This window comes from Singulisphaera rosea (assembly GCF_054877945.1).
This window is the reverse complement of the sequence record NZ_JBTYIP020000014.1, coordinates 1-57,671: the sequence shown is the minus strand read 5'-3', so window position 1 is coordinate 57,671 and position 57,671 is coordinate 1. Positions and strand designations below refer to the sequence as shown.

The 57,671-nt window shown below is 65.0% G+C and carries 49 protein-coding genes; 29 read left to right on the top strand and 20 right to left on the bottom strand.

Annotation, left to right across the window (positions count from 1 at the left end; all coding sequences use genetic code 11):
• Positions 1-141 precede the first annotated feature (141 nt).
• Positions 142-810 (bottom strand): 3-keto-disaccharide hydrolase, encoded by a 669-nt coding sequence (locus ACYOEI_RS22495; protein WP_462851826.1) that lies wholly within the window; start codon positions 808-810, stop codon positions 142-144.
• Positions 811-984: 174 nt separating this feature from the next.
• On the opposite strand from ACYOEI_RS22495, the gene ACYOEI_RS22490 reads away from it, so the two are divergent.
• Positions 985-1,533, top strand: a complete 549-nt coding sequence (locus ACYOEI_RS22490; RefSeq protein ID WP_462851825.1) for a TetR/AcrR family transcriptional regulator — start codon at positions 985-987, stop codon at positions 1,531-1,533.
• 60 nt (positions 1,534-1,593) lie between these two features.
• Positions 1,594-3,066, top strand: coding sequence for an FAD-dependent monooxygenase (locus ACYOEI_RS22485; protein WP_462851824.1), 1,473 nt, complete (start codon positions 1,594-1,596; stop codon positions 3,064-3,066).
• Positions 3,067-3,217: 151 nt separating this feature from the next.
• Here the strand turns inward: ACYOEI_RS22485 and ACYOEI_RS22480 are convergent, their stop codons facing one another.
• Positions 3,218-4,291 (bottom strand): SDR family oxidoreductase, encoded by a 1,074-nt coding sequence (locus ACYOEI_RS22480; protein ID WP_462851823.1) that lies wholly within the window; start codon positions 4,289-4,291, stop codon positions 3,218-3,220.
• 138 nt (positions 4,292-4,429) lie between these two features.
• Between ACYOEI_RS22480 and ACYOEI_RS22475 the strand changes: the two genes are divergently transcribed.
• Positions 4,430-4,834 (top strand): winged helix-turn-helix transcriptional regulator, encoded by a 405-nt coding sequence (locus tag ACYOEI_RS22475; RefSeq protein WP_462851822.1) that lies wholly within the window; start codon positions 4,430-4,432, stop codon positions 4,832-4,834.
• Between the two features lie 47 nt (positions 4,835-4,881).
• Positions 4,882-5,823, top strand: a complete 942-nt coding sequence (locus ACYOEI_RS22470) for an ankyrin repeat domain-containing protein (RefSeq protein WP_462851821.1) — start codon at positions 4,882-4,884, stop codon at positions 5,821-5,823.
• Positions 5,824-6,006: 183 nt separating this feature from the next.
• On the opposite strand, the gene ACYOEI_RS22465 is transcribed toward ACYOEI_RS22470, so the two are convergent.
• Entirely contained in the window at positions 6,007-7,164 is a 1,158-nt protein-coding gene (locus ACYOEI_RS22465) for an MBL fold metallo-hydrolase (protein ID WP_462851820.1), read from the bottom strand.
• A gap of 84 nt (positions 7,165-7,248) precedes the next feature.
• On the opposite strand from ACYOEI_RS22465, the gene ACYOEI_RS22460 reads away from it, so the two are divergent.
• Positions 7,249-7,407: a hypothetical protein gene (locus ACYOEI_RS22460; protein ID WP_462851819.1), complete on the top strand. Its 159-nt coding sequence runs from the start codon at positions 7,249-7,251 to the stop codon at positions 7,405-7,407.
• Positions 7,408-7,581: 174 nt separating this feature from the next.
• On the top strand, positions 7,582-8,031 hold the full coding sequence (locus ACYOEI_RS22455) for a DUF1810 domain-containing protein (protein WP_462851818.1): 450 nt from the start codon (positions 7,582-7,584) through the stop codon (positions 8,029-8,031).
• Positions 8,032-8,223: 192 nt separating this feature from the next.
• Here ACYOEI_RS22455 and ACYOEI_RS22450 read toward each other — a convergent pair whose 3' ends face one another.
• The 5 genes from ACYOEI_RS22450 to ACYOEI_RS22430 form a co-directional block, all read right to left on the bottom strand.
• Complete coding sequence (locus tag ACYOEI_RS22450) at positions 8,224-9,333, bottom strand: DUF1559 family PulG-like putative transporter (RefSeq protein WP_462851816.1); 1,110 nt, start codon at positions 9,331-9,333, stop codon at positions 8,224-8,226.
• A gap of 142 nt (positions 9,334-9,475) precedes the next feature.
• Positions 9,476-9,730, bottom strand: a complete 255-nt coding sequence (locus tag ACYOEI_RS22445) for a hypothetical protein (RefSeq protein WP_462851815.1) — start codon at positions 9,728-9,730, stop codon at positions 9,476-9,478.
• A gap of 679 nt (positions 9,731-10,409) precedes the next feature.
• A complete protein-coding gene (locus ACYOEI_RS22440; protein ID WP_462851814.1) occupies positions 10,410-10,832 on the bottom strand; it encodes a hypothetical protein in 423 nt (140 codons plus the stop codon).
• A 105-nt stretch (positions 10,833-10,937) separates the two neighbouring features.
• A complete protein-coding gene (locus tag ACYOEI_RS22435) occupies positions 10,938-11,714 on the bottom strand; it encodes a tRNA(His) guanylyltransferase Thg1 family protein (RefSeq protein ID WP_462851813.1) in 777 nt (258 codons plus the stop codon).
• A complete protein-coding gene (locus tag ACYOEI_RS22430; RefSeq protein ID WP_462851812.1) occupies positions 11,711-12,178 on the bottom strand; it encodes an AAA family ATPase in 468 nt (155 codons plus the stop codon). Before ACYOEI_RS22430 ends, ACYOEI_RS22435 begins: the two co-directional genes overlap by 4 nt.
• Before the next feature lie 359 nt (positions 12,179-12,537).
• Between ACYOEI_RS22430 and ACYOEI_RS22425 the strand changes: the two genes are divergently transcribed.
• Together ACYOEI_RS22425 and ACYOEI_RS22420 are read left to right on the top strand one after the other, a co-directional pair.
• Entirely contained in the window at positions 12,538-12,927 is a 390-nt protein-coding gene (locus tag ACYOEI_RS22425; RefSeq protein WP_462851811.1) for a BlaI/MecI/CopY family transcriptional regulator, read from the top strand.
• A 2-nt stretch (positions 12,928-12,929) separates the two neighbouring features.
• Positions 12,930-16,001, top strand: a complete 3,072-nt coding sequence (locus tag ACYOEI_RS22420) for a M56 family metallopeptidase (protein WP_462851810.1) — start codon at positions 12,930-12,932, stop codon at positions 15,999-16,001.
• A gap of 91 nt (positions 16,002-16,092) precedes the next feature.
• Here the strand turns inward: ACYOEI_RS22420 and ACYOEI_RS22415 are convergent, their stop codons facing one another.
• Positions 16,093-16,905 (bottom strand): TrmH family RNA methyltransferase, encoded by an 813-nt coding sequence (locus ACYOEI_RS22415; RefSeq protein WP_462851809.1) that lies wholly within the window; start codon positions 16,903-16,905, stop codon positions 16,093-16,095.
• Positions 16,906-16,910: 5 nt separating this feature from the next.
• On the bottom strand, positions 16,911-18,197 hold the full coding sequence (locus ACYOEI_RS22410; protein ID WP_462851808.1) for a glucuronyl esterase domain-containing protein: 1,287 nt from the start codon (positions 18,195-18,197) through the stop codon (positions 16,911-16,913).
• A gap of 337 nt (positions 18,198-18,534) precedes the next feature.
• Here ACYOEI_RS22410 and ACYOEI_RS22405 point away from each other — a divergent pair, with 337 nt between their 5' ends.
• From ACYOEI_RS22405 to ACYOEI_RS22380, 6 genes are all read left to right on the top strand, one after another.
• Complete coding sequence (locus ACYOEI_RS22405; RefSeq protein WP_462851807.1) at positions 18,535-19,719, top strand: NADH:flavin oxidoreductase/NADH oxidase; 1,185 nt, start codon at positions 18,535-18,537, stop codon at positions 19,717-19,719.
• A 345-nt stretch (positions 19,720-20,064) separates the two neighbouring features.
• Positions 20,065-20,715: a TetR/AcrR family transcriptional regulator gene (locus ACYOEI_RS22400; RefSeq protein ID WP_462851806.1), complete on the top strand. Its 651-nt coding sequence runs from the start codon at positions 20,065-20,067 to the stop codon at positions 20,713-20,715.
• A 100-nt stretch (positions 20,716-20,815) separates the two neighbouring features.
• The gene (gene fabF / locus ACYOEI_RS22395; RefSeq protein ID WP_462851805.1) at positions 20,816-22,111 is read left to right on the top strand and encodes a beta-ketoacyl-ACP synthase II; all 1,296 of its coding nucleotides are present in this window, start codon (positions 20,816-20,818) and stop codon (positions 22,109-22,111) included.
• Positions 22,112-22,443: 332 nt separating this feature from the next.
• A complete protein-coding gene (locus tag ACYOEI_RS22390; RefSeq protein WP_462851804.1) occupies positions 22,444-22,848 on the top strand; it encodes a GNAT family N-acetyltransferase in 405 nt (134 codons plus the stop codon).
• Between the two features lie 91 nt (positions 22,849-22,939).
• Positions 22,940-24,085: a potassium channel family protein gene (locus ACYOEI_RS22385; RefSeq protein WP_462851803.1), complete on the top strand. Its 1,146-nt coding sequence runs from the start codon at positions 22,940-22,942 to the stop codon at positions 24,083-24,085.
• Between the two features lie 40 nt (positions 24,086-24,125).
• Positions 24,126-24,608: a DinB family protein gene (locus tag ACYOEI_RS22380; RefSeq protein WP_462851801.1), complete on the top strand. Its 483-nt coding sequence runs from the start codon at positions 24,126-24,128 to the stop codon at positions 24,606-24,608.
• A 6-nt stretch (positions 24,609-24,614) separates the two neighbouring features.
• Here ACYOEI_RS22380 and ACYOEI_RS22375 read toward each other — a convergent pair whose 3' ends face one another.
• Positions 24,615-25,643, bottom strand: a complete 1,029-nt coding sequence (locus tag ACYOEI_RS22375; protein WP_462851800.1) for an archaemetzincin — start codon at positions 25,641-25,643, stop codon at positions 24,615-24,617.
• Positions 25,644-25,969: 326 nt separating this feature from the next.
• Here ACYOEI_RS22375 and ACYOEI_RS22370 point away from each other — a divergent pair, with 326 nt between their 5' ends.
• From ACYOEI_RS22370 to ACYOEI_RS22335, 8 genes are all read left to right on the top strand, one after another.
• Entirely contained in the window at positions 25,970-26,857 is an 888-nt protein-coding gene (locus ACYOEI_RS22370; protein ID WP_462851799.1) for a DUF3800 domain-containing protein, read from the top strand.
• Positions 26,858-27,336: 479 nt separating this feature from the next.
• Positions 27,337-28,170, top strand: a complete 834-nt coding sequence (locus ACYOEI_RS22365; RefSeq protein WP_462851798.1) for an MBL fold metallo-hydrolase — start codon at positions 27,337-27,339, stop codon at positions 28,168-28,170.
• A 92-nt stretch (positions 28,171-28,262) separates the two neighbouring features.
• Positions 28,263-29,558: a pentapeptide repeat-containing protein gene (locus ACYOEI_RS22360; protein ID WP_462851797.1), complete on the top strand. Its 1,296-nt coding sequence runs from the start codon at positions 28,263-28,265 to the stop codon at positions 29,556-29,558.
• Between the two features lie 186 nt (positions 29,559-29,744).
• Positions 29,745-30,284 carry an inorganic diphosphatase gene (locus ACYOEI_RS22355; RefSeq protein ID WP_462851796.1) on the top strand — a complete coding sequence of 180 codons (540 nt, stop codon included), beginning with the start codon at positions 29,745-29,747 and terminating at the stop codon, positions 30,282-30,284.
• 149 nt (positions 30,285-30,433) lie between these two features.
• Positions 30,434-31,354, top strand: a complete 921-nt coding sequence (locus ACYOEI_RS22350; RefSeq protein WP_462851795.1) for an SDR family oxidoreductase — start codon at positions 30,434-30,436, stop codon at positions 31,352-31,354.
• A gap of 124 nt (positions 31,355-31,478) precedes the next feature.
• Positions 31,479-32,492 (top strand): N-acetylmuramoyl-L-alanine amidase, encoded by a 1,014-nt coding sequence (locus ACYOEI_RS22345; protein WP_462851794.1) that lies wholly within the window; start codon positions 31,479-31,481, stop codon positions 32,490-32,492.
• A 210-nt stretch (positions 32,493-32,702) separates the two neighbouring features.
• Complete coding sequence (locus ACYOEI_RS22340) at positions 32,703-33,608, top strand: NAD-dependent epimerase/dehydratase family protein (protein WP_462851793.1); 906 nt, start codon at positions 32,703-32,705, stop codon at positions 33,606-33,608.
• Positions 33,609-34,252: 644 nt separating this feature from the next.
• Positions 34,253-35,095: a helix-turn-helix domain-containing protein gene (locus tag ACYOEI_RS22335; protein ID WP_462851792.1), complete on the top strand. Its 843-nt coding sequence runs from the start codon at positions 34,253-34,255 to the stop codon at positions 35,093-35,095.
• Positions 35,096-35,244: 149 nt separating this feature from the next.
• Here the strand turns inward: ACYOEI_RS22335 and ACYOEI_RS22330 are convergent, their stop codons facing one another.
• The 9 genes from ACYOEI_RS22330 to ACYOEI_RS22290 all read right to left on the bottom strand — a co-directional run bounded on the left by ACYOEI_RS22330 (position 35,245) and on the right by ACYOEI_RS22290 (position 47,188).
• Positions 35,245-35,697: a hypothetical protein gene (locus tag ACYOEI_RS22330; RefSeq protein WP_462851791.1), complete on the bottom strand. Its 453-nt coding sequence runs from the start codon at positions 35,695-35,697 to the stop codon at positions 35,245-35,247.
• Positions 35,698-36,278: 581 nt separating this feature from the next.
• The gene (locus tag ACYOEI_RS22325; protein WP_462851790.1) at positions 36,279-37,214 is read right to left on the bottom strand and encodes an alpha/beta hydrolase fold domain-containing protein; all 936 of its coding nucleotides are present in this window, start codon (positions 37,212-37,214) and stop codon (positions 36,279-36,281) included.
• A 162-nt stretch (positions 37,215-37,376) separates the two neighbouring features.
• Entirely contained in the window at positions 37,377-39,077 is a 1,701-nt protein-coding gene (locus ACYOEI_RS22320) for an FG-GAP repeat domain-containing protein (protein WP_462851789.1), read from the bottom strand.
• A 332-nt stretch (positions 39,078-39,409) separates the two neighbouring features.
• Complete coding sequence (locus ACYOEI_RS22315) at positions 39,410-40,381, bottom strand: hypothetical protein (RefSeq protein WP_462851788.1); 972 nt, start codon at positions 40,379-40,381, stop codon at positions 39,410-39,412.
• A 230-nt stretch (positions 40,382-40,611) separates the two neighbouring features.
• Positions 40,612-42,228, bottom strand: a complete 1,617-nt coding sequence (locus tag ACYOEI_RS22310; RefSeq protein ID WP_462851787.1) for a TlpA disulfide reductase family protein — start codon at positions 42,226-42,228, stop codon at positions 40,612-40,614.
• A 195-nt stretch (positions 42,229-42,423) separates the two neighbouring features.
• Complete coding sequence (locus tag ACYOEI_RS22305; protein WP_462851786.1) at positions 42,424-42,873, bottom strand: pyridoxamine 5'-phosphate oxidase family protein; 450 nt, start codon at positions 42,871-42,873, stop codon at positions 42,424-42,426.
• Positions 42,874-44,244: 1,371 nt separating this feature from the next.
• On the bottom strand, positions 44,245-44,487 hold the full coding sequence (locus tag ACYOEI_RS22300; protein ID WP_462851785.1) for a hypothetical protein: 243 nt from the start codon (positions 44,485-44,487) through the stop codon (positions 44,245-44,247).
• A gap of 239 nt (positions 44,488-44,726) precedes the next feature.
• Positions 44,727-45,341, bottom strand: coding sequence for a sigma-70 family RNA polymerase sigma factor (locus ACYOEI_RS22295; RefSeq protein WP_462851784.1), 615 nt, complete (start codon positions 45,339-45,341; stop codon positions 44,727-44,729).
• Positions 45,342-46,975: 1,634 nt separating this feature from the next.
• The gene (locus ACYOEI_RS22290; protein WP_462851783.1) at positions 46,976-47,188 is read right to left on the bottom strand and encodes a hypothetical protein; all 213 of its coding nucleotides are present in this window, start codon (positions 47,186-47,188) and stop codon (positions 46,976-46,978) included.
• A gap of 91 nt (positions 47,189-47,279) precedes the next feature.
• On the opposite strand from ACYOEI_RS22290, the gene ACYOEI_RS22285 reads away from it, so the two are divergent.
• The 7 genes from ACYOEI_RS22285 to ACYOEI_RS22255 all read left to right on the top strand — a co-directional run.
• Positions 47,280-48,026 (top strand): sugar transferase, encoded by a 747-nt coding sequence (locus ACYOEI_RS22285; RefSeq protein ID WP_462851782.1) that lies wholly within the window; start codon positions 47,280-47,282, stop codon positions 48,024-48,026.
• A 493-nt stretch (positions 48,027-48,519) separates the two neighbouring features.
• On the top strand, positions 48,520-48,930 hold the full coding sequence (locus tag ACYOEI_RS22280; RefSeq protein WP_462851781.1) for a hypothetical protein: 411 nt from the start codon (positions 48,520-48,522) through the stop codon (positions 48,928-48,930).
• A 190-nt stretch (positions 48,931-49,120) separates the two neighbouring features.
• Complete coding sequence (locus ACYOEI_RS22275; protein ID WP_462851779.1) at positions 49,121-51,910, top strand: O-antigen ligase family protein; 2,790 nt, start codon at positions 49,121-49,123, stop codon at positions 51,908-51,910.
• Positions 51,911-52,086: 176 nt separating this feature from the next.
• Positions 52,087-54,414: a polysaccharide biosynthesis tyrosine autokinase gene (locus ACYOEI_RS22270; protein WP_462851778.1), complete on the top strand. Its 2,328-nt coding sequence runs from the start codon at positions 52,087-52,089 to the stop codon at positions 54,412-54,414.
• A gap of 134 nt (positions 54,415-54,548) precedes the next feature.
• Entirely contained in the window at positions 54,549-55,550 is a 1,002-nt protein-coding gene (locus ACYOEI_RS22265; protein WP_462851777.1) for an efflux RND transporter periplasmic adaptor subunit, read from the top strand.
• Positions 55,551-56,043: 493 nt separating this feature from the next.
• Positions 56,044-57,342 (top strand): glycosyltransferase, encoded by a 1,299-nt coding sequence (locus ACYOEI_RS22260; protein ID WP_462851776.1) that lies wholly within the window; start codon positions 56,044-56,046, stop codon positions 57,340-57,342.
• 63 nt (positions 57,343-57,405) lie between these two features.
• A partial coding sequence (locus tag ACYOEI_RS22255; protein ID WP_462851775.1) for an NAD-dependent epimerase/dehydratase family protein occupies positions 57,406-57,671 on the top strand: 266 nt, incomplete at its 3' end.

Sequence of the window (57,671 nt, the reverse complement as noted above, 5' to 3'; positions counted from 1 at the left end):
TTGGTGACGAGGCTCGAGGTTGCGAGTTCATCCTTTGAAAAGCGAGTGGCGGCGGGGGCAGAGGCGAAATCCTCGGGGAGGCTCGGGCCGAGGGTGTCTCGGATGGCGGACAAGGCTTCGGCCCGAGCGGATTCGGCGGGATTACTTGCCGGAGAGCGGGCGGACGGAGACTTCCTTGAAGGAGACCTTGGAGTCCTTGTCGTGGTTCTGGAGGCCGATGTAGCCTTTCTCCGGCCTCGGGCCTCGCGCGGGGTCACCTTCGCCGATGATGTCCTTGGCGTCGGGCTTGAGCACGCTGGAGTCGAACTCGGCGACGGGCGTGCCGTTGATCATCGTGGTCACGCGGTTCCCCTTGAGGGTGACCTCTAAGGTGTTCCACTCGAGCGGCTTGCCGGGCTGGGCCTTGGCGTCGGCGAACGTGTAGATCGAGCCCGTCCCGCGCGCGGACCGGCCACCGTCGGCGATCTGGACCTCGAAGCCATGATGGACGGCGAACCAGGGGTCGGCGGGCTTGTCCGCGATCCGGATGTAGAGGCCCGAGTTCGACCGCGGGGTCCCGGTCTTGTAGACGACCCGAATCACACAATCGCCGAGCTTCTCGCGCGAGTACCAGAGCAGGCCCATGCCCCCCTCGGTGCGGAGCTCCCCGTCCTCGACGACGAAGCGGCCGGGGCCGACATGCTCCCAGCCGTCGAGGCTCTTGCCGTCGAACAAGGGCTTCCCGTCCGTCGCCGATTGGGCAAAGGCCGAGGAGCCGGAGGCAACCGTCAAGGATAGCGACAGTAAGGCGGCGAATTTCAGGCGAATCATCGATAAAGCCTCGCGAGAGGGGATCGGGTCGAAATCGACCCGAGACTAACGCGCGGGTACTGGTCGATCAATCGGCTGCGAACCGGGGCAGGATATCAGGACTTCGCCAAGGCTCCTTGACGCCCCCGTCGCCCCGGGGTACGATTTGGTGGGTCAACCAACCAAGGTGTTCCCGTGACCGATCGCCGGCAAGAAATCATCGAGGCGGGCCTGGCCACGCTCCGCGAGCGTGGCTACTCGGGGTTCACCCAGCCCAGGGTGGCGACGCGTGCGGGGCTTCGGCAGAGCCACTTGACCTATTACTATCCGACGCGAGCCGACCTCCTGGCCGCGGTGGGCCGCGCCGCGGTCGACGGGCAGCTCGCGGCCGTGGATCGCGCGCTGGCCGAGTCGTCGGTCGAGGTATCGGCCGGGGCGATTGCGAAGCTCATCGGGCGACACGAGAATACGCGCGTCCTCATGGCCCTCGCGCAGGCGGCCGACCAGGAGCCTCCGCTGCGCGTGCTCTTCCTCGAGTTGGTGGACGGCATCGTCGGGAGGATCAACCGCGCCCTGGGGAATGCCCGGCCGACCGTCACCGAGGAGGACGCTCGGATGTTGCACGCGCTCTGCGTGGGGCTGGCCGTCGTCGACCTCGCCACCGGACGACCGGACGGCGAACGTCGCGCCTGTGCCGTCGTCGAGGTGGCACTCGCCATGATCGTGAAGAAGATTCAAGCGTAATCACAGTCCGGTCTGTATCGACTCCCTCAAGGCCCGTTCGTTTCCCGGAGGACAACTGCGATGAAGCCCGTTCTCGTCGTCGGCGCCGGCCCGGTCGGGATGACCCTGGCCTCGGAGCTTGCTCGCTATGGGGTGCCCGTGCGCATCGTCGACAAGACGGCGCAACGGACCGACAAGTCCAAGGCCCTCGTGGTGTGGAGCCGGACCCTCGAGCTGCTCGACCGAGGAGGAGGAGCGGCCCCGTTCATCGACTCCGGCTTCAAGGGCGGGACGGTCAACATCACCGCCGGCGACAAGGTCATCGCCCGGGTCTCCATGGCGAGCGTCAACACCCCCTACCCCTACGGCCTGATGCTCCCGCAGTCCGAGACCGAGCGACTGCTCGAGGAGAGGCTCCAGGGCCTGGGCGTCGAGATCGGCCGGCGGGTCGAGCTCACGTCGTTCCAGCAGGTTGCCGACGGCGTGGACGCCGTGCTGCGGCACCCCGACGGCCGGGACGAGGCGGTGTCGGCGAGTTGGATGGTCGGGTGCGACGGGGCGCACAGCACCGTGCGCCACGGCGTGAACGCCCCATTCACCGGGGTCACGTTGGATAGCGATTGGATCCTTGCCGACATCCACATGACGGGGTATCCCGTCCCCGACTCGGAGACCTCGGTTTACTGGCACCACGACGGGGTCTTCGTGATCTTCCCGATCTCGCCGGGCCGCTATCGGGTCATCGCCGACATGCCCCCCGCGGGGGCCGAGCACCCGCCGACGCCGACCTTGGAACAGGTCCAGACGATCATGGACCGCCGAGGGCCGGGCGGGCTGAAGGCCACCGACCCGATCTGGCTCTCGGGCTTCCGGATCAACGGCCGCAAGGTCGCGAGCTATCGCTGGGGGCGTGTCTTCCTCGCCGGCGACGCGGCGCACGTCCACAGCCCCGCGGGCGGGCAAGGGATGAACACCGGGATGCAAGACGCTTTCAACCTCGCCTGGAAGCTGGCGATGGTGGTTCGAGGCACGTGCGACGAGCATCTCCTCGACAGCTACAGCCCGGAGCGGAGCCACGTCGGCGACGAGGTCCTCAAGAACGCCGAGCGGCTGACGGCCGTCGGCACGTTCAGGAATCCCGTTGCCCAGGTGGTGCGCAACGTGGTGGGCCACCTCGTGCTGGGCCTGAGCCCGGTCCAACACGCCATGGCGGATACCATGACGGAGGTCTCCATCGGCTACCCCGACAGCCCGCTGAACGGCCCAGCGGAGGGTGGAACCGGCCCCAGGCCGGGCGAGCGAGTGCCCCCCGTCGTCGGTGAAGTCCCCGTGGGATCGGGGAGTTCGCCCTTGTTTGCTCTCTTCGGCGAGAAGACCAAGGCCGCCGCGCTCGTGACCCGGTTCGCTGGCCTGCTCGACCCCGACATCCGCTCACCTCTTCACGAAGGGGGCTACTGGCTCGTCCGCCCCGACGGCTACGTCGCCTGCTCGGCCCATGGCCTCGACACCATCGCCGACTACCTCGACACTCTCGTCCATCCCGTCGAGGCATAGCCGCCCCCGCTCCCGAAACCCGGTGTTTTCTTCAACACCGGGTTTCTGTACCAGGAGGCCTCGACGTCCCAGCCGGGATCGCGACGTCGACGGCATTAGAAACCCGGTGCTGAAGAGAACACCGGGTTTCGATTCGGAAGAAGAGAGCCCTTTACCGCCCCAGGTCAGGGATGATCCGATCCTGCCTCAGCCTGGCGAAGAGGTCGAGGAAGGAGCCGAGCGTCGGCTGGTAGTCGTGGAACCCGGCCACGCGACTCTTGGACATATCCGTCACGACCTCGATCTCGCGTCCCAAATCGAGGTCGGTGTGCCAGGCGGAGGCGAGCTTGGTGATGTCGGGCTCGGCGAGTTCGTGCGTCGCGGCGAGGCGGGCCCAGTCCGGCCCCGCGTCCGCCAGTTGCGGCTCGAGCGACGTCGGGCGACCCGGGTAGGGGGCGGCCTCGATCCCGAAGTCGGCCGCGAGCCTCGGCCAGAGCCATCGCCAGCGGAAGATGTCGCCGTTGACGATGTTGAACGCCTGGTCCCGACCGGCGTCGCTCGTCGCCGCCCATTCCAAATGGCGGGCGAGGACCCGGGCGTCGGTCACGTCCGTCAAGCCTTCCCACTGCTGGGGCGAGCCGGGGAAGACGAAGGGTCGGCCTGTCTCTCGGCAGAGGGAGGCGTAGACCGCGAGGGTCACCCCCATGTTCATGGCGTTGCCGAGGGCGTAGCCGATGATCGTATGCGGTCGATGGACGCTCCAGGTGAACCCTCGCCGACGCGCCGCGGCGAAGACCTCGTCTTCCTGGGTGTAATAGAAGTTCTCGACGGGGAGCCTCGGCATCTCCTCCCGGAAGGGGGTCTCGGGCTTGGCCTTCGCGTAAGACTCGAATGGGCCGAGGTAGTGTTTCAGGCCGGTGACGAGGGCGACGTGCCGCAAGCCTTCCGACGTGTCGAGCGCGTCGAGGAGGTTCCGCACGAGGGCGCCATTGACGGTGCAGTTCTCGGTCTCGGTCGCGCCTCGGACCCAGGAGGTGATGAAAACATGAGTCGGATCGATCCCGGCGAGCGCCGAGCGGACCGCCCCCGGATCGAGCAGGTCGGCCGCGACCGGCCGCACGCCGGGAAGGCCCGTCTGCGGCCTCCGGGCGAGGCCGTGGACCTCCCACCCTTTGGAGACGAGTTGCGCCGCCAGGTTGTTCCCGACGATGCCGGTCACCCCGGCGATGATTGCTCGCAGTGCCATGAGCCTTTCCTCAATCCCCCGAGGCGAAGCCGAGCCCCTCGGCACCGCCTCGGGGATTACGGGAAATCTAGGACCTTGGCCTCCATCCGGCAAGTAGGCACAATCAGGGGACGTAGTTACCATTTGGGGACCACCACCATGTCGAAGCCTCGGCCGATCGTCCTCGACGAAGACTGCGCCCCTCGTCGCGTTCTTGAGCTGTTCAGTGTCAAGTGGACCACGATGGTGCTCCACGCCCTGCACTACCACGGCGGCACCTGCCGGACCGGCGCCCTGGCGCGAAGCCTTCCGGGGTGCTCGAAGAAGATGCTCACCCAGACCCTGCGCGAGATGGAGCGGGACGGGCTGATCGGCCGGAAGGTCTATCCGGTGGTCCCGCCGATGGTCGAGTATTCCCTGACGGCGATGGGCCAGCTCTTCATCGAGCCGCTCGAGATGCTCTACGCCTGGGCGGCCCGGAACGACGAGGCCTTGTCGAAGCTCACACGCCGAAGGAAGAAGCGGGCGGCCTCGGAGGCTCAGGAGGACAAGGCCTCATCCTGAGGGGCTGAGAATGCCTCGAACGGGTTTCCACCTCGACAGGTGACCTCATGACGACCGATCCCTCCGAAGAGGACTTCGCGTTCGGCAAGGATTCCTGGTGGGCCGAGCATGCCCCCCGGCGAGAGGTTGCCCAGCGCGTCGGCGACGCAATCCGGAGTGGTGACCTCGACTCACTGGCCAGGATCCTGGAAGAACATCCGGAGCTCGCCCAGGATGGGTTAGACATCCCGAACTTGCTGGAGGACGCCGCCAGTCTCGGCAGGGCCGAGGCGATCGACCTGCTAATCCGGGCGGGCGTCTCCCCCGACACAATCAATGAGAACGGCGGCACCGCACTTATGAAGGCCGCCTGGCACGGCCAAAATGAGGTTGCCCGGGTCCTCCTGGCGGCCGGGGCCGACCCCGACATCCTGCTCGATGACGACGGCGACCCCGAAATGCTCGGCTGTTGCGCCCTCCACTTCGCCCGGGTCCAGGGACATCAGGAGCTCGTCGAGCTGCTGGAGCCGGTCACGGCCCCCGAGGTCCGCGCGTTGGCCGAGGAGACCACTCGGCTGGTGCTCGAACGCAAGGCCGCCGAGCCGCCGGAGCCGCCGCAAGAGTTCCAGGCGCTCATGTCCGCGATCGTCGCGAACGATCCTGACGGCGTCCGAGCGGCCGTGGTCGATGGGGCGGACGTCAACGATCGGGACGAGCAAGGGACATCCCCGCTGTGGCTCGCCGCGGCCGGTGAACGGAGCCGGGCATTGCCCGTCCTCATTGAGCTCGGTGCCGAGGTCGACGTGCCGGGCGAAGAATTCGGCACGACCCCGCTGACGACCGCCGTACGTCTCAAGCGCTTCTCCGTCCTCGCCCCTCTCCTGGCCGCCGGCGCCGACCCCGACCGACCCGACGGCGCCGGCATGACCGCCTGGCAGATGGCCAGGATCAACCCCGGCGACGACTCGAGGACAGAGGCCTTGCGCCAGGCCTGCGAGGGTCTTCGTTAGCGACTGATGCGAACGGACTCGGCCTGGCGGAAAACTCACCACAACGTCTCAAAGGCACAATAAGGAATCCGGAAGGGAAGAGCCAAGAGGGATCCGCTCTCAAGAATTGCCCCCCTTTAGTGTCTTTGTGGTGAATTTCTCAACGGCACCTTAGCAGTGAGCCATTCGTCCTCGGTCCAACACTCAGCGAACCGGGAGCTCGCGGCGGCCTTTTCGCTCGGTGAAGTAGGTAAAGACCTCGCCGACGTTGCTCGCGACGTTCTCTTCGAGCATCTCGGCGGGCTTTACGCCCGCAAACAGGGCCCCGAGTTCGTGCTCGACCCGTCGGCGCGTTCCGCCTGCGTTGAGCGACGTCAAATCGCCCGGGACGATCGACTTCTTGAGCTCATCGAGGGGGGTGCCTCGCTCGACCCCTCGCGAGACCTTCTCGGTCACCTCCTCGACGTAGGCGCGGAACTCGGCCAGGACCGACTTGCCCTGCTGCACCGAGCCGTGGCCCGGGATCACGCGGTCGAACTCCAGTGCCTCCAGCGCCCGCAAGGTCGCCGGCCACTCGTCGGGGAAGCCGTCCCCCATGTAAGGGAGGAGCCCGTGCATCAGGTCGCCGGTCGCGATCACACGCTCGGACGGGATGTAAGCCACCACATCTCCCGCCGTGTGGGCCCGGCCGAGGAACATCAGGTGAATCTCGCGCCCTCCTCGGTGGAGGATCATCGTGCGGTCGAACGTCAACGTCGGGAGCGTGACGCGGGGAGGTGTCATCTCCTTCAAATACGCCTCGAGCCCTTCGATCTGGGCCAGGAGCCCTGCACGTTCGGACTCGTCCTTGCTCGCCTCGAGTTTCGTGCGGAACTCGGCGATCTGCTTGGGGACCGCGTCGAGTGACTCCTTGATGCGCGGGATGCCGAGTTCCTCGAGCCAACGACGGGTCTTCACTGAGGAGATCACCTCGACGTTCGAGCCGAAGACCTCGGGATAGGCTTCGTTCCCCATCGCGTGGTCGCCGTGCAGGTGGCTGTCGACCACGTAGCGGACCGGGAGCTCCGTGATCTCGGCGCGGATCTGCGTGATGAGGGCCTTGGCGGCCGAAGGTTTCGAGTGCGTGTCGACGACCAGGACGTGGTCGCGGTTGACGACGACCGCGGCGTTGCAGTTGAGCATCGCCGTGGGCTTGGCGATCGCCGCATAGATCCCTTCGGTGACCTTCTTGAGCTCGAACAACGCCCCGGATGTCGAGCCGCCCGAAGGCGGATGCCCTGCATCCGCCAGGGCCCGCACGGGCGAACCCCAGTATGACCCCCCCGCCGCGAGGAGCAACCCGGCGGCCTTCAGTCTCCTCAAGGCCTCACGACGGCTCGGTTGAGACGAGGCCGAGTGCTCGGACGCCGTTGAGGCATGCGCCGGGCCGCCATGAGGATGCTGGTGATGACCACCATGAGGGTGGTCGTGGTGATGATGACCGCCGTGCCGGTGATCGTGATGAGAGTGGTGGTGATGATGACCACGAGCCCCGTGAGCGTTTGCCTGGCACATCTCGCCCTCCGTCCGTCTGGGAACGCGACTTGCGAAGCTTTCGGATCATAGATACCCGGTCGGTCCCCTGGGGACAATGAGCCCGATACCCCGAGTCGGGCACGCCTTCCGACCTATGAAAACTTCGGTTATCGTCAGGTCGATGGGACGCCTCTCGCAACGGCCTCGGACGAGGCGGGGCGTCGGTCGGTCCCGTACGAATACCTGATTGAGGGAGGGTAAGCCGTGGCCGCCAAGAACACGCACGAAGGAGCGGATGATCCATATGACCTGGGCCGCTTCGTCAGCGCGCAGGTTGAAGATTACGAACAGGCGCTCGACGAGATCACGCGAGGCCGGAAGACCTCGCACTGGATGTGGTACATCTTCCCGCAGTTCGACGGGCTCGGGATGAGCTCGATGTCGAGGCGCTATTCCATCAAGTCGCTCGACGAGGCCAAAGCGTACCTGGCCCACCCCGTACTCGGGCCTCGGCTGATCAAATGCGTCGAGGCCGCGCTCGGCGTCGAGGGGCGATCCGCCCACGACATCTTCGGATCCCCGGACGACATGAAGCTGAAGTCGTCCGCGACCTTGTTCGAGCTCGTCAGCCCCAAAGGCTCGATCTTCGAGCAGTTGCTCGATCGATACTACCAGGGCGGTCGAGACCAACAAACGCTGACGCTGGCCAAGTAAACCTCAGAAGGACGACTCTGCACCGAGCCCTCACGCTGCTGGTTTTCACCACAAAAGCACAAAGCCACAAGGAAGCGGGTGCCGAGAGCCAAATCTGTTTGGGCTCTCTCCCTGTTTCCTTTGTGTCTTTGTGCCTTTGTGGTGAATTTTCAACTCAATCGACCGGGGAACTTTGGTGGGCTTCCCCCAGACTCAATACGAGTCGGCGCTGATCACTTCACCGCCGTTGATCGTGGAGAGCGCCTGCCAGACGCCGGGGATCGACGTGTTCGGGATCACGCAGTTCGCCCCGCCGCTGGCGGAGCGGGTGATGCCCCTCGAATTCCAACTGCTGATCGAGTCCTTGACGAAGTGGACCGAGCCGTCGGCGAACGCGGCGTTGACGCCGCCGGGATGGAAGCTCATCGAGGTCATGGAGGGGATGCTGTTGCCGTCGTCGCAGCCGTCGGCGGCCACGAAGCTGGTGTCACGGCTCGAGGTGTAATAGATCGCGGGGATCTTGATGTTCGGGGGGTAGAACGAGGTGATGGTGCAGTTGCTGTAGTCGGCGTCGGCCCACCAGCCCTTGGTCTCCCAGTCGCAGCCGCCGTCCGCGGCGCAGCCGAACTGCTCGAGCTTGCCGTGGGCCATCTCGGCCCAGGCGATGGTGTTGCTGGTGCCGTCAGTGATGTTGCTCATCTGGACCGGCGGGCGGCTGGCGCTGCCGTAGGGGGCCGGCGCACCGGTGTCGGGGAACATGCCGTTCTCCATCGCCATCTCGGTCGAGTTGGGGATCCGGCCGTCGCTCGGGCAGTAGGTGCCGAGCATCCCCGCGTAGCTGGTGTACGTGATCGGCACCGGGGCACCGTCCCAACCGGCCGCCTGCTCGGTGAACCGCAGGCCGACGATCGAGGCGTCGCTCGGGCACCAGAGCATGCTCAACCCGAACCCGGCATAGGTGGAGTTGATCCACGAGTAGGCCACATGGTTGAAGTTGATGGCGTTGTACAGCGCGCCTTGCTCGGCGAACTGCATGATGCGGGCGAGGTGCGACCAGCCGTCGACACCTCTCTTGAGGGCGCCGCTCGAGTTCGTCGTGTTCGAGATCGAACGGCCGATCGGGAACGTGCTGAAGGCACTCTCGTAGTTGACGGCGGCCAACCCGAGCTGCTTGAGGTTGTTGATGCACTGGGCCCGACGGGCGGCCTCGCGTGCGGCCTGGACGGCGGGGAGCAGCAGGGCGATCAGGACCGCGATGATCGCGATGACGACCAGCAGCTCGATCAGGGTGAAGCCGCGACGCGCGGCCTCGGGGCGGGACATTCTGACCATTCCTCGAACTCCAGTCGAAATAACCAATCAATCACGACGGCATCGGCGCCGACGCTCGGCGAGGGCCCATCGCCCTCGTTTGTACGGTGTGGAGACGCGCGCCGCGGACATCGAGCCCGCGGACGCGATCCCCTTAGCGCACGGCGTTCGACGCCCGTTCGCGCTCGCGGATCTTGCGCATCCGCTCCTGGCGGGTGAGCGCGACCTTGTGCCTCGCCCTGCCTTTGCCCACATACTTATATTCATCGTCTTCGGTGATCAGGCTGGCGCTGACCGGCGTGCCCCGTGTCGCGCCCTGGCCGGACGAGCCGCAACCGGCCTGCAACGTGCCGGCCATGAGCACGCCCGCCCACGCCAAGGGCCGAAGGCGAGCGAACGATTTCGACATCACGATCTCCTCCAAGGCCATTAGGGAGGTCGTTCCGTCCCGTCCCCACGGCCGTGATTCGCACCCCGAAGGATTCCCGATCGAGTGGCCCAAGCCCCCGAAACTCCAGGCGCAGCGACGCCCGAGCCGGACGGGCGGCCCGGCCTTCGACGTCTCGGCGCGCAACCTCTCCGACGACAACCCCTCGGCTGCCTCGGATCAACTCTTCTTCTTCTATTCGTCAATCCCTATACGTCTCACGACATACAGGATCAACAACACCAATAACTCCGCCCGGCTTCGGGCCTTTCGCCGTCACTCGCAATCCCCTCGCCTGGTACAGGGGATCGTCCGCCTCATGCGGATGTCGTCGCGGTCTCCGTCTTCCAAGGGGGGGGATTGGACGCTGGGCACCGCACTCACTGAACGCGCCCGACGGGCGAGGTTCCCGACGATACGGCATGGCGCGGGTGGGAGGATTCACGGGCGGGATACTGACAACATCAATCCGGCGATCGTACCCACGACGGACCTCTCCGTTGAGGTCGAACCGTCTCGACCACACGGGGGTAACCTTAGCAGACCGATTGCGAAACCACAAATTAAGTTTGTGTTAAACCCGCGCCAACACGATCCAGTATGTCGCATTCAAGCGCGAGGCCACACGACGCCCCTTAATTCACCAGCAATTACAATGAGCTTAAATGTCACCTAGCTCTTGTTCCATCCTCGCGACCAGATCTCGGAAGTCGACATCGGGAAGGAGCAGCATCGACAGGGGTGTGGTGTCGCTCTCCAGGAGCGTGAGCACGTCCGCGGTTCCCGTTCGCAGTCCGAGGCCCTGGCCACGTTTCTCGAGGGCCCGGGCGACGATCTGGTCGAGCGGGAACGCGGAGGATGCCTTCGCCAGCCTGGCCGAGAGCTCCACCAGGTCGGCCGCGCCGAAGGTCCCCCTGTCGTCGAGCCTGGCCCCCTCCGTCACCAGGAGCAAAGCTTCGGCCAGTCGCTCGCACGCCTGTTCCTGCAACCGCGTCGGCTTGGTCATCCTCGTCACCCTCCAGACTTTGAGCTGATCCCGAAGGCCCGAGCCGACGTGCGTCGTAACGTCGACCTCGTCCGTCATCTCCCGCGTGTTCGGCTCTCGGCGTGTCGAGCTCCTCCCAGAATCGCACTCTTCGAGGGACCGGGGAAGAGCCCGGCGCCGCCGGGTCAGGCCGATCGCGGAGCATCAGGCCGGTTCGCGCATCGAGACAGGCGACACGTCCATGACCCGGCCGAGGAACGTGGCGTAATCGCGCTTCATCGGCAGCTCGCGGTCGATCCGGATCCGCCGCCGGACCGCCTTCACGGCCACCCTTCGGACCGGGTCGTAGCCTTCCTTCTCGAAGCGTTCCCAGTAGATTCCGGTGCCGCGGCGTTGCCAGGATGGTAGCTCGTTGAAGTTGATGCCATACTCGTGCAGGAGATCATGCTTGAAAGAAACCGGCCGACGATGGAGGGTCTCCGTCGCCTCTGAGACCCCTTTCCCCGCCTTGCGGAGAGTCCAGTAACACCATCCGTTCAAGGCGCAACGCGCGGCGTCGGTTTGCCTCCATCGGAAATAGTCCACCACGTCCTCGTCCCTCGCCCCGAGCCAGGCCCGGCTATCGAACTGGACGATCTCGCCGCACGCCCTCGTGAATGCGGCGCTGGCCAGTGCGGCCGAGAGGCTCACCACCTTCTCTTGCTCGCGGTCGAAGAGATCCCACCCCCTGGGGAGGAGAATCGAAATCTCGTCGCTCTCGGTGTAGGCATAGAGGCCCTGGAACCGCTCCAGTAAGGCTCGAGCCGTCTCGATCATGTATTCATGGAAGCGCAGATCAAACGGCTTCTCGAACCGGTCACTCGTGAACCGGGTGAAACCGTGCCCGTCGAGCCTCAACACGGCCCAGGCGGACGTCAACAGTCGCTGGCCGTGGAAGCACTCGCCGGCCCTCATCCGCATCTCGAATGTCGACGCGTTCATGGCGTACCTTCGCTCTCAAACCTCTCGACCGTGACCTGTCCATCGGGGACGGGCCTGACGCGATGGAGGCGGTCGAACCCCTCGCCGAGCGTCGGAGGCCGGAGACGTTGCCTCGTGATGAAGACTGCCGCATCCGGCACCCGGGCCTTTCCGAGTCGCTCGGCGTTTCTCGCCAGGCATTGCTCGATCGGGGTGTCGAACACGTAGCCGGCGACTTCGGCCTCGTATCGCCTGGCGAGCGCGATGATCACGGCGCGGTCCTCGACCGTGGGATTCGTGTTGTCGACCACGACCGAGCGGCCCTCGCGGAGAGCTTCCTCGATCAGGAACATCTGCCTCGCCTGGGGTCGACGGTTGTTTCGGAGGAGGTCCTTGCTCACCAGGATGTGCGTCGACGCGAATCGGCTTCGGTAGAAGGTGCTCTTCCCCGAGCCCTGGAGACCGACGAACAGCACGACCTCCATCACCCCGTCCCTCCGCAATTGGCCCGACTGATCTCTCGGCAGGGCCGACACGGCCAACCCTCGAGGAGTTCGCGATCGCTCGCCGAACAAAGACCTTGCCTCGTTGGTCGATGTGCCGAAACCGGGGTTCTGTGAGGAGTACTCGGTGCTGGCCAGCGTGAGGTCGGCGATGACGGTGGCAGAAACCCGGTCTTGAAGACAAAACCGGGTTTCGGAAGAGCTGCTGAAAATTCAGCAGAGGACTCTTGACGACGGAGAGATAACTGCTAGATTTTCAGCATGATGCTGATTTTTCAGCAGGACTGTCGAGGAGCCGGGGGTTCCTGGTCCATGCGACCCTGACGGGGGCAGACTCAGTCATGTCCAGGAAGTCACAGGCGGGCCTGAGCCGCAGGGAGCGGCAGGCGATGGACATCATTTACGAGTTGGGGCGTGCGACGGCCGCGGAGGTGTTGGAGCGGTTGCCGGACCCGCCGAGCTACTCGGCGGTCCGGGCGATGTTGCGGGTCCTCGAGGAGAAGGGGCACCTGCGACACGAGCAGGATGGGCCGCGTTACGTGTTCCTGCCGACGCTGGCGAGGGAGTCGGCCTCGCGTTCGGCGATGCGTCAACTCATCCAGACATTTTTCGGAGGTTCGGCCGAGAAGGCCGTGGCCGCGATGCTGGACCTGTCCGAAGACGCCATGTCGGAAGACCAGCTCGACCGGCTCGCCGACCTGATCGAGAAGGCCCGAAAGGAGGGCCGTTGACCATGGATCCGCTCGCTTTGCTCGTCGGTTCGACCCCGGTCGCCGCCTGGTTGGCGGCGACGGCCAAGGCCTCGGTCGTGCTCGGCGTCGCGGGCCTCGCCTGCCTCGCGCTCCGGCGAGCCCCGGCGTCGGCGCGGCACCTGGTCTGGGGCCTGGCCCTCGCCGGCTCGGTCGCCCTGCCCGCGCTCTCCGTGCTCGTCCCGGCGATCGAACTCGCACTACCGGGGATGGCGCCGAGTGAGGGTGGGGGCGGCCTGGAGGCGACGCCGACAACATCTCCGAGTCCTGCCATCGCCCTCAACGCCGAGGTCAAGCCACAACGGCCCCCGTCCCCGGTGACGTCGACACCTTCGGTCGATCCGGCCGACCTTGGCATGGGCTCCCCTGCCCCTCCGGCTCAGTCCGTCACTTCATCAACAAGGCCCCGGCATTGGTCGACCTGTCTCCTCGTCGCCTGGTTGCTGGGCGTCGTCGCGGCGTTGGCGCCGTTGCCGGCGGGTGTCGTGGTGCTTCGACGGCTCGCCCGCGGGGCGCGAGCGGTCGACGACGCCAATTGGATCGACCTGCCCGATCGCCTCGCCCGCACCCTCGGATTGCGGCACCCGGTCGCCCTCTACCGATCGGACTTCGCCCCGATGCCGATGACCTGGGGATGGCGACGCCCCTTGATCCTGCTCCCTCGGGACGCCGACCAGTGGGATGACGGCCGACGTCGTGCGGTGCTGCTCCACGAGTTGGCCCACGTCCGTCGGGGAGACTGCTTGACCCAGTCTCTCGCCCATATCGCCTGCGCTTGGCACTGGCACAACCCGCTCGCCTGGATGGCGGCCCGGCAGATGCGCCGGGAGCGGGAGCGGGCCTGCGACGAGCAGGTCATCGGCCGAGGCGAGCTTCTCCCGAGCGAGTACGCCGGCCACTTGCTCGCCCTGGCCCGAGCCCATCGCCCGGTCCGAGGTGCGGGCCTGGCCGCCGTGGCGATGGCCCGCCAATCCCGCTACCAGTTGGAGGCCCGGGTGCTCGCCATCCTCGAAGGGTCGCACCATCGCCCGCTCTCCCGACGATTCTTCGGGCTGGCGTTCCTGGCCCTTGCCGTGCTGCTGCTTCCCCTCTCCGCCTTGCGAGTGCGGGCCCACGACGCGACTTCGCAGCCGGCGGACGCCTCCCCTACCGAGAAAGCCGAGGGCCGGGCGATGATCGTGATCCGCGGCCAGGTCGTCGACGAGGCCGGCAAGCCGACCGCCGGGGCGAGCCTCGCGGCGATCGCGACCCTCTCGCGTCAGCTCGGCGACTTCGACCCCGTCCGGCGTTTCGTCGGTCATGCTCGTTCCGATGACGCGGGCAGGTTCCGGCTCGAGGTGCCTCTCGGTTCGCCCCGGCCTTACGAATCGCTCGCGGTGATCGCCTCCACGGCGGGACAAGGCCTCGCGGAAGCGATCCTCGAACCCGACGAAGACCGCCCCGAGGTCACACTTCGACTCGTGCCCGAGCAAGTCGTCCGGGGGAGACTCCTGGACTTACAAGGCCTCGCCGCCGGCAAGGTGAACCTCCGGGTCATCGAAGCGTGGAGGGAGAAGCCCGAGGGGTGGTGGCTCAACCTGCCCCAGGCGCCCCAGGGCATCCCTTCCGAACTGCCAGGGCAGGCGACGAGCGACGACCAGGGATACTTCACCCTCCGAGGCTTCGGGACCGGGTTGAAGTTCAGGATGGAGGTCATCGACGATCGGTTCGCCCGACAGGAGTTGAGGGTCGAGGACATCGAGCCCGGAAAAGACAAGGAAGTCGCCCTCGCCCTGGCGCCCGCGCACTGGATCGAGGGGACGGTCACCTTCGAGGATACCGGCAAGCCCGCGCCGGGCGCGAACCTGACGATCCAGGTCCTCAACCGCGAGCACGACATGAGACGCGAGTGGTACTCCGCCGTGACCGACGCCGACGGCCGATATCGCATCAACACGGCCCAGGGCAAACTCTACAACATTTTCACGTATCCTCCGAGTGGCGTCCCGTACCTCTTCCTCAGCTCGCAGCACACGGCGACCGACGCGGTGAAGCAGGAGGTCAACCTCGCCTTGCATCGTGGGATCCTGGTCGAAGGGAAGATCACCGAGACCCCGTCCGGTCGGCCGGTCGCCGGCGCCAAGGTCGAGTATCGACCGGGGCGGAGAAGCAACCCCTACTATCGCGAGGACGCGGTCGCTCGGTTCGTCAGCTTCGAGCCGAACGTCACCACGGGTCCCGACGGCACGTACCGGATCGCGGTCCTCCCCGGCAGGGGGAACCTGCTGGTGAAAGGACCAACGACCGACTATCTCCACGCGCACATCACCGACCGCGAGCTCGAATTCGGGGCTCCCGGCGGCGAACGTTACCGCCCCGACGGCCGGGTCGCCCTCGACTTGAAGCCCGACGTCCGGACGCATGCGGCCGACGTGACGCTCCGCCGAGGACGGACCGTGGTCGGGGACGTCGTCGGGCCGGACGGCCGGCCGGTGGCGAAGGGAGTCGTCTTCTCGACCATCATCACCAATCCGGCCTCGTTCGAGTACAGCCAGAACACGCGGACTTTCCATCAGGGACGGTTCACCCTCCCGGGCTGCGACCCCGACCACGAGGTCGCGGTCTACTTCCTCGACGCCGAGCACCAACTCGGAGCGGTCGTCAACATCTCGGGCCGGCAGGCCGACGCCCCACTGACCGTCAAACTCGAGCCTTGTGGGTCGGCGACCGTGCAGTATGTCGACTCTCAGGGACGCCCTTACCAGAAGGACCGGTCACGACTCCTCGCCTTCGTCCAGGTCACGCTGTCCCCCGGCCTGGATTCCGCGGGCATGATCATGCCGAACGACCCCGTCCGGTCCGAGTCGATGATCGTCGAAAACCTGGACCGTGTGCGATACCGAGCGCTCGAGCCCGACAAGGACGGGAAGGTCACGTATCCAACCCTGATCCCGGGCATCCCCCTGCGGCTCGTCGTCGCGGACGGCTACTGGGAGATCAAAAAGGAGTTCCAGGTCAAAGCCGGGGAGACCTTCAACCTCGGCAACGTCACCGTGAAGGAGTTCGATCGGAATTGATCAATCCTCAGATATGTTCAGAAAAACGAAAACAAAGAGGCCGAAATCGATCCGCAGCCGATTTTGATCCGACGTCGAGTCATCATTATTATTACATCTCGCGACGAGCCGTCACCCCCGTGAAATGGTAGAGCAGGATCCCCGCGGCCACGGCCACGTTCAGCGACTCGGCGCCGGGGCGCATGGGGATGGTGACGCGGCGGTCGCAGAGCTCGACCCATTCCGGCTCGAGGCCGTTCCCCTCGCAGCCGAGGAGGAGGCCGAAGCGGAGGGCGCGGCCCGAGGTGGAGAGAGACTCGGCGTCGGTGTCGACGACGGTCGCCGCGAGTTCGACGCCCCACTCGGCTTGGAGCCGGCGAAGGTCGGCGGCGAGGTGGGCCGACTCGAGGATCGGAACGCGGAGCGCCATGCCCATCGACACGCGGAGGACTCGCCTCGAGAACGGGTCGGGGCAACGCCCGCCGACCAAGAGCGCGTCGACGCCGAAGACGTCGCCCAGGCGGATGATCGCGCCGAGGTTCTCGGGGTTGTCCAGCCTCGGGCAGACGACGAGGGTCAGCCGCTCCCCGGCACTCTGGATGAGGTCGTCCAGGGACGGCCAGGCGAGCCGGACCCCGCAGCCCAGGACCCCCTGGTGGAAGTTGAAGCCGACAATCGCGTCGATCAACCCCTGGGGGACCACGAAGCGCGGGACGTCCTCCGGCAGCCAGGCCGAGACCCGAGGCTCGTGGCGGTCGGTCACCAGGACCGACGACACGGGGAACCGGCTCTCGACCAGGCGCTCGACCAGCTTCTCGCCCTCGACGACGAAGCGGTCGTCGCGCCTGGTCAGGTTCGACGTCTTCAGTTGGCGATAGATCGCGATCCGCGCGTCGCCGAGGTCATCGATCGGGATCCTTGGCATCGGCGTCACTTCGGGGGTGCGGGCTTCCGGAGGTGGATGTCGGCATACTCGAGGAAGACCTTCCAATCCTCACGGAACATCGAGTGCTTCCCGGGCCGGATGTGATATCCGAGCCGGCTGGGGACGAGCGTGTTGATCGCGGGCATCTGGCTCGCCGTCAGGCCCTCGACGCCCAGGAGCCGATAGACCGGGTCGGCCGCCTGGAGGGCCTGGAACTGCCCCTCGGGGTTGGCCCAGGTGTCGTCGACGGCGTTGGTGAAGAGGACGGGCCGGGGGGCGACCAGGGCCACGAGGCAATGCTGGTCGAACGGGAGCCGGTCGGGGTGGTCGTTGAAGTGCTTGAACTCGTCGTCGAACCAGTGGGGGAAGCGGTCGTTGATTTGTTTGACCGACTCGCCGATCGTCCCCCGGCTCGGCGCCGAGCCGCCGCAGCCCGCCTGGTGCGGGATCGCCAGCGCGATCCGGTCGTCGAACGCCGCGGCCACGAGCGCCGCCTTGCCCAGCCGCGAGTGCCCCACGGTCGCGATCCGCGTACCATCGATCTCCGGGGCGGTCACGAGATAATCCACCGCCCGGCTGAGGCCCCAGGCCCAGGCGGCGACCGTCCCCCAGTCGTGCGGACCGGGGGCCGTCTGCCCCGGCTTGAGATAGTGCGGGTGGACACCGTCGCGGAAGCCGGGATGGTCGGGGGCGACATCACCCGCGTAGAAGGTCGCCAGGGCATAGCCCCGGCCGACCACGTCGTCGATCGCCCAGACGTCGACGTGGGCGCCCCGCTCGGCCTCGCTCGCCCGGCCGGATTTCGGCAAGGGGACCCAGGCGGTCGGGAGCGGGACGCTCGGGTCCCTCACCACCGTGTGATTCCCCAGCCCGTTCAGGCCGAGGAAGGTCGGCACCGGCCCGGATTGGCCGTTCGGGAAGACCAGGAGCAGGTGGATCTTCGGGGTGTCCGGCGGCCCGAACGCGATCGCCACCTCGCGCTTGGTCGCCTGGCCGCCGAGGTACCCGCGATCCTCCCGCTCGACCGTCGCGGTGATCGACGCGGGTGCCGGGGGCGCCTGGCCATACATGTAGTGGGCGAACAGCGATCGCAATTCAGGGCGGCGCGAGGCGAACCAGGCCTCTTTCGTCGCCACCCGGCCCCCGCCCTCGAACATGACGAGCGGGTCCGCCAGCCCGGGCTGGGACGGGAGGGCCGAAGCCTCGGGGAAAGCCGCGAACGTCGGCACAACCGTAAAGACGAAGGACCACACGACGACCAGAGCCGCGGACCCGAATTGACGTACACCCATGATTTGATATCCACAGGATTTTGCACGGTATTTCCGAAACCCGGTGTTTTCTTCAACACCGGGTTTCTGCCACAGGCCCGGCCGACACCCCCGGCAACCCTCGCCTTGCCCTCAGAAACCCGGTGTTGAAGAAAACACCGGGTTTCGGGAGGGATGCGGACCGAGGTGCCGCCCATCGTACCGAGATCGTCGGCGTTGGCGAGACCCTACTCGGCTGCGGAACGCCCGGCTCGATCGAGGATGGACGGACGGTGGCGGCTGCGGCGATCCTTGGGGATGATGGGCGCCGGGAGAAACAAGACATCCCGACGCACGTCTTCCGGACAGGACATCGACGATGAGCGACACGACCGCGCGACCGACGCCTCCTCCGCCTCCTCAGGGCCATCCCTCCGGTTGCATCTCCGACGTCGACCACGACCGCAACCTCCCCGAGATCGACCTCCTCAGCCCGTTGACGATCCGGGGAGTGACGCTCCGGAATCGGATCGTGATGTCCCCGATGTGCCAGTATTGCGCCGAGGAGGGGATGGCCGACGACTGGCACCTGGTCCACCTCGGCAGCCGGGCCGTGGGGGGGGTCGGGCTGGTGTTCGTCGAGGCGACGGCGGTCATGCGCGACGGCCGGATCACCCCGGGCGACCTCGGGATCTGGGACGACCGCCATATCGAACCCCTGGCCCGGATCGCCCGGTTCGTCCACCGCGAGGGGGCCGTCGCCGGGATCCAGCTCGCGCACGCGGGGCGCAAGGCGAGCTGCGACCTCCCCTGGAAGGGAGGCGCCCGCCTCAAGACGCCCGCCGAGGGGGGCTGGACCGTCATCGCCCCCAGCGCGATCCCCTTCCACGACGGCGATCCCCCTTCGGAGCCGCTCGACGAGGCGGGCATCGACGGCGTGGTCGACGCCTTCGTCGCCGGCGCCCGAAGCGCCCTGACGGCCGGATTCCGCGTCATCGAGCTCCACGCGGCGCACGGCTACCTCCTCCACGAGTTCCTCTCCCCCCTGAGCAACCAGCGCACCGACCAGTACGGCGGGAGCCTGGAGAACCGCATGCGGCTCGCCTTGCGCGTCGCCAAGGCGCTGCGGGATGTCATCCCCGACGAGCTTCCCCTGTTCGTGCGGATCTCGGCCACCGACTGGGTCGAGGGGGGCTGGGACCTCTCCCAATCGATCGAGCTGGCCAAGGGCCTGTGTGCCCTCGGGGTCGACCTGATCGACGTCTCGAGCGGCGCCCTCGTCCCCAAGGCGACGATCCCGGTGAGCCGCAACTACCAGGTCCCATTCGCGGCCGCCATCCGCAAGGAGGCCGGGATCAAGACCGGGGCCGTCGGCATGATCACCGAAGCCCACCAGGCCGACGAGATCATCACCTCGGGCGACGCCGACCTCGTGTTCCTCGCCCGAGAGTTGCTCCGCACCCCCTACTGGGCCCTGGCCGCCGAGCAAGCCCTCCAACAAGACCCGAGCTGGCCGACCCAGTACGGCTACGCCGTTCGCAGACGGCCCTCCTCGAAGTCGTGAATTCGAGTCATTGAATTTCGGTCGTCATTCCATGCCCGTCGGGCCCTGCAAGGCCATAGAATGACGGTCGTCATTGATTAGACAGAGGTGGGCAACGCCCAACCTACAGGGACGAAACTCTCGTAGGATGGGCATTGCCCACCGAGTTGACACGAACCCGCGCGTTCCCAGATTCTCCCAAACCCTACGCCCAGGCCAAAGGGGCGATTGACCTGGGATGACGACCGCCATATCATAATGCGGAAGGCGGGCACGGCGAGGGAGCAGCCAGACCGAGGTCGGCGTCGCGACCCGGTCCCACCAGGAGGCCACGTCGGGGAGGTCGAAATGGTGGAGGGGGACTGAATGCGCTATCCGCCGGGGCACAAGCAGCAGACTCGGGAGAAGATCCTCGAGGCCGCGGGCCGGGTCTTCCGCCGCGACGGGTTCCACGCGTCGGGCGTGGACGCTGTGATGGAAGAAGCGGGGCTGACGGCCGGGGGATTCTACGCGCACTTCCCATCAAAAGAGGCGCTCTTGGCGGAAGCGCTCGCGCACTCGGCGACGGGTGCCGCCCGGCTCCAACTCGGGGGGCTCGAGGGCCGATCGGGGCGTGACTGGATCTCGGGGTTCCTCGACCGTTATTTGAGCCCCCTGCACCGTCACATGGTCGCCGAAGGGTGCCCGATCCCGGCTCTTGTTTCCGAAGTCTCGAGGGCCGGCGAGGGCCCGAGGAAGACGTTCGAGGACATCTTCCGCAAGATGGAAGCCAACCTCGAGTCGAGGTTGCCCGACGACCCTTCGGAAAGGCCGAGCGACCGGGCCCTGGCGATCATCGCGCTTTGTGTCGGCGGGATGACGCTGGCCAGGGCCATCCCCGACGAGGCGCTCGCGGACCGCATCCTCGCCGCCTGCCGCGACTTCGCCCTCGAGGGCGTGCCCGAAGCGGCGAGTCACCCGCCTTCGGCCCGTAAGCCGCCATCGAGGGCGTCGAGAAGGCCCAAAACGCCTGAATAGTTTCGCACGTATGGGTGATCGACTCACCCGACGACCGAACAATGGGGTCGAGCCATGCACGGCCCGGCCGAGTTGAGCCTTGGGAAGGGAGATTCGCGCGATGCGTCGCAGAGTCGTCGTCACGGGGATGGGGATGATTACGCCGGTCGGCCGAGACCGGGAGTCCACCTGGGCCGCACTCCAGGAGGGCCGGAGCGGCGTCGGCGCGATCACGCTCTTCGACGCGAGCACGTTCCCGACGCGGATCGCCGCCGAGGTCGACGACTTCCGCCTCGAGGACTACCTCGGCGAGGGCGCGACCGAGCGCTGGCGCGACCACTGCCGGACAACTCGGCTCGCCCTCGCGGCGGCCCAGATGGCGATGGAGGACTCCGGGCTCGATCAGGCGGGCGACGGCTTCGACCGGACGCGGTTCGGCGTCTATCTCGGCTCGGGCGAGGGGCAGCAGGACTTCCCCCGCTTCGTCGACCTGGTCCACCGCAGCAGTCGGGCGGGCAAAGTCGACTCGGCGCTCTTCACCGGGCTTGGGAATCGGTCGCTGCACCCGATCCACGAGGCCGAGCAGGAGCCGGGCGCGCCCTCGGGGCACCTCGCCAGCGTGTTCCGGGCCTACGGCCCCAACTCCAACTGCCTGACCGCCTGCTCGGCGAGCGCCCAGGCGATCGGCGAGGCGGCCGAGATCATCCGCCGTGGGGACGCCGACGTCATGCTCTCGGGGGGAACCCACAGCATGATCCACCCGTTCGGGATCACCGGGTTCAACCTCCTGACGGCACTCTCGACCCGCAACGACGAGCCCACCCGCGCCAGCCGGCCCTTCGACCGCGACCGCGACGGGTTCGTCCTCGGCGAAGGGGGCGGGATGCTCATCCTCGAGGAGCTCGAACACGCCAGGCGCCGAGGGGCCAACATCCTCGGCGAGCTCGCCGGACACGGCTCGACGGCCGACGCCTTCCGCCTAACCGACAGCCATGAAGAAGGCCGAGGCGCGATCGCCGCGATGCGCGAGGCCCTCGCCGACGCGAAGATCAACCCCGAGGACGTCGACTACATCAACGCCCACGGTACGAGCACCCAGGCCAACGACTCGGTCGAGACGCTCGCCCTCAAAGGCGTCTTCGGCCCGACGGCCTACAAGCGGCCGATCTCGAGCACCAAGAGCATGACCGGCCACCTCGTCGCCGCCGGTGGTGCCGTCGAAGCGATCGTCTGCCTCCTGGCGATCCGCGACGGCGTCGTCCCCCCGACCATGAACCTCGACCACCCCGCCCCCGACTGCGACCTCGACTACGTCCCCCACGAGGCCCGCGACCGCCGCCTCGACGTCGCCCTCTCCAACAGCTTCGGCTTCGGCGGCCAAAACACCGCCCTCGTCCTCCGCCGCTTCGCCGGCTGATAACGGCGACTTACTCGCCACGGATGAGGGGGGAGAAAAACAGCCATCAGCAGATGACGCAGATCGACACAGATAAAAAATGAAAACTCTCAATATTTTCTCCCATCTGTGTCGATCTGCGTCATCTGTTGATAAATTTCGCGTTTTCCCATCCGTGTTCACTCCGTGGCCAATCAAAAACGCTGCCCTGAACTCGATACCGGTCTCCGTGTCTTCCTCCTCACACACCACCTCGCGCCAAAACCCGGTCGGGGCTTGATCGACGGGCCAAACGGTGTTCGGCTTGGGTTGAGGATTGTGCGAGAGGACTCACGACGACCGGAGCCGCCCGAATGGATGTGACGTATCAGCTCGAGCCGGAACTGAGCCCGGAGGAGTTCGTCGACTTGCTGGAGCGCTCGACCCTGGCCGAGCGCCGGCCGGTCGACGATCCGGAGACGATCAGGGCGATGCTCGAGAACGCCGACCTGATCGTGACCGCTCGGGCCGGCGCGACCCTGGTGGGGATCTCGAGGGCGGTCACCGACTTCAGCTTCTGCACCTATCTCTCGGACCTCGCCGTCGACGAGTCGTATCAGCGCCAGGGGATCGGCAAGGAACTGATCCGCCGGACACACGAGGCGGCCGGCCACAAGACGACGCTCGTCCTGCTGGCCGCACCCAAGGCCCGCGAGTATTACCCCAGGATCGGGATGACCTACCACGACTCCTGCTGGGTCATTCCCAGGCAGTCCTGACGGGCGCATCGCCGCAAAGCCGTCGCGTTGGTATCCTGTCCCGGCCTTCGAGCCCGACACCCCGTCCGGCTCGAAGACCGAGGAGGATCCGATGTCGACCCTGATCGCCCTGGCGAGCGTGGCCCTGATCGCCCTCGTGCTCCAGGATGGCTTCGAGGCGATCCTGCTGCCCAGGCGCGTCTCCCGAAACTTCAAGTTCGCCCGGAGCTTCTACCGCAACGGTTGGAAGCCCTGGTCGGCCCTGGCCTGCCGGTTGGAGTCGGCGAAGCGTCGGGAATACTGCCTGAGCCTCTTCGGCCCGCTCTCGATGCTCATCCTGTTCAGCCTCTGGGCGACCGGGCTCGTGGTCGGCTTCGGGCTCCTCCACTGGGCCCTCGATTCGCCCGTCAACACGAGCGGTGACCGCGCCGGGCTGTTCGACTACCTGTACTTCAGCGGCGTCACGTTCTTCACGCTCGGCTACGGCGACGTCACGCCGATCGGGTTCCTGGAGCGGCTGCTCGCCGTGCTCGAGACCGGTGTCGGCTTCGGCTTCCTCGCCGTGGCGGTCAGCTATCTGCCCGTCCTCTACCAATCGTTCTCCCAGCGCGAGCACACGATCTCGCTCCTCGACGCCCGTGCGGGCTCGCCCCCGACCGCCGCCCAGCTCCTGATTCGAGCCGCCAGGGCCGGCGACATCGAGGCGCTCGGAGGATTCCTCGAAGAGTGGGAGCGTTGGGCGGCCGTCGTCCTCGAGAGTCAGCTCTCGTTCCCCGTTCTGAATTTCTACCGGTCGCAGCACGACAATCAGTCGTGGCTCGCCTCGCTGACCGCGGTCCTCGACACCTGCGCGATCGTGCTCTCGAACCTGAAGGGGGTCGAGACATACCAGGCCCAGTTGACCTTCGCGATGGCGAGGCACACCGTGGTGGACCTCTGCCAGGTCCTCCAGGCTCGGCCGATCACCCCGGACTCGGACCGACTCCCGGCAGAAACACTCCGGGCGCTCCGCGACGCCTTGAGCGAGGCGGGGCTCCACGTCCACGACGGCGAAGGGGCCGACGCCAAGCTCGCCGAGCTCCGCGGGGCTTATGAGCCTTTCGTCAACGCCCTCTCCACCTATCTCCTCCTCCCCCTACCCCCGTTTGTGCCCGAACCGGGGAAGGTCGACAACTGGCAGACCAGCGCCTGGATGAGGAGGACGAGCGGCATCGGCTCCCTTGCCCACGTCGACCCCGGCGACGATCATGAGGACTGACCCCGACGGGGCCTCCACCAATCGACCCGAGAGTGATGACATGTCGATCGAACAATCGCTCCGAGAGCACCTCCGCGACCTGCTCGTCGGGAGCCAGGCCCACGTCGACTTCGAGACGGCCATCGCCGACATCCCCGTCGACCACCGAGGGTCGAAGCCCAAGGGGATGCCGCACACCCCCTGGCGACTGGTCGAGCACATGCGGATCGCGCAGTGGGACATCCTCGAGTTCAGCCGGAACCCCAGCCACGTCTCCCCCGAGTTCCCCATCGGCTACTGGCCCTCGGGCAACGTCCCTCCCAACGCGGCCGCCTGGGACCACAGCGTCGACGCCTTCCGCAAGGACTTGAAGGCGATGGTCGCCCTCGTGACCGACCCCGAGACCGACCTCTTCGCCCGGATCGAGCACGGACAGGGGCAGACCATCCTCCGCGAGGCGCTCCTGGTCGCCGACCACAACGCCTACCACATCGGCCAGCTCGTGACCGTCCGCCGCCTCCTCGGAGACTGGAAGGACGACTAATCCAAGTCAACGCGCCCCGGGCTCGTGGAGAGCGGTGGCCGACGGCGTCTCTCCGGCCGGCTTCCGCCCTCGGAGTGCGGCCAGGGAGTCCTCCCAGATCTTCGCCTCCAGGTCGAGCCCGTGTGTCATAGCGAAGCCGATGAGCCGCGCGTATCGTTCCTCGGGGTCGAGCCGACACCCCCACCACACTTTCATCTCGCACTCGGGGCAGAACCCGAGCGGCCGGGAGTCGGCCTCTTCGCGGCTCCCGCAGCCGTTCATCCCGCACTCATACGCGGTGCAGTGGGCGATGCCCAGGGTATGCCCTGTCTCGTGGAGCGCGGTCTTCAAGGTCCTGCGCAAGAAGGTCGTAGGCTCGGCCTCGGGATCGCCGTGTCGATAGAGCGAACAGATGCCGACGCGAGTGAGCACCGACGCCTGCCCGAACACCCAGCCCCGCCCCTCCCCTGGCGTAAGGTCGACCGTCGTCACGGCGAGCACCGACACCGCATTCTCCGGGCGTTTCCCCTGCAGCCGGTCGAGGGCATACCCCGTCGCTAGTCGCTCGTCCCCCCGGTCGGGATGCGTCGGCCGAGCAAAGGCCGGGACCGTCTCCAGGCTCCAGGGCCCGAGCCTCTCGACCGGCAGGCCGTAAAACAGCCCGAGCATCTCCCGAGTCCTGTCGACCATCCCGGACCTCGTCCCATCGAACTCGCCCCACGGCCGGACATAGAGCATCGTCAGCCGCCGCCCGGGCAAGTTCGGCTGCCCCGCCCGATACTCGTCGAACGACTGCCCCGCTTCCTGATGTCGGGATAGCCAGTCTCCGGCCGTCGGTGGCGTCTTCGCCCGATGCAGCGGCCCGATCCGATCTCCGGCCTCTCGAATCACTCGCAGCCGCACCGGATCCGACAGCTCGGGCAACCGAGGTTCCACCGGCCCATACAGGTCCGGCTCCTCCTCGGGCAACGCCCGATAGATCGCCCCCCTCCCGACCATCGCCAACCCCAGGACCAACCCCGCGAAGACGACCCGGCGGATCCCTAGGGCTTGCATGGTTTCTCCTCCCCTTTCGACCCGTGATTCCGTCATCTTTCACGATGATAGCCCAACGTCTTACACTTGTCACTTCCGGCTGTCTGATATCCTCTCGCTGTATTGGCCACTCGCTCCAGCCGAGCCAGGCACGACCCATGTGCGCGTCTGACCCGGATGACGAACCGTTGACTTCAACTAAATCGGGGGCGAAGACGCCGTTGGAACGACGCCAACGGCGCATCATCCAATTGACTAGCAACGTATTATTTTGATTTTAAGATTCTTAAATTTATATTAATTATAAACCCATCTGGATCCTTCTACAAAGTTCAGAGGGAGCAACGATGAGTTGGCTACTGTTCCTGGACGAGAGCGGCCACGACCATAAGACGATGCCGTACGAAGTGCGTGGGGGCGTGGCGCTCCACGCGAGGGAACTTTGGCCGTTCGTGAGGGCCGTACAACAGATGGAATTAGATGCGTTCGGAGGCGAGTTAGCGCAGTATCGGAAGGAGTTGAAGGGGGCGAAGCTGCTGGACAAGGATCGCTTCAAGTGGGCGGTTCAAGGTCCGACGATGACCGGGGAGGAGAGGCGCAAGCATTGTCGGGCATTCTTGACCAAGGGACTGGAGAAGAAGCCCCCCTCACGCGACGAGTTCACAGCCTACGGTCAAGGCTGCCTGGAGATCGCTCGTGGCCTCTTCCAGGCCCTCGCCGATCGCCGAGCCGTCCTCTTCGCCGTCGCCATCCCCCGGACAACGACCAAGCCGGACACGTACCAAGCCGACGAGTACCTACGCAAGGATCAGGTGTTCCTCCTGGAGCGATTCTTCTACTTCTTGGAGGGCGAGAAGCAGCACGGACTCCTCGTCATGGATGAGGTTGAGAAGACCGCGGATCGTCGCTGCGTCAGGCAGCTCCATAGATACTTCGCCCACACGGCGACCGGCCGCTACCGGACACAATGGATTGTCCCCTCCCCCTTCTTCGTCGCCTCCGACATGGCCTCCCCGGTCCAAGCGGCCGACTTGTGCATCTATTGCATCAACTGGGGGTTTCGTGTCCCGACTCTGGGGATGGACGCGGTCGTTCGGCCCGAGATCGAGGCGGAATTCCGCCCCTGGCTCGATCGCCTGCAATTCCGGGGGGAAGGCTATCGAGAGGGTAGGGTCTTCAAGAGTTTCGGCATCGCCTTTGTGCCCGACCCGTACAACACCGGCGGAGGAGCCTAGCGCAAAAAAAGGAGACAAGGGACAGGAGGCCACCCGAAAGCAGCCCCCAGCCGGAGTCTCCACCTGAAATTATCGTCCTTGGAACCGGTCCAAGTCAACACAAACGGATGACAGCCTCGATTCCTGCATCCGATGCGCTCCTCCTCGGACGTGCCAAATCGTCATTGCCATGATACAGTCGGGCGACGAATATCGCTGGGCAAAGCTCGAGGGGCGAACCGTCGCGCATAACGGGGATCGTCCCAAACTGAGCCCGCGGCGACTTGACAGTGTTCAGTAGTGATCGATTGACTCACGTCGGCGCAAACGTCGAGTTACTCTGGGGATAGCTATCCTGGACCGCTTCATGCTTTGTCCCGCAAAGTGTCAAGTTCGTACACTATGCCCTTCGCCCTACTTTGGGACGGTCCCCGCATAACGCGGGGCCGAAGACGGAACTACCCAAGGCTGAAGCTCATGTTGCGGAGAGTTCAACCCCGATGCCAGGAATCCGCGACTTCTCCGAGATCCGGCTGACGAACGGCTCGACCGGCGACCCGGGGCTGTACATCGACTATCCGGGCAAGGATAACGCGATCCTCTTCGACGCGGGGGAGAACCCGGGGCTCGACCCGAAGCGGCTCGGCGACCTCGAGGCGGTCTTCATCACGCATCATCATGTCGACCACTTCATCGGGTTCGACCGGATCGTCCGCGCGAACCTCGACCGGGACAAGGCGCTCCACGTCTACGGGCCGGAAGGGACGATCCGCAAGGTCTACGACCGGATCAAGAGCTACGAGTACCCGTTCTTCCCGTTCCAGAAGATCGTCCTGGACGTCCACGAGGTCCTCGAAGGCCGGATCCGATCGGCCGCGCTGGAGTGCTCCAAGCAGTTCCCCGAGCCGGAGCTGACGGAAACCCCGCTCGACGGGCCGGTGATCCACCAGGCCAAAGGGTGGCGGGTCGAGGCGGCGCACGTCGACCACACGGTCCCCTGCCTCGCGTTCGCGCTGGTGGAGTCGGCCGGCCCCGACGAGCGGCGGATCGCCTACGTGACCGACACCGCCTGGAGCGACATATGCCGGCCCCATCTCGTGCGGCTCGCCCGCAAGGCCCGGAGGCTCTACTGCGACTCGTTCTATAGCGAGGCCCAGGCGACGCTCGCCGAAAAATACCGTCATATGACCGCGACATCCGCCGGGGAGCTCGCCCAACTTGCCGAGGTCGAGGAGCTGGTCTTGATCCACTTCGCAACCCGCTACGAAGGCCGATACCAATCGCTGGTCGACGAGGCCAGGGCCGTCTTCCCGAACGCTTCCGCGGAGTTTTAGCCCCTCGCGACAAGATCGGCGCCGCGGCGACGAATCGCTCCTGAATTCACATGCATCGAGACTTTCGGGCCACTGCCATGGATATGTCGGAAATGGAGCCGTTGGAGACCGAGGTCGAGTCGAGCGACGAAGGTGGTGCGCCGGAGCCCGCCGGGACGTCGTCGAAACCCACGATGCCCCCCGCCGAGGCGATCGAGAAGATCCGCCGGGGCGAGCTCATCCAGAACGTCCGGATCGTCGGCCTCAAGCTCAAGGGGGCCTTCGATCAACCCGTACGCATGAAGGGGGTCACGCTCGTCGAGCTCGTCATCGAGAAGGCGACCTTCGCCCAGGAAGTCTCGTTCGAGTTCTGCACCCTCGACCGCCCGAAGGCGAGCCGCAAGAGCGAGTTCGCCAAGGGGTTGGACCTGGGGGGCTCGACCCTCATCCGGGCGATCTTCCGAGGCATGGTGGTCCGCGGCCCGCTGCGGTGCGACAACACCCGGTACCGCGGGAAGTTCCACGTCGAAGCCTCGCGGTTCGAAGGCCGAGCCCGGTTCTGGGAGGCCCACTTCCTCGGATGGGTCGAGTTCAAGGAGTGCGAATTCGCCGAGGAGGCCGACTTCCGGAGCATCCACGTCGACCAGGGGTTCATCCTGACGAAGTCCCGGTTCCAGGGGAACGTCCTCTTCCGCGGGGCAACCGTCCAGAAGAAGTGGCAGGCGGACCACACGCGCTTCGAGGGGCTCCTCGACCTCTCGAAGGCCAAGCTGCACGACTTCGTCTACCTCGAGCTCATCGAGCAAGGTGAGAAACAACGGTTCGCGTTCACGAACGCGCTGGCCGAGCAAGTGTTGATCCGGACCGAGCAGCTCGCCGGGCGGATCGCGAGCGAGGAGGCCGGCGACTGCCACCAGGCGACGCATGAGTACGCCTTCCTCAAGCGGGTCTTCCAGGGTCTGCACCACTACGACCGCGAAGACTGGGCCTTCTACCGCTTCAAGGTCAACCAGCGACGGGCCAAGGTCCGCTCGTGGCGCCAACCCTGGACGAAGCTCGCGCAGTACGCCGACTGGCTCTTCCTCGACCACGGATGCGGCTACGGCACCAACCCTCTGCGGGCGGTCTGCGCGGCCCTGATCATCATGCTCGGTTTCGCGGCGATCTATGCCTTGGGGATCCACTCGCTCTACGTCGAGAATCCTCCGTTTCCGGGCAAGGAAGACGATCTCGCGAACCGGCTGATGATCGCCGCTCTGACGAGCGTCTCGACCTTCACCTCGGGCTTCGGCGACATCCGAGGGGCGGCCAAGGGGTGGATGAACCTCGCGCTGATCGCCGAGTCGCTCCTGGGGACCCTGCTCTGGGGCCTGTTCATCGTCGCCTTCAGCCGCAAGGTCATCCGCTGACCACCCCTCGGCGCTCGGGCGATTGTTCATTCAACGCCGTCCCCGCAAACAGCGAAGCCGGGGCGGGTTGGAGGAGACACGCCCGGTGGCCCGGGTCGGTGGGGTATGGTACAATTCGGTCCTTGATCGGTTGGTTGTCCAACGACCGGCGCCGGCCTTGAACTCGAATACGATGAGGAAACCAAGTTGCATCCCTGGCATGACGTGACACCGGGCGAGCACCTGCCCCAAGAGTTCAACGCCCTCGTCGAGATCCCGATGGGGTCCAGCGTCAAGTACGAGCTCGACAAGCGGACCGGCCTCCTCCGACTCGACCGAGTGCTCTACTCGGCCGTCTACTACCCGGCCAACTACGGGTTCATCCCCCAGACCTACGCCGAGGACGACGACCCGCTCGACGTCCTGGTCCTCTGCCAGGAGGCGGTCGCGCCGATGACCCTGGTCACCGCCCGCGCGATCGGGCTGATGACGATGGTCGACAGCGGCAAGCGCGACCACAAGATCCTGGCCGTCGCCGTCGGCGACCCCGAATTCAACAGCTTCCGCGAGGCGGCCGAGCTCCCCTCGCACCGACTGGCCATGCTCCGCCGGTTCTTCCAGGACTACAAATACCTCGAAGGCAAGACCGTCGAGGTCGACGAGTTCCAGCCGGCCGAGCTCGCCCTCCCCATCATCGAAGACTCCCTCCAACGCTACAGCCAGGCCCGCCGCAAGGGCTTCCATTGAGCCTCGCAAAAGCCATGACCGATTAACCACAAAGGCACAAAGACACAAAGAAGAGAGTTTTTGAATTCAGCTTTCAAAACTTTCTTCAATTAACCTTTGTGCCTTTGTGGTGGATCTCCCTCCCCTCCCATGTCCGTTTGAGGATGATCATGAGCGACGGAGCGTCGATGCGGGCGGTGGTGATCGGCGGGTCGGGACAGATCGGCGGGTGGCTGCTGAGGACGCTCGAGGAGCGCGGGCATTCGACGGTGGGGACATATGCCACGACCGCCTTCCCCGGGTTGGAGCCCCTCGACGCCGCCGACCTCGCGGGCGCGGCGGATTGGCTCCGCAAGCAGCGGGCGGACGTGGTCTTTTACCCGGCCGGGTTTACCTGGGTCGACGGCTGCGAACGGGATCCGGCGAAGGCCCGCGCGGCGAACCTCGAGCAACCGATGAACCTGGCCCGCGCGGCCCTCGAGACCGGGGCCCGGTTCGTCTACTTCTCGACCGACTACGTCTTCGACGGCCACGCAGGCCCCTACGACGAAGAGTCGCCGACCAACCCCCTCTCGGCCTACGGCCAGGCCAAACGCGAGGCGGAGGTCGCCCTGATCGAGGAGCTCGGCCCGGCGGCCCTGGTCGCCCGGACCTCCTGGGTCTTCGGACCCGAGCGGCAAGGCAAGAACTTCTCGTATCAGTTGGCCAAGGCCCTCGGCGAGGGGAAGCCGCTGACGTGCCCGTCGGACCAGGTCTCGAGCCCGAGCTACGGCCCGGACGTCGCCCTCGCGACCGTACGTCTCGCCGAGGACCGCCGCTCGGGGCTCGTCCACGTCGCCGGCCCCGAGGTCGTCGACCGCGTCCAATTCGCCCGGTCGCTGGCCGAAGCCTTCGGGCTCGACACATCGTTGATCGTCGGGAGGACGACCGCCGAGCTCGGCCAGGGGGCTCCCAGACCCTTGAACGGCGGGCTGCTCATCCCTCGGCTCGACTCCTGGCTCCCCGGGCTGATGCGCCCGCTATCCGCCACGCTGGCCGACTTTCGCGAGCGGCTCGCCGAGCCTGGTGGCTGGATTCGCCCACTCCGGTAAGCTTAAGATTTATTGAGAGTCTTCGGCACGCCGCCTCGCGCCGGCCTGCCGCCCCCCGATCTCCGGCAAGATCGACTCGCAGGTGTTCATACCCGCGTAGATCCCAGCGAAGGGCCCTGCCCCCATGACACGTCCGACCCGCATCTCGACCCACCTGGGCCGCCAGGGCATTGGCGTCAGCCTCGGCCTCGTCCTCCTGCTCACCGGCGCAGTCGCCCTGGCCGACCCGAAGGTCGGTGAGGCGATCCCCCGGCGGGGCGACGAGATCGTCGTCTGCGGCCAACTCTTCCACACCACCACACCCGTCGTCCTGTGGATGGATCCGAACGGATACGACGCCTATCGCGTCGACCGCCGATTCGGCCCGATCGAAAAGGCCGCGTGGAAGAAGGACGAAGGGGACCGCTCGCCCAACCGCTACAGCCAACGCAAGGTCACGCTCACCCCGGACCAGCGCGAGCAGGTTCGCGGCGGCGGCTGGGACCTTCCCCTGCTCCGCGACGTCGTCGACAAGTTCGTCATCCACTTCGACGCCGCGGGGACGAGCCAGACCTGCTACAAGATCCTCCACGACAATCGAGGCCTGAGCGTCCACTTCATGCTCGACCTCGACGGCACCATCTACCAGACCCTCGACCTCAAGGAAGGGGCCTGGCACGCGACCAAGGCCAACGCCCATTCCATCGGCATCGAGATCGCCAATGTCGGTGCCTACCCCGTCGACGGCAAGAACCCGTTCGCGGAGTGGTACAAGCGCGAAGGCGACGGCAAGACCACTCTGTTCCTCCCCGAGAAGCAGGCCGAAAGCAAAGGCACAACCCTCCACCCCAGCCGCCCAGAGCCGATCACGGGGAACATCCAAGGCCAGGATCTCAAGCAGTACGACCTGACCCCCCAGCAATACGACGCCCTGATCAAGCTCACGGCGACCCTCTGCACGGTCTTCCCCAAGATGAAGTGCGACTACCCGAAGGACACCTCCGGGGCTTTGATCACTCGCAAACTCCCCGACGCCGACTTCGACTCGTACCAGGGGCTCCTCGGCCACTACCACGTGCAGACCAACAAGGTCGACCCCGGTCCGGCCTTCCAGTGGGACAAGGTCGTCGACGGCGCCCGGGCGCTCCTGGCGAAGTGAAGTGAGGTGAGTGACTGTCTCGAAACCCGGTGTTTTCTTCAACACCGGGTTTCTGACCCGCTCGACGCCGACATCCCCTCGCGCAGATTCGTTGCGGATCGCACAGAAACCCGGTTTTGAAAATAGACCGGGTTTCTGGACACGACTTTCGGGACAGGCTCCGAATCAAACCAAGGCCTCCTCTCCCCCGACATACCAGGGAGTCTTCCGATGCGGATCGCCGTCACGGGCGCCTCGGGCTTCCTCGGCCGCTACCTCGTGGCCGAGTTGGTGGGCCACGGCCACCAAGTCCAGGCCTGGTTCCGACCCTCGAGCGACCGGAGCGGCCCGGAACTCTCCAGCGACGCCATCACCTGGATTCCCGGCAGCCTGGTCAACGCCGAGTCCGCACTCCCGCTGGTCGAAGGATGTGACGCCGTAATCCATGCCGCCCTCGACCGGCCCGGCCGGGGGTTCCGAGGCGCCGAGGGGGATCTCCCCACCTTCGTCGAGGCCAACGTCGTCGGCACCATCCGCCTCATCGAGGCCGCCAGGGCCGCAGGCGTCGGGCGATTCGTGTTCATCTCCACCGGCGCCGTCCACGAGCGAATCCTCGACGACCGCCCGCTCGACGAGAACCACCCGACCCGACCGACCACCCACTACGGGGCCTCAAAAGCCGCCATCGAAGCCTTCGTCCAGAGCTACGGCCTCGGCCTCGGCGACGCCATCTGCGCCCTCCGCCCGACGGGAATCTACGGCCTCGCCCGCCCCGCGCGAGAAAGCAAGTGGTTCGACCTGATCAAGGCCGTCGCTCGCGGTGAGGACGTCGATTGCCGCAAGGGCGGCAAGGAAGTCCACGCCGCCGACGTTGCCCGCGCCGCCCATCTTCTCCTCTCCGCCGAGGGCATCGCGGGCGAATCGTACAACGGCTACGACCGCTACGTCTCCGAGTTCGAGGTCGCCTCGATCGCCAAGCACCTCTCCGGCGCCAAGGGCGCCATCATCGGCTCCTCCCCCGCCCCCAAACACGAGATCGTCACCGCCAAGCTCCGCTCCCTCGGCATGGAGTTCGGTGGCCTCCCCCTCCTCGAGCGGACGATCCAGGCCATCCTCGACGCTCCCGAGTCTTCGTGATCGTCGAGAAATTCGCGATCCCTACCGTTCCCCAACGCGGCCGCTCGCGGCGAACCGCCAATGCCCCTCCACAGTTCGAAGCCCCTCGGCGTTCTTGCAATGCCGAAACATCCACCTTTCCGCATGATCAGCGCGTCGAGTGCGAGGGTTCGTCGCAATCACCAGGATCGTCAAAAGAGCCTCGAGTTATCTCGTCGATACCCAAAGGGTTACCGAGTAGGATTTTGAGGCTCGAGCGACAAGATTTACCGAGGCCTTCGGGTTTCGAGAACCTGGCCCAAAACGCGGGACTAAAAAATGTCCTCTTTACGTCAACCGACAAAAGGGACACAATAGCTCATTAGGGGGGAGGATGCCGGATCCAATAAGGCTCTCGAAGAAACTTCGGGACCAAGGCTGGAAGATCAAGATTTACGATAACGAAAGACTTGAGCCCCCACACCTTACCCTGATCTGTCGCGAGAAAGTCTGGCGTATTGGATTGAGAGATAAAGATTTCATTGTACCTCCGGGCGGTCGGTGGAAGGACATCGATCCGGATGTGAAGAGGATTCTCGACGACAAAGACGATTGGTAAACCTTGTGTGACGCCTGGGACGCGAAGCACCCAACCAACCCAGTCTCGGGCGAGGAAGGCGAAGACGATGGCAACTAAAGCGAAGACAGACACTCGGGGGGCCGTTAAGCAGACCCAGCACACGGGCCGGTGGGTTCTTGTTGGTTCAAACGTAACAGTCGCTCCTTCTGGCGTTTACGTCTGCCGTCGCTCGTCTGAGCTGACCATGTTCGTCCGAGAGGCTCCGAAGCAGCGGGTCTATGTGTCGTATCGCCAAAGCTCGACTGACGACCTGGTGAAGGAAGGCTTGAAGCTCGGTCGCGGGACCCGCATGGGAAACCTTCTGACTCTGGAGCCTCCGCGGCCGGAAAGCGTTCCGACCCTCTCAGGGCTCTTCGAACGCGTCATCGGAGCGATTCCCGGATACACGTGGCTTCCGAGAGAAGAGATTCCAACGGTGCTAAGCGGGAAGGACGCGGCGGAGCGATTCATCGGAGGAGCTGCGGACACTCAAGGCAAGACGATTGCTCTTGTCCGGGGCAATCTCTCGACGCTCGTCGTTCCGTTTGCCTACTTCAATCCCTCTGGAGATGGGACGAAGCCTGATTTCTCAAAGCTCGCCTTTGCTGATTACGGGCACACGGTCGCTCTGGGGAGCTATGAGGCGTCCGCTGATGGCATCCTTTACGAGTTCGACCCGGCCTATCGTCAGAAGCTGAAAAAGGAACGTCTCGCTGAAGACAAGTCGTTCGGAGCTTCGCTCCGGCGGGTTCGCTTGCAGAAAGGCTTGAAGCGGAGTGATTTCGCTCCGCTCGCCTCGAAGACGATTGCTCGCCTTGAGCGTGGCAACGTCGAAAGGCCTCACGGGAAGACGTTAGAAGCGATTGAGAGGCGACTCGGAATGAGTGCTGACCAAATCGAAAGCTACTGAGCGACAAGTTCATTCGAGACGAAGAGGGCCCACGGCGACCGTTGGGTCCTCTGCGTTTATGAAACCTCATTCACGCCGAAACGCCCACGTCTTGGGATGGCCAACGTTCGGGTGCGAGGAGGCTTGCAATTAGAAAATCTGAAGAGCCGTCAGTGTTCAGGCCGGATGACGGGCATTCGCGGCGGGGCGGTCTCCCACATAAGTCGAACGTCTTCGGAAGTAAGGCTGTATGTCGCGTTTACGAGGTCGCTCACCTGTTGCTCAAGGGCCCGGGCCTCGGTGGCGAGAGTCTGAGCGGGAATGATGGTGTTCGCGTGCTCCTCGCGAAGACTCTTGAGAGCGGCTAAGCTGAGCGATTTCTTTTTGCCGCGGACCTTCCTTACCTCGGCGATGAATGCGTCCGAATCGAGACCAATGATGCTCTGTAGCCGCGTTGTGGGTTCGGAGATTTCGTGCTCGACCCTAAGCCAGTCGAGAACGTCTATTCGTGTTCTCTGATGCGAACTCGAAATGTTGAGAAGACGGCTTACGGCTCCCTCTACGAGCGAGCGGACTTCGCAGCTCGGGCGGGCGATGGGAAGCTTCTCCATCATGTAGCCCATCGGAGAAAGGGCCTCGTCCTTAAGGTGTGTAAAATACCGCCAGTTGTGCCACCAGAGGAGTGGAGCGTTCAAAACTCCAAGCAAATACAAATCATCTGTGGGAAGAAAGAACGTCTTGTCATTGCCGAGATAACCTTCTCGGTCCAAGCAAAAGGAAGGATAGAACTGAATAACTTGATCCCTTAATTCGGGATTACAGACGTTGTTCCCTATCCTCTTGAAGTCTCCTGCTCTTCTGAAAACCCCTACCCTACTTGGAGTCGGATAACGCCCTTTATCCTACGCCAACCACGACGACTGCACAAGTCTTCACTAAAAGGTGCTCCCCTGAATGCAAAATTGATCCAAATCCCGAAACGTCTGCGTGGATGCATTGCGCCTTTGCGAAAATGGTAAGCATTGCGACGGCGGAGCGAGTTAGAGTTCGACATCGCTCAGTGGTCGGGTCTCGGCCGGACAGTGAACACGCCGTCATCGGTACTCGTCAGCTTACCGACGTACTATTCTCCTGTAGGCTGGCCTAGCCTCGGCATACCCTTCCGCGGCGATGCTGGTTGACGGACCAATCGGACGTGCTGGCCTCAGCGACTCGGAGCCTCAGCCGTGGGGCTCGCCTTGGCCTTCAGGTGTTGATCGAAAAATTCAAACATAGCATGATCCGATTTCCTAGCGTCTTCTCCCTTGAAGCCGTGGCCGGCGCCTTCGAGGCTGAGGAGTTGGGCCTCGACGTCGACGGACTTGAGGCGATCGACGATCCAAACGGCCTGTTCGTGGGCGACGTAGGGGTCTTTCGTGCCGTGGATGCAGAGGGTGGGGGCGGCGTTGGGGGTGACCCAGGAGAGCGGGCTGGCGATGATGTGGCGGCGCCTGGCCTGCTCGAGGTTGCCGCCGAGGAAGAGGGGGAGGACTTCGGCGGCGTCGACGCTCTTGCCGTAGGACTTGGTGAAGTCGCTCGGCCCGTAAAAGTTCACGACGCAGGCGACCTTGCTCGAGACCCCGGGGTCGTCGCTCCCCTCGAAGTCCTCGACGTCGGAGGTCACGCCGAGGAACTGGGCGAGGTGGCCGCCGGCCGAACCTCCGGTCACCCCGATGCGGTCCGGGTCGACCTGGTAGTCGCTGGCGTGGCTGCGGAGCCAGCGAACGGCCGCCTTCACGTCGTGGACGGCGGCCGGGAACTGGTACTTCGGCGCCAATCGATAGGTGACCGTCGCGGCGACGTATCCTCGGGAGGCGAGTTGGAGGCACAACGCGTCGTACGACTGTCGAGTCCCGGCGCGGAATCCTCCGCCGTGGATGCAGAGAACCGCCGGGCGGAGGCCTTCGACCTTGTCGGGACGCGCGAGGTTGAGTTGCAGGTGCTGACCGTCGGGGTTGGCGTACTCGACGTCTTTCTCGAACCGCACCCCTTTCGGGACTGCCGGCCCCGAAGCCGAGGTCGGCCGCTGGGCGAACGCCGGGGCCGCGAATAATGCCAGGGCCAACATCAATGCCCCACCCAATCGACCTGTCTGTCGCACGGTTGGCGACTCCTTTCGCGAAGCCTCGGGGATCAATTTCAAAAGGGGGCTACCAGAAGTATTCGATCGCGCCGACGGGGTCAAGTCGCCCCCCTTCCCTCCCCTCCCCTCCGCCTCACCTCGCGAATCCGGGACGGGGGCCGAGACATCACGGGGATGGGCCTACTCACGACCCTTCGAGGCGTCTCGCCGAAACGGGACGATGGCGAATTCGTCCGACTCATAGAAGACGACGCCGAGGCCGTTCGGCATCGCGATGAGGGACCTCGGCCCTTTGCCGGGGAACTCGTCGAGCCGACGATCGGCGAACGCCTTCCCGAAGGCGCGCGAGCCGGTGCCTCGCCAGCGTGCAACCTTGTGGGAGAGGTGGCAGACGGCCGCGAGGTCGAGGAGGCCATCGCCGTCCTCGTCGTACAGGAGGACGTCGCGGATCTCGTCGGCGGTCGCCTCCCCCTGCTTCGGGGTCTCCGGGGAGACCCCGCCGACGAATCGGAAGGAGGCCCCTTCGTTCAGGAAGATCGCCACGTTGTCGGACGGCCCGCGATTGCCCACCACGAGGTCCGGGCGGCCGTCGCGGTCGATATCCCCGGCCTTCATGTGGTAAGGGGTCATGCCCTGAGAAAGAAACGTCTGCTGATGCGAGAATCCCCCCTTGCCGTCTCCTTTCCAGACCTCGACGAGATTCGAAGAGTACATCGTGAAGGCGAGGTCGGCGATCCCGTCACCGGAGAAGTCGGCGACCGCGACGTCACGCGGGCCGGGCGGGAGGGGGAAGGTCCGCTGCTCGAACGAGCGGTTCCCCTTGTTGCGCAGGACGATGAAGAAGTCGCTGGACCAGGCGACCGCGACGAGGTCGAGCTTGCCGTCACGATCGGCGTCGAGGGTCGCGACGGAGGTCAGGCCCGGGGTCGCGTATCTCGGCTTGCCGGCGACCGTGAGGTTCTTGTCGTACGGAAATGGCGCCCCCTCGATCCGGAGGTTGTCGACCGGCGCGAGGAGCCGGTCGTCGCCGCTCCCCCAGAGGATCGAGAGGTCTCGCCCGTCGGTCGACATGAAGTTCGCGACGACCACGTCCATCCGGCCGTCGGAGTCGATGTCGTCGACGAGCCCCGTATAGGGCCCGAATCCAACCCGAAAGTCCTTGCGCACACGAGGGGCCGGCTTCCCTTCGGTCAGGAAGACGGTGAGGACGTCGTTCGCCGGTATTTCGTCGCTCGGAAACCCCAGCTCCCCTCGGCATGGGATGACGACGTCGGGGAAGCCATCCCCGTCGAGGTCGCCGGCGCTCATGTGGAACGGGCCGCGATTGGTGTGGAGGAACGCCGGCTCTCTGTCGACCTGAGTCAGTAACAAACACACGACGCTGAGGAGCTGCGCCCCCATGATGTCAACCCCGAGAGCCTTTGAGGGTCGTCGAGCGGGAGCGGGGGGAGCCGACAACGGTGCCCGGACCTTGCCCGCAGGGTCGGTGACCCTCAAGATCGGCAGGGCCTGGTCCACGGGCCCGTTCGGGTTCAGGCCGAAGCCGACCCAGCGCCCGTCTTTCAGGACGCGACGGCTACCCGCGAAGCCGACAGGCCCCTGCCCCCACGCGAGGACGTTGTCCACCGCAATGATCACGGCCGGACACCCTTCGGCCTCGTCGGCCCCGATCGCTAGCGTCCTGGTCTTAAGCCGGTTCACGACCCCGTCCGACTCGGTCGTGCGACTCGAATACCCCGCCAGTCGGATCGGATAATCCGGCGTGATGTCGACCACCGCGGCGCCGAAAGGCCGGAATGCCGGGAGCGGCTCCTCGCCTCGGGCCGCGGTCGTGGCGATCAGCACGACGAGGGCGAGTCGGACGGGACAGGCCAAGCGCATGGGACGAGTCTCCTGGCCGCAGGGCAAGGCGCGAGGAACCGCGGTCGGAGCACCGATGCGGGATCCCTACGGCCTCCCGCCAGACAATCGACCCTTGACCCAGTCACACTCGGACATTTTCATTCAAACAGGTCAAAAAAACACTCGAAACACTCCCTGAATTCCGGGGCCGAGCAGCGTCGACCTCCGACAGGAGTGGATTTCGAGTCCCTCTCAAGATACGTGCCGTGCGGCACATTCGCAAGCGACTCCACGCGCCCGCACAGGAACCACAGCAATCCAAATTTTTAAATTTAAGATCCTATTTATTTTCACATTTTATATCCTCACAATCAACTCCTCATCGCATACCAATCCAGGACGGTCAAAGCGCGGAGCGTGATCCAGCGGCTCAACACTCCAGGTCCGCCTTCCATGGCGAAGCCGACCGGATCGAAGTGGGGGTCGTCGAGCGCCCAACGGCCATTCTCAAGTCGCCTTTCCGCCACGATGCCGATGGCCTCGGCCATCCGTGGGTCAGGCGCGACCCCGTCGCGTCGGAAGTAGTCCAGGCCCCGCAGCACGTCGTAGTGCCAGGTCGTCGGGAACGTGAAGCAGGTCCAGTCGTGACTCCCCTTCCGGTCCTTGATCGCCTCGCCGGTCGACAGCCGGCGAAACATCCGGCGTTCCAGGAGGTATTCATGGGCCCGGGCCCGAGCGGCCGTCACCTCCGCCACGACACCGTTCGCCTTCTCGTATTCCCACAATCCTTCCAGGACGCAGATCGTGGTGTGGAATGACGAGCGCGACGAGCCCCGCTCGGCCTCGCAATTCCACCCGCCGTCCGCGAGTTGTTCGCCGACGAGCCGCTCGACCAGCGGGACGCTCGCGTGGCCGAAATAGGAGCCGAGGGCAAGGACCCGGCCATTGATGCAGGGTTCGACCTCCCCCTCGAAGAATGGCGAATCGCCGAACTCCGGCCCCCAGGTAACCCGATCCAGGACGAGCCCAACCGCCCTGCGGGCCCGCTCGCATGAGGGCTCGAGTCCCAGGTCTTTCAGCACAACCAGGGAGCATAAGGTCGACTGCCACTGAGGCGCCAACGTCCCATCCCCCCAACGGCCGTCCGGTCGTTGACGGTCGAGGAGTTGCGAGCCCCACCCCTCGACGGCCACACGCCACCGCTCGAGGGCGACGGCCTCGACGGATTCCCCCAGGAGATCGCGCATGACCTGCCAACGGATCGAAGGATCCGAATCCAGCAACCAAGGGATGACCGACTCCCTTGAACTCGCGACGGCATCCCGGAGGGTTTCATTCGCCATACGGAAACGAAGCCTTGGTTGGGAAAGGTCAAACTGCTGGGCCGCAACGATGAGCCACGTTGGAGCGGATCACGGTCGGATTGCATCCACCCGATGGCTCCCGCGGAATGACTTTTACAAGCCCGAAGCGCAAGCGAATCGATTTCCACGCGAGGAATCGAAGAGGATTCACTCGCTTGCGCTTCGCTTCGGGCTTGAATCGAAGAGAGGCCACTCGAACGTACACCGCCCTAAGGTCTCGCTTCACCGCCCCTGGCGAGGGGTTTGAGCTCGACGAGTCCCAGGTCCTCGATCGATCCCAACAGTCCCTTCGGCCGAACGTCGACGGGCTCGTAGCCACGGAGTTGGAACCGGAGTGGCGGGGATTTTGGGGTCAGAACCGTCACGAAATAGCCCCCATCCAGGACTCGCACCGGCGAGGAGACGACCCGGGGGTCGTCCGGCCCGTCGACGACCACTCGGCCAAAGACGACCTGACCTCCCGGCCGCGGGGAATCATGGGCCAGTTCGCGTGTCGCCCTCGAGAGTTGGCCGGCCAAATTCGCCGCGACCGCGGATTGGCCGCGAGCCTCCAGGTCGATGAGCAGCGCATCCGCGTCGCCGAAGACACCCGCACCGACGGACGTCTCGTCGCCAACACCCGACTTGATGACCTTACCGCTGGCCGACTCCAGCCCCAGGGCTCCCGCAACTCGAGACTCTAAATTGCGATCCACCTCGGTCCCCTGCCAGATCAGCATCCCGCCACGATCGATCAGGAAATAATGCGGGATCCCCTCGACTCCGTAAGCGCCTGCCGAGCGGCTTCCGGTCCCGATGGCGAATTCGATCGGCGCCCGCTCGAGGAATTGTTTGACCTGACCCTGCCCCTGCGCGGTCAGGGCCAGAATCCGAAGGCCCTTCGCCGCATAGGCTTCGTGGAGCGCGTTGAGGCGAGGGATCACCTCCAGGCACGGCTTGCACCAGGACGCCCAGAACTCGACGAGGACCACGTCTCCTCGCAAATCTTCGAGTCGGAGCGGCCGGTCGACGTTGAGCCAGGCCTCGGCGGAGATCGTCGGAGGACGACCCCCGACCGCCGGAAGCGGGGTGAAGGCGTTCGCGGTGGGCATCGCCGGGTCTTTCCGGCCATCCGGGAAGGAGTCGCGGTTCAACCTCTCCGCTGTATCCGACAAGACGAACCCCTGATAGGCGTCGGTCGGCCGATCACCGTCGGCCTCCCCCGACGACGGACCGACCGAGCAAGTCACCGACTTGCTCCGACTCGGGGTGTCGCCTCGGTAGGAAAGCCAAACGGTATCCCCCGTCTTCGCCTCCAACTCGGACAGAGGGATGAGCACGCTGTCGACCCGAACCGGTTCCTTCGCCCCTAGCGCCCGGACATATCGGATCGATCCCCGCCCTCCGGTATCAGTCGTGAGCCCGGCGGAGCGTCGCCCCAGGCGAAGCCAACGATAAAGGCCGGGCATATCCGGCCAGGGATTCAGGGAGTAATACAGGTGGCGCAACGAGGGGGCCCTGCCCTTGGATTGGACCTCCAGGCTGAACGTCGCCCGGTTCCCGACGGGACGGCCATCCCCCGTCGCACCGGGCGCATCGCCCTTGTCGTCCCAAACGATCGTTTGGAGATACAGGGTCGAAGCGTCGTTCCAGCAAGAGACCCGCAGGGAAGGGTCGTTGCAGAGGACCTTGGCCCGCGACTGCGGGAACCGGAACGCCCCTTCCGATCTCAGATCCGGCGGGCCCGTCCGACGGGAGATCCGACGAGCCAACCCCAGGCCCATGAGGAAGGCGACGGCCAGGACCCCGAGGAGGATCCCGAGGCGTTTCCCGCGCGGATTTATCAAAGGAGAGCCTTCCGATCATCCAGTCACCGGCCTGCGAACGGAACGCAGGCCTCGCACGAGTCATGCCGAAGGGCATCCGTTTCGTTAAATTAATTCAGTTGATGAATAAAGGCAAATCGACCCCGAGGAGTTGCCCCGGGGTTCGCGTCACCAGTCCTCGGAAACAGCCGCCATCGAGGGCCCTGACCCGAGCCCTCACGCCTCGAGCGGGACCTCGACATATTCGAGGGCCCATTCCTTCATGTAGCGCACCCGGGCCGGCCGGATCCGGTAGAGCACGAGAGCGGGGTTGTCGACAGACCCGAGGTACTGGCGGAGCAGCGGATTGCTGTCCCAGATCTCATGGAGGATGGCGGGGTCCTGGACGACCTCGGCGACCCCGGTGATCCGGACCTGATCGTGGTGCTCGTCGAGGTAGCCGAGCTCCACCTTGGGGTTGGCGGCGATCTCCGCCGTCTTGTGGTAGTCCTTCAGGTTCGCCACGTACACGGTGAAGCCGTCGGTACGGACGGGCGAGACGGGGCGGAGCCTCGGCTGGTCTCCGTCCAAGGTGGCGAGATACGGGAATCGGTCGGCCTTGACCACGGCGAGGGCCAGCTCAACGAGTTGGCCGGGCAGGAACGCTTCCGGGGTGGGCTTCGTCATGATGACCTCTGCCTGAGTCCTGGAGTCTTCGGCCGGAGGACCTCCCTCGGCCGAGATGTCGACTCGCTCAAGGATAACGCCCCCATCCCCCGACGCGAGCGCCCCGCCCCAAACCGGCCCCACTCGCCCGGGTCTCGAGCGTCGAGGACGCCCGGCGCCGCACACTTGCTTCATGACATCTACATTTTCCCTGATTACGATGTTTTCCGATCCGGCAACTCCGCCGCCCGGATCTGCAAAGTCCCCGGAGCCCCGGTCACGTGTGCATGGATCTGGGATCTCCCTGGGAATTAAGAATTCAAGGAGACGGGGCGAAGTTGACGGAATCCCCGCTTCTCTCAACTCGCGACGCGGACAATTCCGATGATTCAAGGCAAGGTTCACCGACCCCCATTGGCCTCGGTAGCGGCGTCGAAGTCGCGCCGGACCTCTCCTCCGAGTCCCTCGGGATCGGTCGGGCCTCCGTCGATATTCGTTAACGCGAGCCGGGCCATCCCGCGAAGGACCGCCGGATCGGGGGTCCTACTCCGTCGTAGCCAGGCCGACCACCCCAAACCCAGGGGTGGGGATGACACATTCCCTTCCATGGATTGAAGGGACGCGATCGAGGATCGGGCGCCCAATCGGAGAGTCCGAGGCGTCCCCGGAGGAGGGACCCATGAGACGGCCAAAGGCCTCTCGCGCCTTGAGGTTTCGAGAGGATCGGCGTGCCTCCCCCGATGTCGTGGGAGTCTTCCTGGCCGTCCTGGGAATCGGATGGACCCTGGGAGCCCTGCCGGCCCGGGCTACCGAACCCGCACCGCCCCGGGTCGAGGAGAGGGTTAAGCCCTCGCTTCCGCCCCCGACAATTCCTTTGGAATCCGTCATCAGATCCACGCCGGACGCACGGAGCGGCGTCGGTTCCGGGCTCTTCTTCTCGGCGAAATCGCGTGTGACGAAGCCGGTGGCCGCGACGACACGGCCCTCAGAGGAGGCCCCCGCCGTTGTCGCGAAAACCTCGGCGAAGGACCCGGCCGTTGCCGTGCCAACGCCCCCTCCACCTGCGGAAGCTTCCCTCAAGCCCGCACCTGGAGGCCGATCCTACCTCTTCTTCAAAGCCAACGCATCGACGGGAGCCCTGGCGAAATCCCCGGCCGCAATCGCCCGTCCCGAGTCAACAGCCGCAACCGCCTCCGCACCGGCGGCGCGCGTGCTCGAATCCCCGAAGGGAGCGAGGACGCCCCAACCCTATCTCATCTTCCAACCGGGCTGCAACGCGGCGACCGTGCTCCGACGCGCCGGGCAAGGGGACATGGCCCCTCCCCCCCCGGAGCCCACTCTCATCGCGGAGAAGGCGCAAGGGCTCCCGACCGATCGCCCTCGCCGCACCTATCAGCCGTACCTGATTTTCCAGCCCAAGAATAAGTCGCTGTCGTCGACACCCTTGAAGGAAAGGACGGCGATGAGCCACTCGACTCCGAAGGGTCCGGTCCTCACGACCAGCCCCCCCGCACCGTCGCGAGTCGATGCACCGAGGGTCGCGATCTCGCCCCGAACGACCACGGGGGCCGTGTCCTCGACGCCATCACCTCCGTCGTCTCGCGAGGGGCTTGCCGCCAAGGCCCCGGGAAGCAAGGGACGTGCTCCCACTCTTGCCGCCCCGCCCGCCAAGCGGAAACCTGCCCGTGAATCGAGATATGGCCCCCGGGCCCATTCGCAACCTCGCCCCGTGAGTTCCACGAGGCACAACCCCGGCGGTCCCCTACCTCAGGGGTCGCCAGGGTCTCGGTCGGCGAGCGAGAGCGGGGCCAGGCCCAAGCCTAATCCTCTTGCCCGCTAGGAATTAGGGCCGACCGAACGCCGGGCTCGAGGCGTCAACGCCCCCTGGACGAAAGGCCTAGCTGATCCCAGAGCCGGTTCGTGGCATTGAGCCAGCGATTCCGGGCGGTCACGGCCGTAACCTTAAGCTCGCGCCCCATCTCCTCGAAAGTCAGCCCACGCTCCGCTCGCAGCAGGTAGGCCTCTCGCTCGAGCACAGGCAACCGTTCGATCACCCGTCGGAGTTTGTCGTTGCCCTCGTTGCGCATGGCGTGGCCGCTTGGCGAAGTCGTGTCGTCCTTCAGATCGAAGCCACCCCCGCCGCCGGCCCCTTGGAGGACCGCCAGCGGCACTTCGCGTTTAAGGAGCCGCTTACCGGTGCCCCTGTAGCGGCGCTGGAGGTGGGACAGGTTGTGGAGCAAGATTTGGCGGAGCCAGGACTTCCACTCGGCCTGATCGTTTCCGTGGAACTGGTCGAAATCACGGAAGGCTTCGAGGAACGTCTCCTGGACCACGTCGGTGACATCTTCCTTGACCACGAGGTCGGCCCCTAGCCATTGCTTGGCGGTCTGGTCCAAGTACGGCCGATAGGCCTCAAACGCCCACCCCAACGCCTCGAGCGAACCCTTTCGAGCCGCGTCGAGCCAAGTCTTGACCGGCAAATCGATCACGACCTCAACGTCGAAATCGCCTTTTTGGGCCCCCGCGTTCCTTCGTGCCGGGCGACCTTCAGGTTGATCCGAAGACGAGACGTTGGGCTGAGGGCTCTCGTTTGGCATGAACACCGCAGACCTCGTTCAGGCGGGGATTTTGGGGCGTTCCACACTCAACGACGGTTTTTCCCGAGGCACGGCGACTTCGCCGAGGACTTCCCAAAGCCCGAGAACAGGGGTTTGAGGAGTCATACCTTACATTTTGGTCAGAGCCGTCGGGCCGAAGCAATCCCTCCTCGACCGGGGATGCATCAGGAGCCCCAGTCCGGGTCTCTTCCGAAGAAAACGGCAATCGCCCTCATCGACCCGCGCACTCTCGTCCCAAGCGAGCCTGAGACGCCTTCCCAGTCGGCCAAATAATGCGAGTTGCCGAATTCTTATCCTCCCAGGCCCAAACCCTCGAGTGCGACCTTTGACTTGTTCTACGAAGGCCATCCCGACGCCTGTGAGAACCGGCGAGCCCCCGTCAATCGGCGCGATGACCGGATTTCGGAACCGAAGTGATGGTGTCACGAAAAGCGGGGGGGCCGGTATGTTCGGAGGAAGCGACGAATGGCCACCCGACGATGAATCAACGGCGTCAGGCAAGGAACACTCCGAAGGTTACCGTTGAAACGAAGGGAGGGAGAACCTTGGCCAACAGCCCGCAACTCGACGTTACAAACCGATTTTTCCGCCCGTTACGCACAATACGAAAATTGACGTAACTTGACTATTGATATTCAGACGAGACGCGACTATTGTTGGTGGGGTAGCGGTTGCCTCCCCAACCTGGATGCACCGAGGGTTTCAGCGATAATAAGCGACCTCGGATGCCGTCGGCCTCGATCCTCGGGGTCTTGGAAAATCGGGCAGACACTGAACCTTGACTCAAGGTTTATCCTCGCCCCAAACGGTTTTCCTCCACAATCAAAACACTTTGCCTGCTTCGCAGATTTTACCTACTCATAGTTGACAGGCCATACCTACCGAGATAAGCTACAACGGCCTGGGTCTGGGAGGAAGATGGACAGAAGAGTCCATCACTGTCGATAAAACGGTTAACTCCGGCCAAATCCGGCACTAATCGTACTCGGCGGTGTTGAAAAGAGTCATGTGGAGGTGACGAATACGACGAAGCATTTGAGCACCGATGAAGGTGTTTGTTCCGTCCGAAGTCAAGGGGGATTTTGCACGTGGATGGCAACTTAGCTCTTGGATTTGGACGAAACCATGCTGTCGACAATGTCCGTCCCATTGCCATCGCCCATTCGGGCGGATCCTTCATCCGAACGATGAAAGGGTCCAATCGCCCCCTTGCGACAGTCCTGCCTCGTGGCCTGAGTCGCACGGATGGTGATCACCTTCGGCTACCGCACTCTTAGAGAAATCGTCCCGGACGATTCAGGATCCGGATCAGCGACTTCAACTTTGCGGTATTCCCAACTTCCCGCCACGGAATCGGCATTCCTCTTCTAGCCTTGTTCAAGACCGTCACCGGTCGTTGTACCAGGTTACCGCACCCAAGGTTTTCCTCTTGATTGAGATATCCGAGAAGCCGTGACCACGTGTGCTCGATTGGCGTGCGTCTACGAGTTGAGGTGACCTTCGGGTCAACCATGGCTCGCCACGAGATGTACGCGGATGAGCAGGTTTCGGCAAGGCTTCTCGGTGGCGTTGGCGATCGATGACCCGGGCCCGATGGCGCGGCCTTTGACGATCCCGACGCCGGTCGCCTGAATGCGGCCGAAGACCGAACCGGAGACGACGGGCCGCCTGGCGGTGCGGCGAGTCGGATCCAAGAATCCAAGGCAAAACGTTCTCATACAAGCACTCAGCACTCGGCCCGGGATGAAGACGCCAACCGCCCCAGGATGCCACCGCCTCTTAATAACGAGTTTGAAGGGAACATCCCCAATGAGTACCGACGCTTCTGATATCCGACAGCCCTTCATCCCAAGTCGTGAGCTTTCGTCGTTCCGTCACGGCGCGAGCACGATTGGTCGGGGATGGAGGGGGAGCGACGCCGCGGTCGCGGATCGGAAGACGGCCCAGCGGCTCGCCAAGCGGATCTTCGACTATGCGGCCGCCGCGGTGAGCCTGATGCTCATCAGCCCGGTGTTCGTGCTGCTGATGGTGCTGATCCGCCTCGATTCTCGCGGCCCGATCTTCTTCCGTCAGCAACGCCTCGGGCTCGGCGGACGTCCCTTCTGGGTCCTGAAGTTCCGCACGATGGTCACGGACGCCGAGGCGCGCCTGGCGGAGCTGGAAGCGAAGAACGAGTCGAACGGCGGCGTCCTCTTCAAGATGAAGAGGGATCCTCGCGTCACCCGACTCGGTCGGATCCTCCGCCGCACCAGCCTCGACGAGCTGCCGCAGCTGATCAACGTGCTCAAGGGTGAGATGAGCCTCGTCGGTCCCCGTCCGCTCCAGCTCCGCGACTGCGCCCTGCTCGAGGAGTTCGACTCCGAAGGGTTCGCGCAGCGGCTGAAGGTCCTCCCCGGCCTGACCGGCCCCTGGCAGGTGAGCGGCCGCAGCGAAGTCGGGTTCGAGCAGATGCTCCGCCTGGACCTCGACTACATCAATCGCTGGTCGATCGGCACCGATGGCTGGATCATCTGGCGGACCGTCCACGTCCTGCTGCTCTGCAAGGGGGCCTACTGAGTCCTCGCTCCCTGCTCCGTCCGCGTCTCGGCGACGGCCCCGACGCGGAGCGCCGCCGGAGTGACGCCCGGTCGAGGCCTCCGCGATAATCCCGAGGGGTCTCCCTTCACCCCGTCGGGGTCCGACGCGAAACCAACACGACCGACCACTTCCGACGCCTTGCCGAATTCCATCGGCCACCGGACGTCAGCCCTGAGCCCTCGAAAACGAGGCGTCCCGATCATCCCGGCTGGCAATGCTGACGTCCAACGGCCGATCCTCTTGGTGAGACTTGATGGTTCCCTTGCAACACCACCCGTCAGGCCATCCACCCGCCGCCCTCTTGGAGTGCGTCCCCCTGGTTTTCACCGCGCAGGCGTGGATGGATGGCCGAAGACATTGACAAAGCGCTTGCAATCTCCTGACAATTAAATCAGATCGGGCCGGGCCCGAGCCAACGAAGCATTACTCCAGCCTCTCGACAAACAGCACAGTTCTACTCGGAGAACCCCAGATGACCATGACTCGAAAAATCCTGGGCCTCGCCGCCCTCTTGGGCGTGCTCGGGCTCGTTGGTGGGACGTCGGCCGAGGCCGCCACGTCCAAGAAGCAGCAGCAGCAGTTCGCCGGCATCCTGGAAACCGTCCCGGGCGGTTCCGTGTCGGCCTCCAGCACCTCCACGATCTCGGCGACGGCCCTGAGCCCTCGCCAGATCAACGCGCTGGCCCGCGCGTACATCCGCGAGATCAACTACATCAACCGGGTCGAGCTCGCCGCCCAGCGCGCTCTTTTCCGCGGCTTGGCCGCTGGCCTGCTCACCCAGGCCCAGTTCACGGCCGGCGTTCAGTCGACCGTCGCGACCTACAACAACCTGAAGACCATCGTGACCAACAACTACCTCCGCGCCGCCACGGCGTCTGCCTAATGTCATCCCGGCCCGACGCGACGGCCCGGCTCCACGCCGACCGTCGCCCGGACCGACTCGTGTCGTCGTCTCGTGAAGGGGCGGCGACAACATCCTTGATGAGTTTCGTTCTTGTCGAGCGGCTGGAGTAATCCGTCAGACAAGAATGTGCTCATTTTTTCGCTTTGCGAGCTTCGGTTGGAACCGAACGATGACCCGAGCGATCGAATCCGAGACCTGGACGCGGAGCCTAAGGATTGGCTCCGAAGTGATCGTCCTCACCCTGGCCTGTCTCTCCCCCTGGGCCATTGGTGCCGTCGACTCTTGGGCCGGGTTCGGCCTGGCTCTGGGGGTAGCGCTCCTCGCACTCTTCCACCTCATCCTCGAATGGAATCGCGGCTGGTGCCGGAGGATTTTCTGCCTTCCCAGCCTTGCGATCGCGAGCTTGGGGCTTCTCGCCCTGGCCCAGGCGACTCCCATTCCGAATCACACCATCCAGTCGATTGACCGGTCGATCCCCAAGTCTCGGGCGGAATTGGCGCCGAGCGAGTCGTCCCGCCTCATCGGCGAGTCACGAGCCGAGGTCGGTCGCCCCGCGGACACGCTCAGCCTCGACCCCGACTCCTCTCTGCAAGTCGCGGTCCAGTTGGCAGGTGCCTGGATCCTCTTCCAGGCGTCGATGAGCCTGGGTGGGTTCGCCACGCTCCGGCGCTTCGGCATCGCACTCACCGCCAACACCGCGCTCCTCTCGCTCTTCTCCGTCGCCCAGTCGCTCGCCTGGCAGGGCAAGATCTATGGGCTTCGGACTGCCCCCACGACCACCGGTTGGTTCACCGGCGGCCCGTTCGTCAGCCATAACCACCTCGCGGCGTACCTCAACCTCGGCGTCGGCTTCGCGGTGGCGTTCCTCATCCTGGCGAGCCAGAAGCGTCCGGCGATGGCGGCCTCCAAGGGCCCCGCGGCTTGGGGCAGCAAGGGGGTGGTCAACACCCCGACGAATTACGCCTACCTCACGCCTGCTTACGCCGTCGGGATGATCCTCTTCGGGATGCTCTTTTCGCACTCTCGAGGCGGTTTCCTCGCCATGATCGTCTCGGGCGTGCTCGCGGCGGTGATCCTCCGGCCGAAGAATTTCTATCTCAAGGGGCTGGGCTCCGTCCTCGTACTGGTCCCCTTGCTCCTACTGGTCGTGGGCAGCGTTTCGCCGTTCCTCCGGCTGGCGTCGATCCTCGACCTAACCGAGTCCGGCTATACGGTCCGGTTCGAGCTTTGGCGCCACGTCTTCCCCGTCTGGCTGCAACACCCGTACCTGGGTACCGGGCTCGGCAGCTTCGCCGTCGCCGCCGCCCCTTATGCCGACTTCCGGATGGCCGACCTTCGCTTCTTCTCCCACGCCGAAAACGAATATCTCCAGATGCTGGTCGAGGCCGGGGTCGTCGGGCTGGCTCTCACCCTCCTGCTGATGGGCGGGATCGCCAGGCTCGCCGCTCGGGCGTACAAGGCGACGACGACGCTGGAAGACCGAGGGATGGTGCTCGCGGGGATCGCCTCGTGCATCGCGCTCGCGTTCCAGTCCTTCAGCGACTTCCCGATTCACATCCCGGGGATCACCGTCCCGACCGTCATCCTGGTCGGCTACCTCTGCCGGATCGGTCTCGATGGCCGGGGCGACGCGACGACCTCCGCCCCTTTCCTGAGTCGGGCGCTCTCCAACTTGGCCAGCGTCGGTATGATCGCCTTGAGCGTGCCCGTCGTCGGTTACGAGTGGACGATGGCGCGGGCCGAACTCCTCGTCGTCCAGGCCGGGATGCCATTCCCCAAGACCGAGATGCCCTCGGGCGGCCTCGAAGTGCTCCCCAAGGATGTCCTCGAGGCTCGACAGGCGGCCCTCCTGACCGCGGTTCGTCTCCGCCCCAACTGGTGGGAAGGTCACTATCGATTGGGGATGAACTACCTCGGAATCTTCGAGCTCACCGCCTCCGAATGGCTCAAGGATCTCGCCGACGATAAGGCTGCCAATGACCCGAATGCCCGGCCTACGGAGCGACTCATTCCGAAGGCGGATACGAAGCCGGAACCGACCCCTTTGAGAATTGCCTCCTCCTCCAAGGCGGATCCCATCTGGATCCATCTTCTCGCCCACTCGACCCCGCCTGAAAAGTTGACGGCCGAAGGAGGACTCCTCACATTCGAGCCAGTACGGGATTTCCTTGTCCCGGCGGCCCACGAATTCCTGGAAGCCAGGAGGTGCTGCCCCTCCCTCGCCGCCCCCCACCTTCGCCTCGCCAGCCTCGACTACCTCTTTGAACATGGTGAACCCACTGCGAAGCACGTCGAACGCACCCTCCGTCTCGCCGGCTCGAACAGCCCGATCCTCGACCTGGCCGCGCAGCTCGCGCTCCAAGTTGGCGACCGAGACCTGGCCGCCCGTTGTTGGCATCAATCGTTGGAGGTCCGCACCGACCGCGACGGATGGATCAAGGTCGCCGACGCGGCGGGATCGTTCCTCACGCCGGAACGGATCCTGAAGGATGTCGTCCCGGACAACGCGGGGATTATGATGCGTTTCGCGGACCGGCTTTACGCCGAGCCCGAGGCGCAAGCCCCCCGGGAGATGTTCCTGAAGGCGGCCCTCAAGCTCGTGCCCCAGGACACGGAACTGTCGGCAAACGAACGGCTCTGGCTCACCTCGCAGATCCAGGCTCGGCTGGACGACCGGAAAGACGCTCGCCCCGGCATGGAAGAGGCGATCTCGAACGAGCCCATGCGATCCGAGTGGCGGCACGAGCTCATCGCCTGGCTGCTGCTCTGGGGCGATCCCGAGGAGGCTCATCGCCAGGCCTTGACCGGGACGGCCCTCGACCCAAGTAACGACGGGCTCAAGCGCATCATGAAGCTTGCGGTCGAGGCGAAAGTGGTCGGGCCCGAGCGTAGCAACACCGACCCTCGCGGGCAGCCCAGCTCCTTCGGCAACGCCTCGCAGCCGGCTCCCACGAAGTGATCAACCTATTTCCAATGCAATAATTTCTTTGACGCGCAAGGCTGCGGTCGTCAGACTCGACGTTATTCATCCACCGGGCAAGGAAGCGAGTCGGGTCATTATCCCGCGTGGCATGGACCTCGCGGACTACCGTCTATTTTCATTCACGCGCGCTTCCCATGACGAGGATGTCCACCATGCAGGAAAATGCTAGCTCCCTCCTGGAGCACCCCAAGCTGAATGAGCTTTCCAAGAGTCTCGGCGAGCTCCCCGCCATCGTGAAGCGTCGCTGGCTCCTGGTCGTCATATCGATCGCGGTCTGCCTGACGATGGCGGTGCTCTACCTCGCCAAAACCCGCCCGGTCTATGAGGCGACGGCACGGCTCCTCGTGCTCCAGCAAGGCGGTCGCCCGGTCAGCATGTCGAGCACCGGCATGGACCGGATGGAGACCAACGCGAACGAAGATTATATCCCGACCCACACGCTGCTGATTACCAGCCCGGTCGTGGTCAAGCGTGCCCTCGAAAAGGTTGGCCTCAAGAACCTACCGTCGCTCGCCCTCGACGCCAAACCCGGCGAGAGCCCGGTCGACACCGCCATCGAACAGATGAAGGTGACCCGGCCCGACCGACTCGCGAAGGTCGTGAAGATCACCTTCCGGGCCCACTCCCAGGACGAGTCGGTGCGCTTCCTCGAAGCCCTCATCGAGAGCTACAACCGCTTCCTCGAGCTCACGTTCCAGAAGAGCAGCGGCGAGGTCATCCAGCTCATCTCGAAGGCCAAGGACGACCTGAGTAAGGAACTCGAGCTCGCCGAGAAGAAGCATTTTGAATTCCTCAAGAACTCCCCGATGATCGTGATGGACGAGACCGGCCGCTCGCACATCACGCGCCGATTCGAGCAGTCCGACCAGGCGGCCAACGAGGTGATGATCAAGATCGCCAACCTCCGGTCGCAGCTCGAGCTCATCCAGAGGCTGTCGCGAGAAGGGGTCGAACTGTGGGCCATCGCCCACGCCACCGGCCAGTTGGGCGGCGACAACACCAGCCTCAACTCGGCGGTCGGCTCTTCGCCCATGCAGGCCAATACCCTCGACTACATCCGCACACTGACCAATAAGAAGCAAGAGCTGATCGATACCTTCGGCCCGCATTACTCGCAGGTCGAACGGTATCAGAAGCAGATCCTCGAGGCCTCCGAGCGGGCCAAGGCCTTGCGAAGCAAGCTCGAGGCGACCGAGACCAAGGATCTCGAACAAGCGGTGAGCCAGGCCCTGAAGTCGGCCGAGCGTTTCCACGCGGAGTTGGTGCAGCGCGCCGATCAACACCAGAAGGACGCGAAGGATATCCAGACCAGCCTGCTGATGGAGACGAACCTGCGGAATAGCGTCGATCGACAGCGGACCTTGCTGGAGTCGGTGGTCGACCAGTTGAAGCAGGCCCAGTTCGGTAGCGATTTCAGCAGCGTCATCGCCCAGACGCTCGAATTGCCGCACTCGCCCCCGACGCCCGTCTCGCCTCGACTCCTCAGGACGCTCGCGATCGCCCTCGTGATGGGTTGCATGCTCGGCGTCGGCGTGACGCTGGTTGCCGAACGCATGGACCAGAGGATTTACTCGCTCCAGCAACTGCGTCAGATCCTCAACTACTCGGTGCTCGGCCAGGTGCCCTTGATCACCGAGGAGAACGTGAACAGCCGCGAGGAGATCGCCCTCATCGCCTCGACCCGGCCGCGTTCGCTCTGGGCCGAGTCGTACCGGGCGGTCCGGACCAACCTCGAGTTCATTCGACGTGCCAAGTCCGCTCGCGTCATCCTGGTCACGAGCCCTCACCCGGGCGACGGCAAGAGTATGACGACGAGCAACCTCGCCATCAGCCTGGCGCAGACGGGCAAGAAGGTCCTGCTGATCGACGGCGACCTCCGCAAGCCCTCGCACCACAATTTCCACGGCCTGTTGAACGAGGCCGGCCTCAGCGACGTCCTCACGAACAAGCGAACCATGCAGGACGTCACCCAACCGACGAGCGTCGAGAACCTCGACCTCATCTCGGCCGGGACGGAAGTCTCGAGCCCCGCCGAACTGCTCGCCTCGCCGCAGTTGAAGGAATTCCTGGATCTGGCCTGCGAGACCTACGAGACGGTGATCATCAACTCCTCGCCGCTCCTGGCGGTCACGGATCCCGTGATCCTCGGCAGCTCGGTCGATGGGATCGTCCTCGTCGTCCGCGAGGCGACGCTCAAGCTCAACGAAGTCGAGCGGGCCATGGAGATGCTCAACGCCTCCGGCACCTCCGTCCTCGGCCTCGTCTTCAACGGGATCACCCGCGAGAACATGGGCGGCGGATACGGGTATGGTTACGGATACGGGTATGGTTACGGATACGGGTATGGTTACGGATACAACGGGACGAACGGCGAGTCGGCCGCGGCCACGAACGGCGAGGACGTGAAGCTGAACGGCCAAGCCGATCAACCTTCCGACCACTCGCACGAGCACCGCAACGGAGAAGTGATCAGTTCCTGATCCGCTCCCTCGCGAGCGTCCGGCCCCGTCGCCAAGGCACTCTTGACAGCGGGTCGGGCCGTCTTGGATGACGGGCCGACCCGCCCCCCTCGATGCTCACCCTTGCCTTCCTCTCTCTTCCCGCGGAGTGGTCCATGCGTCGCATCATCTGGATGCTCGGTTTCACATTCATCCCCCTGGTAGGCGTCGCCCTTTCCATGGCCGCGGAACCCGCCCGGGATGGGAGCGATGATCCCACGGAACTGCACCTGACCCACTGCCAGTTGCTCTACGACCAGACCACCAGCCTGGGAGCTTACGTCTCGATCCAGTCCGGCTCGAGGCTTCAGGATCTGTACGTGAAGCGCGGCGACCGGGTGAAGGCCGGCCAGGTCGTGGCGCGCATCAACGATAAGGGACTCCAGGAGGAATTCAAGGAAGCAAAGCTCAACGCCGCGAATGACCTGGAGATCCGCAGTTGCGAATCGATGCTGACCTACCTCAGTGCCAAGGTGAAGCACTCCGAGACCCTCCGCAAGCGCAACATGCTCAGCCACGAGGACTGGGAGCTTCACCAGCACGAACAACGGGCAGCCCAGATCGATCTTGACAAGGCGAGGCATGCAAAGCGGGTCGCCGAGATCACTCGCGAAAAAGTCGGCGCCGACCTCCGCTCTCGTGAGCTGGTGAGCCCGTATGACGGGGTCGTCGCCGAGATCAACCACTCCGTCGGGGCCTCGTTGACGCCGAACGAGGAAGTCCTCGTCATTGTCACCATGGATCTGATGCGTGTGGTCTCTTTCATCGACGCCCATGACGTTTGGCGGGTGAAGCTCGGTCAGGTCGTCTCGGCCTCCATGGACCTCGGGGGGAGGGAAGCCGAGCTCGAACGCCTGGAATTCCCGGGCCGGGTCGTCTACATCGATCCTCGAATCGACCCCATGACCCAGACCTGCCGGGTGATGGCCGAAGTCCCGAACCGCGATGGATTACTTCGCGCCGGCATCGAATGCCGGATGTCGATCTACTTGAACAAGTTCGACGATTCCAAGCCAATTGCCAACCCTAACCCTCCGAAGACTGCGGAGGCGCCCTTGAAGCCGACGACGGCCCCCACATCGTCGCTTGCCAACCCGGTGCGACCGGCCGTACGCTAACCCGTCCTCAACGGGGGCCCAACCGTCGAGGCCCCCTCGGATGCCGTACATCTATTTCTATGGTTCGATGCCCCGACAATCCCGTGACCCGAGCTGCCATCACCATCCCCTTGCCCCGTGACGCTCGTCGATCCCGTCAACTCGCCCCCCACCACCCGCGCGACTCGACCTCGCGAGGGACGGCGCCGGCGGTCTTGGTGTTGACCCCGACCCTCCTCCTCGTACGTCGACACCTCCGCCCCTGAAGAGCCCTCGGTGCCCGCCGCCGAAGGCCCTTCCCGGCAAGGCAGGCATCGACCCGGGCGGGTCCGCTCCGCCAAGATAACGATCCCTAACGGCCGCGCGATGTGGCGTGAGCCGGGAATGCCGACGATAGCCGTCGGGCCAGAATCACCACGCGGACCCGATTTGTGCCGCAATTCGCCATAGTCGTGATATCCTTACGAACAGGCGATCTTTCCCCGATCGTCTCCATTGGGAAAATCAATCGATCATGACTCAGCAGACTTCGGGAAAGCCGCTCCGTGTTCTCGTCATCCCCGACAAATACCTCCCCGATGAATTCGCCGGTGGGGCCATCTATAGCGACATGTGCTGCGGCCTGGCCAGCCGAGGATTGGACGTCACGGTCCGGTGCCCGTACCCGTTCTACCCCGAGTGGAAAGACAAGAGCGGACGCAACGGCCTGCGGATCGACCGCAGCGTCGAAGGCGGGGTCAAGGTCGAGCGATACGGCTTCTTCATCCCCCGCAACCCTCGTTCGGCGGCGCAGCGGATGCTGCTCGACGCGACATTCTTCGCCTCGCTGACGCGCTCCCTCTTCCGTGGCAAGTTCGACGCGATCATCGCCCTGTGCCCGCACACGGGAGGCGTGGCCTTCGCCGCCCTCCACAAGCTGATCCATGGACGTCCCCTCTGCCTGAGCGTCATGGACCTCCCCGCCGATGCCGCGAAAGCGACGGGGATTACGCGGCATGGCTGGCTTCAGAAGCTCCTCCACAACGTCCAGAAGACCCTGTTTAACCGGGCGGACGTTTGGCGGTCGCTCTCGCCGGCGATGATCGAGAAACTCAACGGGCTGACCGAACGCGACCAGCCGATCCTGTTCATCCCCGACTGGCTCCACCCCTCGCTCGCCGAGGAGATCCGTCGACTCCCCTCCAAGGTGGGCCGGCAGGCGGCCCGGCCGCCCAAGCTGCTTTATTCGGGCAACATCGGGACCAAACAAGGTCTGCTCGACTTCTGCAAGGCGATCGCCGCCACCCCCGCACCGTTCGAGTTCCGGATCCAGGGGAGCGGCGGGAACGCCGGCGCGGTCCGCGAGTGGGTCGCCTCGAGCGGCGACTCGCGTTTCATCATGGGCGAGCCCGCCGACGAGCCGGGCTTCGCCCGGGCGCTGAACGAGACCGACTTCTACGTCGTCACCGAGAAGGCGAACATCGGCTCATCCTTCTTCCCCAGCAAGACTATCCCCGGCATGGCGTCGTCCACCCCGATCCTCGCCGTCTCCGACCCCGACAGCCCGCTCGGGCGCGAGGTCCGGAACAACGGCCTCGGCCCCTGGTTCGCCTGGGACCAGATCGGCGCCGCCGGTGAGATGCTCGCGAGCCTGCCGGAGCAGCAGGAGGCGTTCGTCACCTGGCAGCGCAACGCCGTCCAGCGCGGGCAGTTCTTCGAACGAGAGCGCTGCCTCGACCTGATCGAACAGACCCTCGTCGACATGGTCCAAGACAAGACCTTGGCCCGGACCCGGGCCGTGGTCGCCTCGGAAGTCACTACCGCCATCCCTTAACCCCGACCCTGTCCAACCCCACCCTTTTTGCACCCCTGAGAGAGTGATCAAGGAAACGCGATTATGAACATTCTTGTCACCGGCGGCGCCGGCTACGTCGGCTCGACCCTCGTCCCCCTCCTCCTCGAGCAGGGCCACAGCGTCCGCGTCTACGACTCCCTCAAGTTCGGCGGGCATGGCCTCCTCCCCTGCTGCCAGAGCAACCGCTTCGAGCTCATCAAGGGCGACGTGACCGACGCGGCCGGCATGAAGAAGGCCCTCGACGGTGTCGACGCCATCGTCCACCTCGCGGCCATCGTCGGCTATCCCGCCTGCAAGAAAGAGCCGCA

What these genes read in the sequence shown, in the direction of transcription:
- ACYOEI_RS22495 (WP_462851826.1), bottom strand. Translation starts at nt 810, where the DNA reads ATGATTCGCCTGAAATTCGCCGCCTTACTGTCGCTATCCTTGACGGTT.
- ACYOEI_RS22485 (WP_462851824.1), top strand. Translation starts at nt 1,594, where the DNA reads ATGAAGCCCGTTCTCGTCGTCGGCGCCGGCCCGGTCGGGATGACCCTG.
- ACYOEI_RS22480 (WP_462851823.1), bottom strand. Translation starts at nt 4,291, where the DNA reads ATGGCACTGCGAGCAATCATCGCCGGGGTGACCGGCATCGTCGGGAAC.
- ACYOEI_RS22475 (WP_462851822.1), top strand. Translation starts at nt 4,430, where the DNA reads ATGTCGAAGCCTCGGCCGATCGTCCTCGACGAAGACTGCGCCCCTCGT.
- ACYOEI_RS22470 (WP_462851821.1), top strand. Translation starts at nt 4,882, where the DNA reads ATGACGACCGATCCCTCCGAAGAGGACTTCGCGTTCGGCAAGGATTCC.
- ACYOEI_RS22460 (WP_462851819.1), top strand. Translation starts at nt 7,249, where the DNA reads ATGACCACCATGAGGGTGGTCGTGGTGATGATGACCGCCGTGCCGGTG.
- ACYOEI_RS22450 (WP_462851816.1), bottom strand. Translation starts at nt 9,333, where the DNA reads ATGTCCCGCCCCGAGGCCGCGCGTCGCGGCTTCACCCTGATCGAGCTG.
- ACYOEI_RS22445 (WP_462851815.1), bottom strand. Translation starts at nt 9,730, where the DNA reads ATGTCGAAATCGTTCGCTCGCCTTCGGCCCTTGGCGTGGGCGGGCGTG.
- ACYOEI_RS22440 (WP_462851814.1), bottom strand. Translation starts at nt 10,832, where the DNA reads ATGACGGACGAGGTCGACGTTACGACGCACGTCGGCTCGGGCCTTCGG.
- ACYOEI_RS22435 (WP_462851813.1), bottom strand. Translation starts at nt 11,714, where the DNA reads ATGAACGCGTCGACATTCGAGATGCGGATGAGGGCCGGCGAGTGCTTC.
- ACYOEI_RS22430 (WP_462851812.1), bottom strand. Translation starts at nt 12,178, where the DNA reads ATGGAGGTCGTGCTGTTCGTCGGTCTCCAGGGCTCGGGGAAGAGCACC.
- ACYOEI_RS22425 (WP_462851811.1), top strand. Translation starts at nt 12,538, where the DNA reads ATGTCCAGGAAGTCACAGGCGGGCCTGAGCCGCAGGGAGCGGCAGGCG.
- ACYOEI_RS22420 (WP_462851810.1), top strand. Translation starts at nt 12,930, where the DNA reads ATGGATCCGCTCGCTTTGCTCGTCGGTTCGACCCCGGTCGCCGCCTGG.
- ACYOEI_RS22415 (WP_462851809.1), bottom strand. Translation starts at nt 16,905, where the DNA reads ATGCCAAGGATCCCGATCGATGACCTCGGCGACGCGCGGATCGCGATC.
- ACYOEI_RS22410 (WP_462851808.1), bottom strand. Translation starts at nt 18,197, where the DNA reads ATGGGTGTACGTCAATTCGGGTCCGCGGCTCTGGTCGTCGTGTGGTCC.
- ACYOEI_RS22405 (WP_462851807.1), top strand. Translation starts at nt 18,535, where the DNA reads ATGAGCGACACGACCGCGCGACCGACGCCTCCTCCGCCTCCTCAGGGC.
- ACYOEI_RS22400 (WP_462851806.1), top strand. Translation starts at nt 20,065, where the DNA reads ATGCGCTATCCGCCGGGGCACAAGCAGCAGACTCGGGAGAAGATCCTC.
- fabF (WP_462851805.1), top strand. Translation starts at nt 20,816, where the DNA reads ATGCGTCGCAGAGTCGTCGTCACGGGGATGGGGATGATTACGCCGGTC.
- ACYOEI_RS22390 (WP_462851804.1), top strand. Translation starts at nt 22,444, where the DNA reads ATGGATGTGACGTATCAGCTCGAGCCGGAACTGAGCCCGGAGGAGTTC.
- ACYOEI_RS22385 (WP_462851803.1), top strand. Translation starts at nt 22,940, where the DNA reads ATGTCGACCCTGATCGCCCTGGCGAGCGTGGCCCTGATCGCCCTCGTG.
- ACYOEI_RS22380 (WP_462851801.1), top strand. Translation starts at nt 24,126, where the DNA reads ATGTCGATCGAACAATCGCTCCGAGAGCACCTCCGCGACCTGCTCGTC.
- ACYOEI_RS22375 (WP_462851800.1), bottom strand. Translation starts at nt 25,643, where the DNA reads ATGCAAGCCCTAGGGATCCGCCGGGTCGTCTTCGCGGGGTTGGTCCTG.
- ACYOEI_RS22370 (WP_462851799.1), top strand. Translation starts at nt 25,970, where the DNA reads ATGAGTTGGCTACTGTTCCTGGACGAGAGCGGCCACGACCATAAGACG.
- ACYOEI_RS22365 (WP_462851798.1), top strand. Translation starts at nt 27,337, where the DNA reads ATGCCAGGAATCCGCGACTTCTCCGAGATCCGGCTGACGAACGGCTCG.
- ACYOEI_RS22360 (WP_462851797.1), top strand. Translation starts at nt 28,263, where the DNA reads ATGGAGCCGTTGGAGACCGAGGTCGAGTCGAGCGACGAAGGTGGTGCG.
- ACYOEI_RS22350 (WP_462851795.1), top strand. Translation starts at nt 30,434, where the DNA reads ATGAGCGACGGAGCGTCGATGCGGGCGGTGGTGATCGGCGGGTCGGGA.
- ACYOEI_RS22345 (WP_462851794.1), top strand. Translation starts at nt 31,479, where the DNA reads ATGACACGTCCGACCCGCATCTCGACCCACCTGGGCCGCCAGGGCATT.
- ACYOEI_RS22340 (WP_462851793.1), top strand. Translation starts at nt 32,703, where the DNA reads ATGCGGATCGCCGTCACGGGCGCCTCGGGCTTCCTCGGCCGCTACCTC.
- ACYOEI_RS22335 (WP_462851792.1), top strand. Translation starts at nt 34,253, where the DNA reads ATGGCAACTAAAGCGAAGACAGACACTCGGGGGGCCGTTAAGCAGACC.
- ACYOEI_RS22330 (WP_462851791.1), bottom strand. Translation starts at nt 35,697, where the DNA reads ATGGGCTACATGATGGAGAAGCTTCCCATCGCCCGCCCGAGCTGCGAA.
- ACYOEI_RS22320 (WP_462851789.1), bottom strand. Translation starts at nt 39,077, where the DNA reads ATGCGCTTGGCCTGTCCCGTCCGACTCGCCCTCGTCGTGCTGATCGCC.
- ACYOEI_RS22315 (WP_462851788.1), bottom strand. Translation starts at nt 40,381, where the DNA reads ATGGCGAATGAAACCCTCCGGGATGCCGTCGCGAGTTCAAGGGAGTCG.
- ACYOEI_RS22305 (WP_462851786.1), bottom strand. Translation starts at nt 42,873, where the DNA reads ATGACGAAGCCCACCCCGGAAGCGTTCCTGCCCGGCCAACTCGTTGAG.
- ACYOEI_RS22290 (WP_462851783.1), bottom strand. Translation starts at nt 47,188, where the DNA reads ATGAGAACGTTTTGCCTTGGATTCTTGGATCCGACTCGCCGCACCGCC.
- ACYOEI_RS22285 (WP_462851782.1), top strand. Translation starts at nt 47,280, where the DNA reads ATGAGTACCGACGCTTCTGATATCCGACAGCCCTTCATCCCAAGTCGT.
- ACYOEI_RS22280 (WP_462851781.1), top strand. Translation starts at nt 48,520, where the DNA reads ATGACCATGACTCGAAAAATCCTGGGCCTCGCCGCCCTCTTGGGCGTG.
- ACYOEI_RS22275 (WP_462851779.1), top strand. Translation starts at nt 49,121, where the DNA reads ATGACCCGAGCGATCGAATCCGAGACCTGGACGCGGAGCCTAAGGATT.
- ACYOEI_RS22270 (WP_462851778.1), top strand. Translation starts at nt 52,087, where the DNA reads ATGCAGGAAAATGCTAGCTCCCTCCTGGAGCACCCCAAGCTGAATGAG.
- ACYOEI_RS22265 (WP_462851777.1), top strand. Translation starts at nt 54,549, where the DNA reads ATGCGTCGCATCATCTGGATGCTCGGTTTCACATTCATCCCCCTGGTA.
- ACYOEI_RS22260 (WP_462851776.1), top strand. Translation starts at nt 56,044, where the DNA reads ATGACTCAGCAGACTTCGGGAAAGCCGCTCCGTGTTCTCGTCATCCCC.